The organism is Nocardia sp. NRRL S-836, from assembly GCF_001279525.1.
Classification (GTDB): Bacteria; Actinomycetota; Actinomycetes; order Mycobacteriales; family Pseudonocardiaceae; genus Lentzea.
The window spans coordinates 114,269-170,557 of the sequence record NZ_LGDY01000092.1; the positions used below are offsets into that span (position 1 = coordinate 114,269).

62 protein-coding genes and 3 pseudogenes are annotated in these 56,289 nt (G+C 67.9%); 38 read left to right on the top strand and 27 right to left on the bottom strand.

Annotated features, from left to right (window positions below):
• Positions 1–362 precede the first annotated feature (362 nt).
• The 5 genes from ADL03_RS46985 (at position 363) to ADL03_RS46990 (ending at position 3,204) form a co-directional block, all read left to right on the top strand.
• A complete protein-coding gene (locus ADL03_RS46985; RefSeq protein WP_157528683.1) occupies positions 363–620 on the top strand; it encodes a hypothetical protein in 258 nt (85 codons plus the stop codon).
• Positions 621–892: 272 nt separating this feature from the next.
• Entirely contained in the window at positions 893–1,477 is a 585-nt protein-coding gene (locus ADL03_RS45395; protein WP_082373164.1) for a DddA-like double-stranded DNA deaminase toxin, read from the top strand.
• Positions 1,465–1,890 carry an Imm1 family immunity protein gene (locus ADL03_RS15260; protein ID WP_053734110.1) on the top strand — a complete coding sequence of 142 codons (426 nt, stop codon included), beginning with the start codon at positions 1,465–1,467 and terminating at the stop codon, positions 1,888–1,890. The genes ADL03_RS45395 and ADL03_RS15260 overlap by 13 nt, the downstream gene beginning before the upstream one ends.
• Positions 1,891–2,189: 299 nt before the next feature.
• Positions 2,190–2,684 (top strand): hypothetical protein, encoded by a 495-nt coding sequence (locus ADL03_RS15265; RefSeq protein ID WP_053734111.1) that lies wholly within the window; start codon positions 2,190–2,192, stop codon positions 2,682–2,684.
• Entirely contained in the window at positions 2,677–3,204 is a 528-nt protein-coding gene (locus tag ADL03_RS46990; protein WP_157528685.1) for a hypothetical protein, read from the top strand. Before ADL03_RS15265 ends, ADL03_RS46990 begins: the two co-directional genes overlap by 8 nt.
• A gap of 282 nt (positions 3,205–3,486) precedes the next feature.
• On the opposite strand, the gene ADL03_RS50775 is transcribed toward ADL03_RS46990, so the two are convergent.
• Positions 3,487–4,011, bottom strand: a complete 525-nt coding sequence (locus tag ADL03_RS50775; RefSeq protein WP_369808977.1) for a helix-turn-helix domain-containing protein — start codon at positions 4,009–4,011, stop codon at positions 3,487–3,489.
• Between ADL03_RS50775 and ADL03_RS46995 the strand changes: the two genes are divergently transcribed.
• Positions 3,968–4,714, top strand: a complete 747-nt coding sequence (locus tag ADL03_RS46995) for a pentapeptide repeat-containing protein (protein ID WP_157528687.1) — start codon at positions 3,968–3,970, stop codon at positions 4,712–4,714. The two genes, ADL03_RS50775 and ADL03_RS46995, sit on opposite strands and share 44 nt — an antisense overlap.
• A gap of 217 nt (positions 4,715–4,931) precedes the next feature.
• Here the strand turns inward: ADL03_RS46995 and ADL03_RS45400 are convergent, their stop codons facing one another.
• The 4 genes and pseudogenes from ADL03_RS45400 to ADL03_RS15280 all read right to left on the bottom strand — a co-directional run bounded on the left by ADL03_RS45400 (position 4,932) and on the right by ADL03_RS15280 (position 8,783).
• Complete coding sequence (locus tag ADL03_RS45400) at positions 4,932–5,774, bottom strand: helix-turn-helix transcriptional regulator (RefSeq protein WP_082373166.1); 843 nt, start codon at positions 5,772–5,774, stop codon at positions 4,932–4,934.
• A gap of 343 nt (positions 5,775–6,117) precedes the next feature.
• Positions 6,118–7,395 (bottom strand): helix-turn-helix domain-containing protein, encoded by a 1,278-nt coding sequence (locus tag ADL03_RS15275; protein ID WP_197288357.1) that lies wholly within the window; start codon positions 7,393–7,395, stop codon positions 6,118–6,120.
• 214 nt (positions 7,396–7,609) lie between these two features.
• Positions 7,610–8,032, bottom strand: a pseudogene (locus ADL03_RS50780) (DUF3558 family protein); the annotation flags it as partial.
• Between the two features lie 220 nt (positions 8,033–8,252).
• Positions 8,253–8,783: a DUF3558 family protein gene (locus ADL03_RS15280; RefSeq protein ID WP_053734114.1), complete on the bottom strand. Its 531-nt coding sequence runs from the start codon at positions 8,781–8,783 to the stop codon at positions 8,253–8,255.
• Positions 8,784–9,008: 225 nt separating this feature from the next.
• On the opposite strand from ADL03_RS15280, the gene ADL03_RS49610 reads away from it, so the two are divergent.
• Positions 9,009–9,275: a hypothetical protein gene (locus ADL03_RS49610; RefSeq protein WP_231641907.1), complete on the top strand. Its 267-nt coding sequence runs from the start codon at positions 9,009–9,011 to the stop codon at positions 9,273–9,275.
• Positions 9,276–9,287: 12 nt separating this feature from the next.
• Here the strand turns inward: ADL03_RS49610 and ADL03_RS50785 are convergent.
• The 10 genes and pseudogenes from ADL03_RS50785 to ADL03_RS15320 all read right to left on the bottom strand — a co-directional run.
• A pseudogene (locus ADL03_RS50785) lies at positions 9,288–9,524 on the bottom strand (hypothetical protein); the annotation flags it as partial.
• On the bottom strand, positions 9,521–10,435 hold the full coding sequence (locus tag ADL03_RS48415) for a hypothetical protein (RefSeq protein ID WP_197288359.1): 915 nt from the start codon (positions 10,433–10,435) through the stop codon (positions 9,521–9,523). The pseudogene ADL03_RS50785 and the gene ADL03_RS48415, both read right to left, overlap by 4 nt.
• Positions 10,432–11,148, bottom strand: a complete 717-nt coding sequence (locus ADL03_RS50790; protein WP_369808978.1) for a thiamine pyrophosphate-dependent enzyme — start codon at positions 11,146–11,148, stop codon at positions 10,432–10,434. The genes ADL03_RS48415 and ADL03_RS50790 overlap by 4 nt, the downstream gene beginning before the upstream one ends.
• Entirely contained in the window at positions 11,145–11,963 is an 819-nt protein-coding gene (locus ADL03_RS15290) for an SAM-dependent methyltransferase (protein ID WP_053734116.1), read from the bottom strand. The genes ADL03_RS50790 and ADL03_RS15290 overlap by 4 nt, the downstream gene beginning before the upstream one ends.
• A complete protein-coding gene (locus tag ADL03_RS15295; protein ID WP_053734117.1) occupies positions 11,960–12,391 on the bottom strand; it encodes a hypothetical protein in 432 nt (143 codons plus the stop codon). The genes ADL03_RS15290 and ADL03_RS15295 overlap by 4 nt, the downstream gene beginning before the upstream one ends.
• Positions 12,392–12,549: 158 nt before the next feature.
• Entirely contained in the window at positions 12,550–14,151 is a 1,602-nt protein-coding gene (gene mdlC / locus ADL03_RS15300) for a benzoylformate decarboxylase (RefSeq protein ID WP_082373171.1), read from the bottom strand.
• A 28-nt stretch (positions 14,152–14,179) separates the two neighbouring features.
• Positions 14,180–14,953 (bottom strand): ABC transporter ATP-binding protein, encoded by a 774-nt coding sequence (locus ADL03_RS15305; RefSeq protein WP_053734118.1) that lies wholly within the window; start codon positions 14,951–14,953, stop codon positions 14,180–14,182.
• Positions 14,950–15,768 carry an ABC transporter permease gene (locus ADL03_RS15310; protein ID WP_053734119.1) on the bottom strand — a complete coding sequence of 273 codons (819 nt, stop codon included), beginning with the start codon at positions 15,766–15,768 and terminating at the stop codon, positions 14,950–14,952. Before ADL03_RS15310 ends, ADL03_RS15305 begins: the two co-directional genes overlap by 4 nt.
• Positions 15,765–16,418 (bottom strand): ABC transporter permease, encoded by a 654-nt coding sequence (locus tag ADL03_RS15315; RefSeq protein WP_197288360.1) that lies wholly within the window; start codon positions 16,416–16,418, stop codon positions 15,765–15,767. Before ADL03_RS15315 ends, ADL03_RS15310 begins: the two co-directional genes overlap by 4 nt.
• Positions 16,419–16,540: 122 nt before the next feature.
• Positions 16,541–17,464 carry an ABC transporter substrate-binding protein gene (locus tag ADL03_RS15320; protein WP_197288361.1) on the bottom strand — a complete coding sequence of 308 codons (924 nt, stop codon included), beginning with the start codon at positions 17,462–17,464 and terminating at the stop codon, positions 16,541–16,543.
• 282 nt (positions 17,465–17,746) lie between these two features.
• Here ADL03_RS15320 and ADL03_RS15325 point away from each other — a divergent pair, with 282 nt between their 5' ends.
• The 15 genes from ADL03_RS15325 to ADL03_RS15385 all read left to right on the top strand — a co-directional run bounded on the left by ADL03_RS15325 (position 17,747) and on the right by ADL03_RS15385 (position 32,423).
• Positions 17,747–19,081, top strand: a complete 1,335-nt coding sequence (locus ADL03_RS15325; RefSeq protein WP_053734122.1) for a hypothetical protein — start codon at positions 17,747–17,749, stop codon at positions 19,079–19,081.
• 26 nt (positions 19,082–19,107) lie between these two features.
• Positions 19,108–19,992: a phosphotransferase family protein gene (locus tag ADL03_RS15330; protein WP_053734123.1), complete on the top strand. Its 885-nt coding sequence runs from the start codon at positions 19,108–19,110 to the stop codon at positions 19,990–19,992.
• Positions 19,993–20,752: 760 nt separating this feature from the next.
• Positions 20,753–23,308 (top strand): ATP-binding protein, encoded by a 2,556-nt coding sequence (locus ADL03_RS15335; protein WP_231641913.1) that lies wholly within the window; start codon positions 20,753–20,755, stop codon positions 23,306–23,308.
• A 106-nt stretch (positions 23,309–23,414) separates the two neighbouring features.
• On the top strand, positions 23,415–23,846 hold the full coding sequence (locus ADL03_RS15340) for a roadblock/LC7 domain-containing protein (protein ID WP_053734125.1): 432 nt from the start codon (positions 23,415–23,417) through the stop codon (positions 23,844–23,846).
• Positions 23,847–24,489: 643 nt separating this feature from the next.
• The gene (locus ADL03_RS15345; protein ID WP_157528691.1) at positions 24,490–25,320 is read left to right on the top strand and encodes a hypothetical protein; all 831 of its coding nucleotides are present in this window, start codon (positions 24,490–24,492) and stop codon (positions 25,318–25,320) included.
• On the top strand, positions 25,317–25,832 hold the full coding sequence (locus ADL03_RS15350; RefSeq protein ID WP_053734127.1) for a hypothetical protein: 516 nt from the start codon (positions 25,317–25,319) through the stop codon (positions 25,830–25,832). Before ADL03_RS15345 ends, ADL03_RS15350 begins: the two co-directional genes overlap by 4 nt.
• A 5-nt stretch (positions 25,833–25,837) precedes the next feature.
• Positions 25,838–26,620 carry a hypothetical protein gene (locus ADL03_RS15355; RefSeq protein WP_157528693.1) on the top strand — a complete coding sequence of 261 codons (783 nt, stop codon included), beginning with the start codon at positions 25,838–25,840 and terminating at the stop codon, positions 26,618–26,620.
• Positions 26,617–28,398, top strand: coding sequence for a hypothetical protein (locus ADL03_RS15360; RefSeq protein WP_157528695.1), 1,782 nt, complete (start codon positions 26,617–26,619; stop codon positions 28,396–28,398). The genes ADL03_RS15355 and ADL03_RS15360 overlap by 4 nt, the downstream gene beginning before the upstream one ends.
• Before the next feature lie 352 nt (positions 28,399–28,750).
• A complete protein-coding gene (locus tag ADL03_RS15365; RefSeq protein ID WP_053734130.1) occupies positions 28,751–29,833 on the top strand; it encodes a trypsin-like serine protease in 1,083 nt (360 codons plus the stop codon).
• Positions 29,834–30,234: 401 nt separating this feature from the next.
• Positions 30,235–30,804 carry a helix-turn-helix domain-containing protein gene (locus tag ADL03_RS15370; RefSeq protein ID WP_053734131.1) on the top strand — a complete coding sequence of 190 codons (570 nt, stop codon included), beginning with the start codon at positions 30,235–30,237 and terminating at the stop codon, positions 30,802–30,804.
• Between the two features lie 28 nt (positions 30,805–30,832).
• Entirely contained in the window at positions 30,833–31,108 is a 276-nt protein-coding gene (locus tag ADL03_RS15375; protein ID WP_053734132.1) for a cyclic nucleotide-binding domain-containing protein, read from the top strand.
• A 159-nt stretch (positions 31,109–31,267) separates the two neighbouring features.
• The gene (locus ADL03_RS50795; protein ID WP_082373176.1) at positions 31,268–31,582 is read left to right on the top strand and encodes a DUF3558 family protein; all 315 of its coding nucleotides are present in this window, start codon (positions 31,268–31,270) and stop codon (positions 31,580–31,582) included.
• Positions 31,519–31,803, top strand: a complete 285-nt coding sequence (locus ADL03_RS15380; protein ID WP_197288371.1) for a hypothetical protein — start codon at positions 31,519–31,521, stop codon at positions 31,801–31,803. Before ADL03_RS50795 ends, ADL03_RS15380 begins: the two co-directional genes overlap by 64 nt.
• A gap of 27 nt (positions 31,804–31,830) precedes the next feature.
• Positions 31,831–31,956 carry a hypothetical protein gene (locus tag ADL03_RS50215; protein WP_255353365.1) on the top strand — a complete coding sequence of 42 codons (126 nt, stop codon included), beginning with the start codon at positions 31,831–31,833 and terminating at the stop codon, positions 31,954–31,956.
• Positions 31,957–31,994: 38 nt separating this feature from the next.
• Positions 31,995–32,423 (top strand): Crp/Fnr family transcriptional regulator, encoded by a 429-nt coding sequence (locus tag ADL03_RS15385; RefSeq protein WP_053734134.1) that lies wholly within the window; start codon positions 31,995–31,997, stop codon positions 32,421–32,423.
• Positions 32,424–32,488: 65 nt separating this feature from the next.
• On the opposite strand, the gene ADL03_RS49615 is transcribed toward ADL03_RS15385, so the two are convergent.
• The gene (locus tag ADL03_RS49615) at positions 32,489–32,623 is read right to left on the bottom strand and encodes an ATP-binding protein (RefSeq protein WP_231641909.1); all 135 of its coding nucleotides are present in this window, start codon (positions 32,621–32,623) and stop codon (positions 32,489–32,491) included.
• A 65-nt stretch (positions 32,624–32,688) separates the two neighbouring features.
• The gene (locus ADL03_RS15390) at positions 32,689–32,943 is read right to left on the bottom strand and encodes a hypothetical protein (RefSeq protein ID WP_053734135.1); all 255 of its coding nucleotides are present in this window, start codon (positions 32,941–32,943) and stop codon (positions 32,689–32,691) included.
• Positions 32,944–33,484: 541 nt separating this feature from the next.
• On the opposite strand from ADL03_RS15390, the gene ADL03_RS50800 reads away from it, so the two are divergent.
• Both ADL03_RS50800 and ADL03_RS15395 read left to right on the top strand, forming a co-directional pair.
• Positions 33,485–33,622, top strand: a complete 138-nt coding sequence (locus ADL03_RS50800; RefSeq protein ID WP_082373178.1) for an Imm1 family immunity protein — start codon at positions 33,485–33,487, stop codon at positions 33,620–33,622.
• A 487-nt stretch (positions 33,623–34,109) separates the two neighbouring features.
• Positions 34,110–34,457, top strand: a complete 348-nt coding sequence (locus tag ADL03_RS15395; RefSeq protein WP_053734136.1) for an Lsr2 family protein — start codon at positions 34,110–34,112, stop codon at positions 34,455–34,457.
• 168 nt (positions 34,458–34,625) lie between these two features.
• Here the strand turns inward: ADL03_RS15395 and ADL03_RS50805 are convergent.
• The 6 genes and pseudogenes from ADL03_RS50805 to ADL03_RS50220 form a co-directional block, all read right to left on the bottom strand.
• Positions 34,626–34,862: pseudogene (locus ADL03_RS50805) on the bottom strand (SAM-dependent methyltransferase); the annotation flags it as partial.
• 454 nt (positions 34,863–35,316) lie between these two features.
• A complete protein-coding gene (locus tag ADL03_RS15400) occupies positions 35,317–35,757 on the bottom strand; it encodes a hypothetical protein (RefSeq protein ID WP_053734137.1) in 441 nt (146 codons plus the stop codon).
• Positions 35,758–35,764: 7 nt separating this feature from the next.
• Entirely contained in the window at positions 35,765–35,959 is a 195-nt protein-coding gene (locus ADL03_RS15405) for a hypothetical protein (RefSeq protein WP_157528699.1), read from the bottom strand.
• Positions 35,960–36,201: 242 nt separating this feature from the next.
• Positions 36,202–37,437: a diguanylate cyclase gene (locus ADL03_RS15410; protein WP_053734139.1), complete on the bottom strand. Its 1,236-nt coding sequence runs from the start codon at positions 37,435–37,437 to the stop codon at positions 36,202–36,204.
• Between the two features lie 364 nt (positions 37,438–37,801).
• Complete coding sequence (locus ADL03_RS15415) at positions 37,802–39,049, bottom strand: MFS transporter (RefSeq protein WP_197288364.1); 1,248 nt, start codon at positions 39,047–39,049, stop codon at positions 37,802–37,804.
• 459 nt (positions 39,050–39,508) lie between these two features.
• A complete protein-coding gene (locus ADL03_RS50220) occupies positions 39,509–39,634 on the bottom strand; it encodes a hypothetical protein (protein WP_255353366.1) in 126 nt (41 codons plus the stop codon).
• Positions 39,635–39,798: 164 nt separating this feature from the next.
• Between ADL03_RS50220 and ADL03_RS47005 the strand changes: the two genes are divergently transcribed.
• The gene (locus ADL03_RS47005; RefSeq protein ID WP_157528703.1) at positions 39,799–40,623 is read left to right on the top strand and encodes a hypothetical protein; all 825 of its coding nucleotides are present in this window, start codon (positions 39,799–39,801) and stop codon (positions 40,621–40,623) included.
• 274 nt (positions 40,624–40,897) lie between these two features.
• Here ADL03_RS47005 and ADL03_RS15420 read toward each other — a convergent pair whose 3' ends face one another.
• The gene (locus ADL03_RS15420; protein WP_157528705.1) at positions 40,898–41,242 is read right to left on the bottom strand and encodes a hypothetical protein; all 345 of its coding nucleotides are present in this window, start codon (positions 41,240–41,242) and stop codon (positions 40,898–40,900) included.
• A 247-nt stretch (positions 41,243–41,489) separates the two neighbouring features.
• Between ADL03_RS15420 and ADL03_RS15425 the strand changes: the two genes are divergently transcribed.
• The 3 genes from ADL03_RS15425 to ADL03_RS15435 all read left to right on the top strand — a co-directional run bounded on the left by ADL03_RS15425 (position 41,490) and on the right by ADL03_RS15435 (position 44,380).
• A complete protein-coding gene (locus tag ADL03_RS15425) occupies positions 41,490–42,089 on the top strand; it encodes a MarR family winged helix-turn-helix transcriptional regulator (protein WP_053734141.1) in 600 nt (199 codons plus the stop codon).
• Positions 42,090–42,255: 166 nt separating this feature from the next.
• Complete coding sequence (locus ADL03_RS15430; RefSeq protein WP_197288365.1) at positions 42,256–43,269, top strand: DUF4192 domain-containing protein; 1,014 nt, start codon at positions 42,256–42,258, stop codon at positions 43,267–43,269.
• An 814-nt stretch (positions 43,270–44,083) separates the two neighbouring features.
• Complete coding sequence (locus ADL03_RS15435; protein WP_053734143.1) at positions 44,084–44,380, top strand: hypothetical protein; 297 nt, start codon at positions 44,084–44,086, stop codon at positions 44,378–44,380.
• 103 nt (positions 44,381–44,483) lie between these two features.
• Here ADL03_RS15435 and ADL03_RS15440 read toward each other — a convergent pair whose 3' ends face one another.
• The 3 genes from ADL03_RS15440 to ADL03_RS15450 all read right to left on the bottom strand — a co-directional run bounded on the left by ADL03_RS15440 (position 44,484) and on the right by ADL03_RS15450 (position 45,692).
• A complete protein-coding gene (locus ADL03_RS15440) occupies positions 44,484–45,068 on the bottom strand; it encodes a hypothetical protein (protein ID WP_053734144.1) in 585 nt (194 codons plus the stop codon).
• 85 nt (positions 45,069–45,153) lie between these two features.
• On the bottom strand, positions 45,154–45,492 hold the full coding sequence (locus ADL03_RS15445; protein ID WP_053734145.1) for a hypothetical protein: 339 nt from the start codon (positions 45,490–45,492) through the stop codon (positions 45,154–45,156).
• The gene (locus ADL03_RS15450) at positions 45,492–45,692 is read right to left on the bottom strand and encodes a hypothetical protein (protein ID WP_053734146.1); all 201 of its coding nucleotides are present in this window, start codon (positions 45,690–45,692) and stop codon (positions 45,492–45,494) included. The genes ADL03_RS15445 and ADL03_RS15450 overlap by 1 nt, the downstream gene beginning before the upstream one ends.
• A 219-nt stretch (positions 45,693–45,911) precedes the next feature.
• Here ADL03_RS15450 and ADL03_RS15455 point away from each other — a divergent pair, with 219 nt between their 5' ends.
• From ADL03_RS15455 to ADL03_RS49620, 10 genes are all read left to right on the top strand, one after another.
• Entirely contained in the window at positions 45,912–46,889 is a 978-nt protein-coding gene (locus ADL03_RS15455) for a hypothetical protein (RefSeq protein ID WP_157528709.1), read from the top strand.
• Positions 46,796–48,028 (top strand): helix-turn-helix domain-containing protein, encoded by a 1,233-nt coding sequence (locus tag ADL03_RS15460; protein ID WP_063798581.1) that lies wholly within the window; start codon positions 46,796–46,798, stop codon positions 48,026–48,028. The genes ADL03_RS15455 and ADL03_RS15460 overlap by 94 nt, the downstream gene beginning before the upstream one ends.
• A 62-nt stretch (positions 48,029–48,090) precedes the next feature.
• Entirely contained in the window at positions 48,091–48,732 is a 642-nt protein-coding gene (locus ADL03_RS15465) for a hypothetical protein (RefSeq protein WP_157528711.1), read from the top strand.
• Positions 48,732–48,989, top strand: coding sequence for a hypothetical protein (locus tag ADL03_RS15470; RefSeq protein WP_053734150.1), 258 nt, complete (start codon positions 48,732–48,734; stop codon positions 48,987–48,989). The genes ADL03_RS15465 and ADL03_RS15470 overlap by 1 nt, the downstream gene beginning before the upstream one ends.
• 155 nt (positions 48,990–49,144) lie before the next feature.
• The gene (locus ADL03_RS15475; protein WP_053734151.1) at positions 49,145–49,603 is read left to right on the top strand and encodes an NUDIX domain-containing protein; all 459 of its coding nucleotides are present in this window, start codon (positions 49,145–49,147) and stop codon (positions 49,601–49,603) included.
• Positions 49,604–49,882: 279 nt separating this feature from the next.
• Positions 49,883–50,266: a hypothetical protein gene (locus ADL03_RS15480; protein WP_053734152.1), complete on the top strand. Its 384-nt coding sequence runs from the start codon at positions 49,883–49,885 to the stop codon at positions 50,264–50,266.
• 313 nt (positions 50,267–50,579) lie between these two features.
• Positions 50,580–52,268 carry a hypothetical protein gene (locus tag ADL03_RS15485; RefSeq protein WP_053734153.1) on the top strand — a complete coding sequence of 563 codons (1,689 nt, stop codon included), beginning with the start codon at positions 50,580–50,582 and terminating at the stop codon, positions 52,266–52,268.
• A 148-nt stretch (positions 52,269–52,416) separates the two neighbouring features.
• On the top strand, positions 52,417–53,283 hold the full coding sequence (locus ADL03_RS15490) for a hypothetical protein (protein ID WP_053734154.1): 867 nt from the start codon (positions 52,417–52,419) through the stop codon (positions 53,281–53,283).
• A 1,029-nt stretch (positions 53,284–54,312) separates the two neighbouring features.
• Positions 54,313–54,807, top strand: a complete 495-nt coding sequence (locus ADL03_RS15495; RefSeq protein WP_157528713.1) for a hypothetical protein — start codon at positions 54,313–54,315, stop codon at positions 54,805–54,807.
• Between the two features lie 410 nt (positions 54,808–55,217).
• Positions 55,218–55,430, top strand: a complete 213-nt coding sequence (locus ADL03_RS49620; RefSeq protein WP_231641911.1) for a hypothetical protein — start codon at positions 55,218–55,220, stop codon at positions 55,428–55,430.
• Positions 55,431–56,289 lie beyond the last annotated feature (859 nt).

A 56,289-nucleotide genomic window follows, 5' to 3' on the forward strand; every position in this document is an offset into this window, starting at 1 on the left:
AACCCCGGAGGGTAGCGCAATTGCCGGGAAGTACATGCGAAACCTTGGTGCACGATTGGAGCACCGGCCATGACCGGCCACGAACCGAGTGCATCGACTCACGCCGCTCCCTCTTGCGCTTCCTCGAGAGCGTGTAAGGCTGTCGCGAACGATTCGGTCTCGACGCAGTCGCACGTGAAAACGGTGGCGATCCGAACGGCGTAGTGAGGGAACCGATAGTCCGAAGGCTTCTGAGATGCAGTCGGCGCGAGTGATGCAACGGGATGCGTAGAGAGCCATTTTTCGTCTCGACGGAGCGGAAAAGGGTGCTCACTGCGGTATGGGCTTTTGAGTGAAATGAACCCGAAGGACGAGAACAAGAAGTGAACATCGAAGCCGTCAAAGCAGAGCTTCTGAGAATTGCCTACGACCGAAGCGGAGTCGAGTTGCTCCAGCCCTTTACGGTCAACCACGGCGAGGTGGCGGCAATGCTACGCGAATTCGCCGACGCATCGAACAACCCGAATGCCCCATCCGCCCTTGCGGCCTGGGACTTGATCAACACGCGGGGGATCGCCATCACATGCGGCCTGGTAGTGGATGGCTTTCACGCAATCGAGACATGGGCGAATTCATACTAGCTGCTATATAGGACACTGCGACTTCACCCCGCCAGGCCATGCCCCTAGTGGGGTTACCGCTTTTGTCGGCGCGCTCATGCGAGCATCGACGCCGACCGGAGGGGCGCGGTGGCAACGATCGGCGAAGTCGGGGACGGACTCAACGCAGCGCTCAACAAGATCGAACAAGCGATCAGCGCGGCACACGCGGCGGATCTCGCCGAAGACGCTCATGAACTTCTGGGGGCGGCGGGGAGGGTTCGCTTCAAACGGACGTCGAAGACACACGCGCCATGTTCACGAAAGTTGTAGACGGCATACGTGAGCCTGAAGGGTTGACGTCGGGTCTCGGCTCGGCGGCGGACGCGATCAAAAGCATCGTCGGTCGATTGCAACTCGACGGCGCTCCACCGACTCCGCCACCACCCACGCCTGCCGCATCTCCGGCGGCTTCAGGCACACCGAAGCCGGGCTCACCCGAGCACCTCCAGCAGCTCCGCGATCAGCTTCCCCCGCCCGTCGAGGCCAGCACGGGCCAGAAGACGCACGGCCGATGGTTCGCCGATGGCACAGAGATCGTGAGCGGGCAAGGGGCCGACGCGGCAGACGTCGCCGAGTGCCTGAAGTCGCTCCAGTTCCCGCGTCCAGGACTGCCGTTCTCCGCGTCACACATGGAAACCACACTCGCCGTGCACATGCGCAACAACGACATTCAGCACGCTACGGTGCTGATCAATAACGTCCCGTGCGTCGGTGACTTCGGGTGCGAGGTACTCGTCGGGGCGATCCTGCCCGCCGGCTCCACGCTCACGATCTACGGCTCGGACGGGTACACGCAAACGATCGCAGGAGGGACGCGGGCACCGTGGCAACGCTGAAGGCCATCTTCGATCGCGAGTCAGCGCAGTCTCCCGTACTGATCAACTCGCGGGAAGAGCTGTCCGCGTTGATCGATGGCGTGATCGAGCTGCCTGGCGACAAGCCGGTTCCTGCGATCGTCGAGCTTGCGGTCACGGAGGACGCGTACGGCTTCCCTCACTTGTATGCGGGTATCGGCGCGGAGTCGGGCTTCGTGCACGAGTTGTGGAATCCGGCTCGCGCGACGCTCGGCAACCGGAACGCCACGGGGACGGAACTCTTCGATTTCGCGGCCAACACCCAAGAAATCCCCGCCGAACAGGTGGTACCGCTGGAGACGGTACGGAGGGTGCTCACCGCGTACTTCGAGCACGGCGGCAACATCCCCGCCGACTTCGCCGACCTCCACCAGCTAACGGCCGATCAAATTTGATCGACCGGTTCATCCGCCGGGCCAAGGAGACGCCCCGACAGGACCGGAAGGGGCTGCGGCACCATCGTCGGCGCGCACCGTGATCGGGAGTCGACGAGGAGGTGCCGGCGCGCGATGGCCTCGACATGGTCGACGACATCGACGGCGTCCTGCCAGGTCGGCGCACGCTGCTGCTGTCGCGTGCAGTCAGGCTTGCCACAGACAACAGGTATCGATCGGGGCGTGTTCTCCACTCGTACGAGTGCTCTCCGCCAAGATCGACCACGTACGCTTGGTCCTGGCGGAGAGCATCTGAAGCCATGGGGCACGACACCCGCACAGGCAGCCTTGACGCAGAGATCGTCGTTGAGGAGATCTTCAAGGTTCTGCACAAGGTTGCCGGCTTCCAAGGCATGCGGCACATGTGGATCGCCAATCTTCGCGAGTGGCCCAGCAAGGTCGCTCCTGTCGGCGAAGACCAAACTCACGCGGCCACGTTGAGCTTGATCAGCCGCGCGGAGTGGCCTTCATCCGAACTCCGGGACCTCAAGCGAGAGCTGACCAAGCTCTACGAGGCTGGCTGGTGCAATCACTCGATCATGGACATGCTCGATCACGACCCCGATGGCAGGCGGGTCGCCCCCTGGAACAACGGCAGAGACAAGCGATCAACTGGCCTGGTGAAATACTTCCGCTGGCGCGTGCGCAATTGGAGCACCGAGCCTGTGTCCGGTGCGGCCACAGGCCTTGCCGTGCCTGTGCCGCACATACCAGCGGTGAGCTGCGCCGACTGGGCGATGCATGCGCATGCATGAAATGTACGGGCACAACCTCCGCCGCGAGATCAACGAACAGCACCTGCATCATGAACGTCACTCCCACACCCACAGCACACGTCCGAAGGCCCACGTCAGAGCACGGCCCGGCTTCCCGCTTGACCGGGTGCGGCAACGCGGCAACCGAATGACAAGCGCGATGGACCTCGTCGGAGCCCTGCTGTCGCAGGACGCACGCGAACGGGGACGCCCCCACACCGTCCCCATGGGCGGTGCGGCGATCACCGAGGAGTTCCTGCCGCCGGGCAGTGATCTCGCACTTCTGCGCGATGGGGATGTGCGAGGCGCGCTGCGTTCGTTCGCCGCAACGACCAGCCGGACCCGTTCCCATGCGCAAGTGCTGCGCGCTGCGGTAAGACGAGCCCGAAACGCAGGCGTGGCGGACCACGCCATCTCCTTCTCGGAGGCCGCGCGGCTCGGGGCGACGGTGACCGGAGCCAACGGCGAGCCCGTCCCGCACAACACCCTGGTCTACCTGCTCGGACGTGCCCGCAGGTAGCTTCGTCATCCATCCGTGCCGAGGTCCGCGCCGCCTACCGCTGCGAGGATCCCGGCGTCATGGTGCGCACGATCCACACCGGCCCTCGAGCTCACGCTCGCCGAACTCCGCGCCCGCACCGGCTATCGCCACCTCGACGGTGTCACGGCTGGGAAAGCGCGAGGCAAGCTTTCGCCGCGATCGGCGTACGCGCGGCGTTCGTGGCTGCCTTGAGGGTGTCCACCCTTCCGCTAGGCCTGGCCGGCCTACCGGCACCTGCGGCCCTTGATGGCGCCTGCGCCGTCAAGGGCTGAGCAACCGCGGTCCCGAGCGAAGGGTGCGATCCGAAACGTCGTCGCACGGTCGTGACCGGTCACTGTTCGGCCTGAAGGCGGTCGCCGCGGTCGGGCGGTCGCCGCGGTCGGCTGTGCGCACCGTGTCTGGTCGATGCTCGCCGGGGGCTTCTCCGCCGAGGCCGCTTGTGGGCGCCCGCAGCCGTTGTGCCCGTTCGACGGCCTGTCTGGTGGCTGCCGGGTTCATGCCGATCGCCTCGGCCAGTAGGCGCACGTCCTTGACGCTGGGCGGTTGTATCGCATTCAAGATCGCCCACATCTTGAACGGGCGAAAGCCCGTGCGCCGGGCTACTTCAGCGATGCTGATCCCGGCCGCTTCGGTGTGTTCACACAGAAGGGCGGCGAGCTCGTCGAGCTGTGGTGCGCCCTGCTGCGCATGCCCTACACCCCACCACCCACGACCCGCAACCGTTGCTCGCCCACCTGCAGGCGTGACCCGCCCGCCGCTGCGCGACCCCTGCCAACGCATCGGCATACGACATCCCCAGGCCGAGACAGCAGCGCCCGATCCCAAGGCCGCACACGCCGAGGCAGTCCTGGAACGCGACTTCCGCCTCTCTGTGCAACGCCTTCTCGCCAAACACCTCCGCCTCCGCCCACACAACAGCAGCGGTCAGCCTCACCAGGATTACTGGCACGAGGTCCCGGAACTCGACCTCACCGAAGCGTGCCTGATCGACGTTGACCTGAGTAACTGTCATCTGCCAGCACTTCGCATGAACCGCGCTGCCTTCAGCGGCCGCGCCTGGTTCGACGGCGTGACCTTCACCGGCGGCGCGACCTTCAAAGGCGCGCGCTTCACCTGCGGCGCCCTGTGCAGCCACGTGGCCTTCACCTACGGCGCGACCTTCGCCAGTGACACCTGGTTTAGCCGCGTGGCCTTCACCGGCAGCAACTGGTTCGGCCGCGCGGCCCTTGAAGGCCACGCCTTGTTCGGCGACGTGACCATCACTGACGGCGCGACCTTCGGCAGCGCGACGTTCAATATGGCAGCGAAATGCCATCGGGCACGAGTCCGCCTGGGTAGACCCCAGCTGATGAGTACGTGGCCGCAGTGCTGGACTCTGGACACGGCCGATCCGGAGGTGGATGACGAGGGGCGTGGGGTCGCCTGGTGCCTGTGTGTACGACCCCGCCGTGCGTTGCATATCGATCTTGCTCGTTTTGCATCGTCCTGAGCTGTCTCATGGCGACGTCACCATGATCAGTCTCAGTTGGCATGTCACTTCCTCAGATGCCGCGTGGAGCCGGGTAGCTCGCGTGCATGGTTTCGGAGAACCGCCGCCACGCCCGTGTTGCACACCACGACGTTCCTACGGCGTGGAGGCATGACCGCCGTTGAACCCATGCCTCGTTCCCGCTGGCGACGCTTGCTCGATGGCGGGCCACGAGGTCTCAGGCCCGGTCGCGTCTGCGCGCCCTTGCTGACCGCCTGGTCGCGGAGCGTGGGCTGGACAGCCATGTCGCCGGTACGCGTGAGCCGAGTTCGTATGACACGAGTGCAAAGAGAACCGGCTGAGTCTTCGGAATTTCTTTCAAGACCTGACTGCCTTCGCGCATGTTGATCAGAGGCACACGCGGATCCCACTCCGCCTGGGCAGCCACGTCGATCAGGAACTGCTGCACACAGGCACCGTAAACCTCGTTGACCAGCTGCACGAGCGGCGGTAGCTCCGGAGACACTGCGCCCGTTTCCCAGGCTGACAGATTGGACTGCTCTATTCCCAGTCTGCGCGCCACATCATTTTGATCGTAGTGCGTGGTCAGTGTTCGAATGTCGGACAGGGCCCTGCTGAGGACGGCTCGATAAGGTCTCCTCGCGTACTGTGCGCGCGGGATCGCCTCCTGCGGAGGGGACGGCGATGATCCGAGGACGCCGTTGTTCGATCCGAGAAGCCTTGGGCTCCGTTCATGGGTAGCGAGATAATGAGTAAGAATCGCGCGCATCACGGTCTGCCCTGCGGGAATTCTCAGGTCATTCATATTGGGGCATGGTGCGGATCGCGCAATGCGCACGAGCAGTGCCTCGGCGTCAATTTCGTAGAAACTTGCCAACTGTACGATACGGGTAAGGCACGGCACCTCCCGCGCCCTTTCCCAGTGGGTTATGGTTGGAGTCGATACGCGAATGTGTTCCGCCACATCGATCTGTCGGACGCCCGACTGCCGACGTAGAGAACGAAGTTCTTGGGCAATCTCGTTCGCGTACTGCGCGTGTATTATTCGCGTGCTTGGCATGAGTGCTCTTATGGCCGATCCAGTTTATATAAGGGTGTGGGGAACATGACGGTTCGATCTGGGAATTCGTGATGGCGGGAGCTCGCTTGCTCTAGCAGCGCGTCATCACGACGGCGTTCTGGTGTCGGTCGCCGACGGCATGATCGGGAACGACTTGGACACCTCATGAACTGGCAGCCCGATAGGCGTGGTGTGGGCTCGCTGTCACGTGCACTGCTGGTGCCGCGTCGTATATGCGGTGCCACACCGGTCTTCGCGCAGCTGAGGCCGACGGGTTCAGCCCGATCACCTTCGTCGACGCCCTGCTGCAAGGCGGCTTCACCGACTCGGACTGGCCGGCCTATCAGTACCTGCTGAGCAACCGCGGTCCCGAGCGAAGGGTGCGATCCGAAACGTCGTCGCACGGTCGTGACCGGTCACTGTTCGGCCTGAAGGCGGTCGCCGCGGTCGGGGCGGTCGCCGCGGTCGGCTGTGCGCACCGTGTCTGGTCGATGCTCGCCGGGGATTTCTCCGCCGAGGCCGCGTTACGCGCCTGCAGCCGTTGTGCCCCTTCAATGGCCTGTGTGGTCGCTGCTGGGTTCATGCCGATCGCCTCGGCCAGTAGGCGCACGTCGTCGACGCTGGGCCGTTGCTTCCCGCGCAAGATCACGGACGCTTTGAAGTGGCTGAAGCCCGCGCGCCGGGCTGCTTCAGCGATGCTGATCCCGGCTGTTCTGTGGTGCGCGCGGAGTAGGGCGGCGAGCTTGTCGATGTCGCGTTGTGGAGGCCGCCGCCCCTTCCGCTCCTCGGAAGTTCGACGGCTCTGAGCTGCTTTCAGCTGACGCGCCAGTGTGAGAGCCCGCCCTGTAGTGGCGCGGTCCATGCCGAGGACGCGTGCGAGACAGAAGACGTCATCTACGCTGGCCTGCTGCTTCCCGTTCAAGATCGCGGACATTCTCCAACTGCTGAAGCCCGCGCGCCGGGCTGCTTCAGCGCGGCTGATCCCGGCTGCTTTGTGGTGTCCGCGGAGCAGGGCGGCGAGCTCGTCAAGATCGCGCTGGGCGTCTGGGTCGCGCTCGGCGAGAGGGGGCGGAGCCGGTGCCTGTCGCGTCAGGCCGCTGGCCGTCTGCAGCTGGCGTGCCAGGCTGAGGACGTGATCGCTCGCCGCTGGGTCCATGCCGATTGCCTTGGCTAGGAGGCGCACGTCGTCGACGCTGGGCCGTCGCCTTCCGTTCAAGATCGCGGAGGTCTTCGTGCGGCTGAAGCGTGTGCGGCGAGCCGCTTCACAGATGGTGATCCCGACCGTGCCGCTATGTTCGCGCAGTAGGGTGGCGAGCATGCCGAGATCACGTAGAGCGTCCGGGTCGGGCTGAGCGAGAGCGGGCTTCTGCCGCGCCCGGTCGCTGGCTGTCTGCAGCTGGTGTGCCAGGCCGAGGACGTGTGCGGTTGCCGCTGGGTCCATGCCGATTGCCTCGGCTATGAGGCGCACGTCATCGACGCTGGGCCGCAGCGTGCCCGCCTCGATCTTGAACATCTTCGTGAGGCTGAAGCGCGTGTGGCGAATCACTGCACCGCGCGGGATTCCGGCATCCTCTCGCCGCTGACGGATGTAGGCGCCGAGCTGGCCGAGAAGTCGGTTCACTTCTGCAGTACGGGCGGGAGGGGCCATGGATTGGTGCTCTTGTCCATTCGACTGTGCAGGTGTCGATCAGTACTGAGATCGCCGTGTGGTCACGGCAGCGTGGCGGCCACGAGCTCGGCCGACTTCGTGGCCAGCGCACAGGCCTTCGTGGTGTCGGTCGACGCGCCACCGGCGCTGGCCACGACCTGCACGCTGGACGCACGCTGGACGACGCGGTCACGGAGATGACGGCGTGGCAGAGGCCCGGTGCCTTCCCGGGCGCCGCCACGCTGAAGCCCTGGTGCTTCCCGAACCTGGCGGGCGTCTTCGTGTCGCCCGAGTAGTTCAGATCGTCGATCCCCCGTTTGGTGTCCAGGGCGATGGTGAGACCGCCGTTGCCGTTGCCGTCCCACTCGCAGGTCTGCGAGCCGGCGGTCTCGCGGGGCTGAGGGGCGGTGATGCCCAGGCCCGCTGCCTCGATTCTGGTGAGCAGCTCACAGGGCTTGAGACCGGCGAGCTCGGTATCGGTTGTCTGGCTGACGGCGGTCGCCGGCATAGGTTGGGTGGTGCCGGGCCGGTCCGCGCCACTCGTGTGCGCGCCCGAACATGCGGCGGCGAACAGGGCCAGGCCGATTAGGGCGATACGCATGCGGCTCATGAGTTCCTGTCAAATTGGTCATCGTGCCGGATCGGAATTCCGTGCAAGGCGTGTGCCACAGGGGACATTGGTTGTCCAATGTGGCCGGTGGCGGGTGTGGTGGTATTCGCCGCCGGTGGCGCTCGCCGCTTACCGACCGGCGCCACCGGCGGCCGGTCATGGACGCTTCATCTCGTTGGCTGGATCGGGCCACGAGTGGTGGCCTCACGGCTCGGCCTTGTCACGGCAGCTTCGCGGCAACCAGCTCGGCCGACTTCGTGGCCAGCTCGCAGGCCTTCGAGATGTTCGGGTCGAGCGAACCCGAACTGGCGGAGATCTGGATGCTCGACTTGGCCGTCACCACGATCAGCGCGTCACACGAGTCCTTCTCGCCGGGCACGATGAAGCCGTCGAACCTGCCGAACCTCACCGCGGTCTTGGTCTTCCTCTGGAAGTCGAGGTCCTCGGCGCCGCGCTGCGGTTCGACGTTGACGAGGATCCCGCCGTGCTTGTCGATCCACTCGCACGTCTTCGTCCCTGCCAGCTCACGCCCCTCCGGTGGTGCGATGAGCCCGATGGCCGAGGCCTCGCCACCGGAGATGAGCTGACAGGGCTCGACACCGGCCAGCTTTTGGTCGTCGGCAGAACTGGTCGTCGAGTTCGTCGGGTCCTTGCTCGTGGTGACCGGCGTGGCGACGCTGTTGGTGGTGCCGCCACCGCACGCGGCGGCGAACAGAACCAGTCCGGCGATGGCGAGGTGTGTGCGGTTCATGACTCCCTGTCAGAGCTTGTTCATCGCGCAGTGCACGCGGCGGATAGGTCTCGGTCGCGGTGTCGGGCTCGCTAGGGGCTGGTGGCGCCGTCCGGACCGGCCTGAGTCCGGTTGCGGCCGCACGCCCGGGACGAGTTCTCCGCACGCGGCCTCGCGCAGGTCCTCCGCGTGGCCGGGTTGGACGCATGGGACTGCGCGTGTGGAGCGAGCAGGATCGTGTAGTTCATGGTGACGCTCACATCGCTACCCTCAGGAGCGACAGCGCAACGCTTCGCGGACTGCCGCGAGAACATCAGTTCGCCGGGCATGCTCATATCGACGGCAGTTCTTCGCTTTCTGTCGCTCGAATGGCTACGGACAATGGCCCGGATGCTGGCGCTGCTTCTCAAGGTGGTCCTCAGTCGATTTCTCTCGCAGGGCGGCAACCTCGGGCGTATCGGCGACGACTATGCGTCGGTCGGAACCTCTTACCAGACGATTGGCTCCTATTAAGCGGGCCACGGCACGACTCACAGTCGATTCGCTCACCGCGAACATCTCGCAGACGTGGCGGTATTCGGGGATCCTGGCTCCGGGATCGAGGGTCGTCGCGATCAGCTGTTCCAGATACTCGACAATCTCGTGTACGGGAGCTTGCGTCGTCTTTGACGCGACGCCTGGGTTCCCGGCTGGTCCGCAGCCCATCGCAGCCAAGACAGAGGGGTTTGGTTCATCGCCCGGCCCGGAAGAGTCGAGTGTCATTGGCGACCGGTGTCTTTCGCTCGCGCTGGCGTCCTTTGTGCGAGTGATGCGGCCGGCATTGCGGTGCGGTATTCGCTTATTGACTCCTGTGCGAGCGTCTTGCCGCGATCGGTCAACCAGTAGTACTTGCGAGAAGTTTGTTTTCTGCTGTCCCTTTGTACGCGGCGCACCCATCCGTGACTGAAGAACTTACGAAGATCGCAAGCTACATCGCTGCGGTTAAGTTGTAGTGCGGTCGCAAGTTGCAGGGCGTAGTGTCCTGTGTGCGGGGTGCGCATCAACTCTTCGAGTATGGCAACGCGCGGCGGGGTCATCTTGATTCCGTCGCGTGATATTACCGCTGGTGCCGGTTGCGCTTCAGCGTACAGGCGCAACGCCTCTTCGACAGCTGACCGGCCAGTTTCGTTGAGGCTGTACAGATTCTGCTTTGTTGTTCTCGTCGCTTCCGTGTTGGTGACAGTGAGCCAGCCCCGCAGACGAAGCCTTGTCAAATGCCCGGCTACTGTGCTTGGTGGTGCATCTAGCCGCGTGGCAAGATCCATGGGCGAACGCGGACTGGGTTCACGCAGGAGTTCGACCATGAGCCTCCGGCGGCTCTCGCTGATCACCATCCGATGCTCGGCGCCCCACTCGCTACGTGCGCCAGCAGCGGTCAGGCGCCACAGTCGACCGCTGACGCTGGCTCCAGCGGACCCGGTCGTCTCCGGGTCGACGTAGAGCCACTGTGTCTCCTTGAAGAGACGCAGCAGGTTATGCACGGTACTGTCCGGCAGGCCGGATTGAGCGCGCACGTCGACGGACGTGCGCGCGAGTTCAGGCGCCTGCTGAAAAACCCCTATGAGGCGGGCACGTTCTTCTGTATACGCGGGTGCCGTCGTGGGGTAAATCCACACTCGCGTCTCTTTGATCATGATCTTGTGTGCTTTCGTGCGGAGGGTGCTGTGCGGCATCGGAGCACGGCACGGCAACGGGCGTGACGCGCCGCGCGCAGGCTTACGGCGCTGGCTCGTTGTCCCGAGGGCGGGCTAGTTGCAGGGCTACTCGGACCACGGTGGGGACGTTCGCGCCCAGTGCGGCTGTGAAGGCGCCGCGCAGCCGTGCGGAGGTGGTGACGTTGAAGGGATGGCAGTCCATGCTCTGTGCGAGCTGGACGTTGTCGAGGCTGTGGATGTCGAGTCCTGGGACATCCGGTGCGCCCGCGTCGTCGGGTGATCGGTGCCCGTTTCTCAACCGCGGTCCACAGGGTCTGTGGCCGGTACATCAGCGAGCCGTCGCCGACCAGTGCCACGACGGGCCGGGTGGGGGTGGCCAGTGCGGCGCCGATCGCGGCGGAGACCGCATAGCCCAGGCCGCCACCGGTGGTGAGGAACCCGGCGCGGGTGGACGTGATCGGGAGGTACTGGTGCATCAGGCCGCGGTGGCTGGTGATCTCCTCGACCACCCGGCGGACAGCTGCGCGAGCCACTTGCGGTCCACATCGGACACGCCCACCGAGGTGAGCGTGTCGTGAACTCGGTGCGCGCGTTCGGCTTTGCTCGTGGGGGTATGGCGCATCGGCAGTGGAGTTTGGTAGGTGACCACGGACTGAGCCCGCAGAACGCGGCACTCTGGCGTCTGGTGTCACTGGCGTCGTCCGACACCGGCGTACAGGCCGTCCTGCTCGCTATGGCCCGCGCCCGCCAGCCCGCTGCCGGGACGCCACGTCGAGGTGGTCACCAGGCCCGGCTCGACGAGCTGGTAGCCGGTGAACAGCGCCAGCACTTCTTCCCGCGTACGCGGGAAGATGCTGTCCCGCGAGGACTTCATCGTGCTGACGATCTGCTCGCCACGGATTGCGGTGAAGTCGTCGGTGAGGTGGGTGAGGCCAAGAAAGCTGCCGGGTGCCAGCGCGTCGCGGTAGCGGGCGAACACGCCCACAGGGTCGGCTTCGGGTGCGATGTAGTGGCCGATGGTGACGGCCAGCAGTCCGACCGGCTGGTCGAAGTCGAGCAGCCGGCGGGTCTGCTCGGCGGCGAGCACGTCCTCGGGGCGGGTGATGTCGGCGTCCACGATGTCGGCGTTGGTGTTGTCCGCCAGCAGTAGACGGCTGTGTGCGACCGCGATCGGTTCGTGGTCGACGTAGACGACCCGTGCGCCGGGCGCGGCGGCCTGGGCGATCTCGTGGACGTTGCCCACGGTCGGGATGCCCGAGCCCAGGTCGAGAAACTGGCGGACCCCGGCGTTGATCATGAACAGCACCGCCCGGCGCAGGAACGCCCGGTTCTCCCGCGCGATGCGCACCACGCCCGGCTGCGCTGCTTTCAGCTCTTCCGCCAGCTGACGGTCCACCGCGAAGTTGTGCCCCCCGCCGAGCAGGTGGTCGTAGACTCTGGCAGCACTGGGGATGTCCGGATTCACCTCGCGCGGCAGCTCGTCTGCTGCCTCGTCCCGGGCGGTCACCGGGCCCTCAGGCGGTGTGAGTCCTGGGCCTTGAGGAGTAGACCGAGGGCGACCTGCTGTGCAGAGGGGCCCGTCCGCCACAGGCCGATCACGTTGATACTCAGCGCGAGGGTGCCGGTGCCCAGCACGAGGATCGTCCCGACCGGTACCGCCGTCGCGACGTCCCAGATCCCGATACCGAGACAGGCGATGCCCAGCGGCATCAGCGCCGACGACGCCGTGCTCCAGCGGGCCCAGACACGCACGGCCCCGCACTTGCCGGCCAACGCGCGAGTCGCTTTCGACTGGGCGGGCCCGTCAAGCCGGGCCGCTGCGGCGATCAGCCCGGCGATGTCCGCCGCCGTCGCCGCAACAGCATCGGCTGCGCGGAGATGGACCGACGTCGTGTCGTGGTCATCGCTGCTTGGGATCGTGGCACCGTCGCTCATACTGTCCTTATCTTCCGAGTCGGGTCTGTTCTGTCGCAGCAACGGCGTTGCCTCGCCCGTTGCCCACTCTCGGCCGTCGAGGCGTACCGAAGTGTGGGAACAGTTCGCCGCTGAGGAGACTCACATGTCGCTGGGCGCTCCGCAGACGTAGGCCTGTGCTACTCGCGGTGCAGAGTCCGGAGCGGCTGACGGCATGACTCCATGTCGACATGAACCAGCACCGGGGCATCGGCGTCCAGTGCGGCCGTCACAGCGCTACGCAGCCACCTGAAGTCCGCGACGGTGATGGCGTGACAGCCCATGCTCTGGGCCAACCGGACGAAGTCAACGCCGGCGATGTCGAGGCCGGGAACGCCTTGTGCTTGCGCGTCGTGCGCCATGGTGTGCAGGGCGCCGTATCCGCCGTTGTCCAGCACGATGATGGCGATCGGTGTTCGCTGTTGAACGGCGTTCCACAGGGCCTGTGGCCGGTACATCAGCGAGCCGTCGCCGACCAGTGCCACCACGGGGCGGAAGGGCGCGGCCAGCGCGGCTCCGACCGCGGCGGAGACCGAGTAGCCGAGCACGCCGCTGCCGGTGCTGAGGAATCCGGCGTGCAGGGACGTGATCGGAAGATACCGGTGCATGTCGCTGCGGTGGCCGGGGACCTCCTCGACGATCACCGCGTTGTCAGGCAGCAGTTCGGCGAGCGTGGCGAGTACCTGCGCGGCCGTGATGCCGCCGCTGCCGGGCGCCGGTGATGGCGTCGTGGAACGCCGGGGTGGTGCGGGCAGCTTCTTGCGGGGTGCAGTCGAGGTGATCAGACCGGCGATGCCGAGCGCGGGGCTGGTGTGGATGCCGATGCTGCCCGCAGGTGTGCGGGACAGCACCGCGGGGTCGTCGCTGAGCACGAACAGGGGCGGCAGCGCCTGCTGTGCCGGGCTGTGCACGTGATAGGTGAACGCGGGCGCGCCGAGCACGACGACCAGGTCGTAGCCGGCCAGTGCCGCGGTCAGCGGGCCCGGCGAGGCGGGCAGGTGCCCGGCGAAGCGCGGGTGGTTTTCGGGGAAGCTGCAGCGGTGCGACATCGGTGCGGCCCACACGTCGGGGCCCAGCCGGTCGACGAGGCTGACCAGTGTCGGCACGGCGCCGTCCTGGTCGACCGCGGCACCGACGACGAAGGCGGTGTGCGCGCTGCGGCCGAGCGCGTCGACGAGGCTCTGGAGGGCGGCCGGGTTCGGGGCGCAGGGCGCGGGCCGGAACCGGTCGCCCACCGGTGCCGTCGGCTCGTTCCAGTCGTCGGCCGGCACCGACACCAGCACGGGCCCGTGCGGGGGCTGGGTCGCGATCTGCACCGCGCGCGCGAGGGCCTCGGGTACGTCCTGGGCGCGCGCGGGCTGGCAGGTCCATTTGAGATAGTCGCCGCCGAGGCCGGCCGGGTCCAGGTTGGCCAGGAACGGGTCGTGGGGCAGCAATGGCCTGGCCTGCTGGCCGGCCAGCAGCACGATCGGTGCCCGGTTGTGGTGGGCGGTGATGATGCTGCCCATCGCGTTGCCCAGCCCGGCGGCGGAGTGCAGGTTCACCAGAGCGGGAAGCCCGGTGATCTGGGTGTACCCGTCCGCCATCGCCACGGCGACGCCCTCTTCGAGGGCGTGCACGTACTGGAAGTCCTCCGGCCACTGCTGGAGGAATCCGAGTTCGGTCGAGCCGGGGTTGCCAAACACGGTGGTCATGTCCTGGGCGCGCAGGAACTCGCGGACGGCGTCGCGGACGGTGTGCACGGGTGCTTCTCCTCGGGATGTGTTCGGCTCAGGCCGGTGCGTCGGCGCGGCGCAGCGCGGCGGCGAGTTCGGCGCGCAGGGTGACGAAGGCGGCGCAGGCGCGGGTGTCGATCTGGTGGCGTGGTGAGGGCAGGTCCACGGTGAGCGTGGTGTGGACGGTGGTGGCGGGGCCGGGGGAGAGGATCAGGACGCGGTCGCCGAGGTACACGGCCTCGTCGAGGTCGTGGGTGACCAGCACGGTGGTCACGGCGTGCTGGGCGCGGATGCGCAGCAGGAGGTCCTCGAGCTCGAAGCGGGTCTGCGCGTCGACGGAGGCGAACGGCTCGTCCAGCAGCAGAATGGAGGGCCGGGTCGCGAATGCGCGGGCCAGCGCCACCCGCTGCTGCATGCCGCCGGAGAGCCGGGCGGGCCACTTGCGGTCCACATCGGACAGACCTACGGAGGCGAGCGCGTCATGGACACGTTGGGCGCGTTCAGTCTTGCCCAGTGGGGTGTCACGCAGCGGCAGTGCGACGGTGTCGGCGACGCGCAACCATGGCGGCAGTGAGCGGTGGTAGTCCTGCAGCACGACGGCGATGCCGCGGCCGTGCTCGGCGACCGGGTGGCCGGCGGCCTCGATGCGGCCGCGCGCCGGTGGCACGAGGCCGGCGAGGATGCGCAGCAGGGTGGTTTTGCCGCAGCCGGACGGGCCGACCACGCACAGCATCTCGCCTTCGGCGACGGTGAAGGACACGTCGTCCAGCACGGTGTGTGTGCCGTAGGTGTGGCCGACGCCGGTCACGGTCAGCGCGGGAGTGGTCATCGGGCCGGTCCTCGCCGCGCGGCGTCGTGGTGCTGCCAGGCGAGCAGGCGGCGCTGGGCGCGCTGCAGCAGCAGGTGCAGGGTGTAGCCCAGCGCGCCGATCAGGCAGATCCAGGCCCACATCTGCGCCATGGCGAAGGTGCTGCGGGCGAGGTTGAGCCGGTAGCCGATGCCGCTGGTGCTGCCCACGAGCTCGGAGATGACCATGAGGATCAGCGCGATGGCCAGGCTGATCTGCAGGCCGGCGAAAATCCGCGGTGCGGCGGCGGGGATGACGATCCAGATGATCCACCGCGGCCGGCTCAGCCGGAACGCGCGCATGGTGTCGGTGAGCTCCGGGGTGACACCGCGGGCACCGTCGATGGTGTGCAGCAGCACCGGCCAGATCACTCCGGTGATGATCGTGACCACCTCCATGGTGGGCGTCAGGCCGAAGGTGACCAGGAAGACCGGCACAAGCAGGGGCTGCGGCACCGCGCGGGCGAGGGTGATCGGCACACGGGCGTAGGCCAGCGCGGCAGGGCAGCGACCCAGCCACAACCCGAGGGCCACGCCGAGCAGTCCGGCCCCGGCCCAGCCGCCGAGCATCCGGGCCAGGCTCGGCACGATGTCGTCGGTGACCGTGTCGCCCAGCCACAGCCGTGACGGCGGGCCGGACAGCCACAGCTGCCCGGCCGCCTGGGCGATCCGCGCCGGAGTGGGGAAGTAGGGGTGCCCGGCCGCGGCGGTGACGAGCTGCCACACCGCGATCCAGCCCGCGGCCAAGGCCACCGGCCGCAGCGCGGCGAGCCACCGGACGCCCCAGGGAAGCTTCATGCGATGGCACCTCGCGAAGCCCAAGGCATCCACCGCTGCTGCGCGGCGATCAGCGCGAGGTCGACCGCGGCGTTCGCGGCGGCGGCCAGCACGGCCACGGCGAGCACGAGGTCCATCCGACCGGCCGAGGAGCCCCACAAGTAGGCGGCCTGGCCGATCCCGACGGTGCCGCCCACGAGGAACTCGGTACCGACCAGCACGATCAACGCGATCGCGGCAGACAGGCGGACGCCGGTCAGCACGAACGGCGCGATGCTGGGCAGCACGTGCCACAGCAGCCGCCGTCGCCGGGGGATGCGAAAGATCCGGGTGATGTCGACCAGGCGGGGCTCGATCTCGTCGAGCGCATGCACGGTGGTGATCAGGATCGGCCAGGTCGCCGCGAAGGCCGCCAGACTGATCTTGGTCTGGGCGTCGCTGCCCAGCAGCACGATCGCCAGCGGTATCAGCGCGACGCTGGGCAGCGGCCGCAGGAACTCCACCAGCGGCTGCAGCACCCGCCGCAACAGCGGCAGGTAACCCAGCAGCAGGCCGAGCGTCACGCCGAGCACCGTCGCGCTCGTGATCGCGATCAGCCAGGACAAGCCGGTGGACACCGCGTCGCGCAGGAACTCCCGGTCTGTCACCAGATCGCCCAGCGCGAGCGCCACCCTGCCGGGCGGGGGAACGAAAGCGCGGTCGACCAGTCCTGATCGACTCAGGGCCTCCCAGACGGCCAGGGCACCGGCCAGGCCGGTCCCGGCGCGAAGCACGGCGGCAGCGGTCATCGGATCTAGCCCGCGGCCGGCACGATGAGCTGATCGGCACGCAAGTCCTTGCCGGCCAGTGTTCCGTGCACGCGCATCAGCTCGATCACCCGCTGCAGCCGGGTGGGATCGAGCGAGGTCGGGAACCGGCCCAGCGACAGCGACGGCACCGACTCCGCGGACACCTTCGTCAGGTCCGGCAACACCTCGGCCAGCGCGCGGCGGTCGGTGTCGGCGAGCTGGTTGGCCTGCTTCATCGCGCGCTGGAACGCCGCGACCGTCTTCGGGTTGTTCTGGGTGAACTTCGTCTGCGCGACGTAGCCACTCAACGCCATGTCCGCGGTCGGCCCGGTGATCAGCGGCAGGACCGGTTTCGCGCCGAGCTCCTGCCCGGCACGCGTGATGTAGGGCTCCACGAGCACGCCGGCGTGGATCTGGCCACTGGAGAGCGCGGCCTGGATCTCCGGGAACTTCACCGGCACGTACAACGCCGCGCCAGGCTCCAGCCCGTTGACCCGCAGCAGCTCACGCAACAGCAACTCGTTGATGTTGCCACTGGCGTGCACCGAGACTTTCTTGCCCACCAAGTCCTTTGGCTCGCGGATGTTCGCCTCGGGCTTGGCCACGAGCACCAGCGAGTCCGGCGTGCCCTGGTAGGCGTCGAACACGATCCGGCCGTCGATCGCCCCACCCGCCGCAGCCTGGAAAAAGCTGACGTAGTTGATCAGGCAGATGTCCAGTGAACCGCCACGGACCGCGTCCAACGCCTCAGGACCCGACCCGTACGTCTTCACCTCGACGCCGAGGCCCTCCTGCTGGAAGAAGCCCCGCTTCTCGGCCAGGCGCACCGGCGCGTTGTCCACAGTGGCCAGGATGCCGATCCGGATCGGGTTCTTCTCCAGGCCCCCCTGCGGCGCGGAATGCGAGTCCGAGGCGGATGTCCCATTCAACAGACCGCAGGCACCCACGCTCAGCATCATGACCACCGCGGCCAACGCCCCGGCCAGCCTGCGGCGATGGCCACGGGAACGCAGTGAACCCGGCACGTCGAACCAACCCCCTCGAAACAACGACGCATGACAGACCGTGATCATCGCGAAGTCATAGGCAGCTGCGGAAGCCCGAGCAGAGGAGCATTTTTGGGGGGCATTTTCGTCTGCCCCCTTGCGTGCACCGTCTGACGCGCTACGTTATGTGACCGTTTAAATACACGCGTACGAAAGAGCCGGACAATGCCCGAGTCGCCCCTTCAGGCCGCGCGCATGCGGACACCCTCGGAGGTGAAACCCGGCGAGCGGATGGGAAGAGCTGAGCTCACCGCGCTCGTCAACCGGTACATCCACGAGCACTACCCGGAAGGCGGCCGCGCCCACCTGCTCGGACCGAAAGATCTCGGCCGGTTGGAGCGTCAGACCGTGCGATGGCCGCACGCCGTGCGCCGTGAGGCTTTGCGTGCCGTTCTGGGCGCCGAGCGCGACGCCGACCTCGGGTTCCTTCCTCGTAGCCAGCGCAGAGCCCACGACGACGCCGCCGCACACAGTGTCGTCATGGCAGGCAGCGCCAGTCACTCTCCAGCCCGTGTTGGCGACACGCTGCACGTTCCGGCCACCGCGCAACGCCTGCCGACGGAGGAACTGCCTGCTGTAGTCAGCCCCCACGACATCAGGGAAATTCGTGAGGCCGCCGACCTGTTTCGGCTTTTCGACGCCAGCAGCGGTGGCGGTGTGCTGCGCCAGGCGGCGCTCGACCGGGTCCACTTTGCCGCGCGCTTGCTCGATGTCCCCTGTCCGGACAAGTACCGCAGGGACTTGTACTCAGCGGTAGGGCGGCTGGCACAGATAACGGCGTTCATGAAATTCGACGCGAAAGAGTATGACGACGCCACCAAGCTGCTCATGTTCAGCAAGGACTGCGCGCAGGAGGTGGACGACTGGAGTCTGCGCGCCAGCATCTACACCTTGATGGCGCGCCAGGCGTTCTGGAGGGGTGACGCCGAGACGGCACGCACCCACATCGAGTACGCCCAGGTACGCCTGGATCAGATCACGCCAACCGAGCGGGCGGTGGTGTTCGCCGTTTACGCGCGGGCGCTGGCCAAGTTGGGTCGGGTCCGGGAAACCCTCGAGGCGGTGGCCAAGGCCGATGAGGCTTTCGGTGCTGCCACGGGCGACGTCGGCTACGCCGCTTACTACGACATGGCCGAGCATCACGGCGAAACCGGGCACGCCCTATCGGACCTGGCCGGGCACGGTGTCGGCGGCGTCGAGGCCGTGAGACGGCTGACCACCGCCATCACTCTTCACGCGGAGCAATATGCCAGGGCGCGCGCCTTCTGCCGGCTGCGGCTGGCGGGCATGCTGCTGGCCACCGGCGAGCTGGAGGAGGGTGCTGCTGTGGGCATCTCGGCCGTCGAGGACGCGGCGCGCATCCGGTCGGCCCGTATCGATGGCACCGTGCTGGACCTGCGCAGGGTCGCGGGGCGGCGCATCGGTAACCCTGACGTGGCCGAACTGCACGGACGGATCCGCACGCTCGTGCCCGTCGACGCGAACGGATCGGCGCGTTAGAGGATCGGCGCACTAGTCTTGGCCCAGTGAATGCGGACACCTTGCGCCCTGTCGTGCTGGCTGCGGCCGCCCATGCGGGAGCCAGCGGCGACGACGCGCATCTCATCCGGCTGGGCCACAACGCAATCTACCGACTACGCAGGTCGGTGATCGCCCGTATTGCCCGAGTCGACCGGCTCGCGGTAGCCCGCAAGGAGATCGACGTCGCCCGCTGGCTGACCAGCATGGGGTTACGTGCGGTGCGGCCGATCGACGACATCGACCAGCCGATCATGGTCCGGGGGCATGCGGTCACCTTCTGGCATGAGCTGCCGCCGCACGACAACGCCAATCGTGTTGAACTCGCAACGGTTTTGCGCGCGCTGCATGCGCTGCCCGGTCCTGACTTCGAACTGCCGAGACTGAACCCGTTCGAGGGACTCGCCGATGTCATCGACAGCGCGAGAGGCACAACCGACGATGACCGGGACTTCCTCCGCGGCCGCCTGGTCGAGCTGCGGGCCAGGTACACGGCGCTGCCCGCCGGTCGGCCGCAGTGCGTGGTGCACGGCGACGCCTGGCCGGGAAACATCGCACGAATTCAGGACGGCTCTTTGCTTGTATTGGACCTCGAGCAGGTCGCCATTGGACCACCCGAGTGGGACCTGCTGCACACCGCCATCAGCCGCTCGACTGTAGGCGGGGTGCCTGAACGGGAGTACCAGGAATTCTGCCGCATGTACGGGCTCGACGTGACCCAGTGGCAGGGTTATCCGGTGCTACGCGATATTCGCGAGCTCCGCTTGGCCCTGTTCGCTGTCCAGATCGCCTCCGATGATCCCCGCCAGCAGCAGCAGGCCAGGCACCGGATCGCCTGCATCCGTGGCGATCTCGGTCCCCGGCCGTGGTCAGGCTGGACCACGGTCCCATGACCGACCTCGAACTCGGTCACACCTGATATCTCGTCCCGCAGAGCGACTCCGAATACACAGCTGCAGGCAGATCCGGCCTGGGCGCCGTGCGCGAGCCGGCGTCCAGCGTGCCGTGTGCTCTGTGCCGGAAAACGGTGACATCATCTATGTCGCAGACGATAGCTTCGCGCCTGAATAGGGCCGTCGCATGCGCCGCCAGCTATCTGCCCTGATAGCTGCGGTCAACCAGGGCCGGGGTCGCAGTAGCGATGACGCTCAGGCGTTGAAGACATGCCTGACCTTCGTGTCTGTGCAGATCACGCGCCTCTAGCAGCATTTACGCAGTCCGTCATGCTCTCGATCGTCGCCACCCGTACAGTACCGGCGGGCGTGATGTCTCTGCCGAGGGGGCATCTATAGATGCCCCGCTAAAGTGATCCCTGCTCAGGCCTTTCTTTCTTGCTCCTGTCGCTTCAAGATCCTTCGTGTCATCAACGGCAGAGATTACGAGCATGCAATATGTCGCTCGTATGGCGACGGGCCAGTAGGGATCACACTTCGGCATGAAGGACATAATCTCGGCGTGCGATCGCGCCCTTTCCAGTCCCGCGGAGCACCAGGTAAGGCCAGGTGTCCTGCCGCAGGCACGCTCGTACGGTCGGCGTGACCGGCTCGCACACACGCAGCCCGACTCAGACCGCGGCGGGGTTGGCTGATCATGGGCTCACACCGGCCGCCGACGATTTCTCACTGGAGAGTGCGTACCAAGCTTCTCGTGGCCATGGTGCCGCTGGCTCTCGCTGTGCTCGGGCTGGCCGGCGACCGGATCGTGGTGCAAGAGAATACCTATGGCGAGCTTGTCAGCGCCCAGCACGCTCTTGAGGTGTGCGCGCGTGGCTGGGAAGTGACCGACGCGCTGCAGGCCGAACGCAGTGCCGTCATGAGTTTCATCCACGGTGGCCGCAGGGACATCGCCTCGCTGGTGGAGGCTGCGCGGCGGGTCGACACGGCGCGTGAGGCTTTGCGTGCGGCCGTCCGTGAGCCTGAGCAGCTGAACGCGGCCATGGCGGCCAGTGCCGACAAGGCGTTGACCGAGCTGGACGGGCTGGACGAGCTGCGTCGAACGGTGCAGCAGACGCGGTACCCGGATGTCTCCGCGCTCGCGCGCTATGGCCAGATCCTGGACGGGCTCGTGCGGCTGGGCGGCACCACGGCCGACAGTGTCAGCACCCTGCCTGTGGGCTCCGACGTCGCCGCACTGCAGTCCCTTGGTACTGCGCAGGAACATCTGGCCACGCAGACCGCGATCCTGCTCGCCGCCGCTTCCAGCCGTGATCTTCCGCCGCAACAAGCCAGCCTGCTCCGGGCGGCCCAGGCCCGGTTCGACGCCGCGGTCGGCGAGTTCAACGCCGCCGCGGGACCGGAACTGCGGCAGCGCTACCAGGACATGGTCAGCGGGACGGAAGTCGACGAGCGCAACCGGCTGGTTCAGCTGGCTCTCGTGCAGTCCGGCGCGAACCGGCCGATCACGGTGGACGCCGCTGCCGCCGCACGCACCGGCCAGGCCACGGCCGACCGCATTACCGCAGTCCGCAACGAGGTCGCTGCCGATGCCGTGACCACAACCGATGCCCTTGCTACCGCCGCGCGGCTGACGACCGTGGCTGTCAGCGTGGGGATCGTCGCGGTGCTGCTCGTCGCGTTCGCGGTCGCCGTGCTGGTGGCCCGCACCATCCTGCGGCCGTTGCGGGTCCTGCGCCGCACCGCCCTACGCGTTGCCGAGCACGACCTGCCCGACGCGATCGAACGCATTCTCGAGGCCCCGGATCCCCTTGCCGTGGTCGACACCGCGATCCCGGCAGTGCCGATCCACACTCGCGAGGAGATCGGCGAGGTGGCCCGCGCGTTCGAGCTCGTTCACACCGTGGGCGTGCAGCTCGCCGCCCGGCACGCTGTCCTGCGTGACGGCGTCAACGCCGGGCTCGTCAATCTCGCCCGGCGCCCGCAGGCCTTGATCGAACGCCAACTCGGCGTGATCGACGTGCTGGAACGCGACGAGCAGGATCCCGACCGGCTCGCGAAACTGTTCGAACTGGACCATCTGGCCACCCGCATGCGCCGCAACTCCGAAAACCTCCTGGTGCTCTACGGTACGGGGCAGGGCATCCGGATGATGACTCGTCCGGTGACGGTGCACGACGTGTTCCATGCCGCAGTCTCCGAAGTCGAGCACTACACCCGCGTGGCTACCGAGGTGAAAGCCGAGGTGGCGGTCCTCGGACACGTCGTCAAGGACCTCGTGCATCTGCTGGCGGAACTGCTCGACAACGCCACCGGCATGTCCGAGCCGACGACGAAGATCATGCTCCGCGGCGCCCTCGACCGTGCGGGAAACCTCGTCGTCGAGGTCAGCGACGCCGGCGTCGGCATGAACGAGGACCAGATCAAGCAGTACAACCGCCAGCTGGCCGCGCCGCCCGACTTGGACGTCCGGACGGCCAAACACATGGGCCTGCACGTGGTCGGCCGCCTCGCGCAGCGACACGGCATCACCGTCGCCGTGCGGGCCAACCACGACCTCGCCAGGGGCATCACCGCCACAGTCGCAGTACCGGCCACCCTGCTCACCACGCCAGAGCCACCCGCAGCACCCGCTCAGCCGACACTCGTCGCGGCTGCGCACGATGCAGACCTCTTCCAGCCCCGTGAGCACGGTGAGCACGCCCCGCCTGCGACCGAGGCGCACACCGCCCTGCTGCCCAGGTCGGCGGCACCGGCACGGCGCGCTGGGGCAGAACACGCCGCTGCTGCCGCAGCCACACCGGCCGACCGCCCTGCCGGCGATGGCGACCCCGCCACCGAGCGACTCGAGCCGATGCAGCAGCTGTCCGGCTGGTTCACCGACGGCCAAGACACCGACTCGCAACCAGCCCACACGCACGACGCGCGGGCGCAGGCGACCGGCACCGCTGTCGCACAGCCCCGCGGCAGTGACAACGCACTGGCCGTGCTGACACGGTCGCGCAAGGCGATCCGCGGATCGACCATCACCACCTCGGGCCCGCCAGCAGACCCCGGATGGGACGCGGCAGCGAACAGCATCCTGGCCGCTGCCACCCCCGCAGGGCAGCCGACCGACGGTCTGCCCAAGCGCGTCCCCAGGGCCAGCCGCGTGCCCGATTCACCACTCGCGTCGATCACCGCGGCCAGGCCGACGGTCGATCCGAACCGAACGTGGGAGCGCCTGTCACGGCTTCAACGCGGCGTGCGACGAGGCCGCGAGGAAGCGGGCAGATCGACGACCGGCATCGCGACCACGGAGGCAACCGACAGATGAGCACAGCAGCCGGCAGCACGGCAGGTGCCGACTGGGACTGGCCACCCGACGACCTCATCACCCGCGTGCCGATGACCGGCATCACCTTCAGGGACGTGACCGGCCGATGAGCACAGCAGCCAACAGCAGGGCCGGTGCCGACTGGGACTGGCCACTCAACGACTTCGTCACCCGCACCGCCAAGGTGTCGCATGCCGTCGTCGTCAGCGCGGACGGCCTGCTCCTGGCCCGATCAGAGCGCCTACCGGACGATCGTGCCGATCAGCTGGCCGCGGTGATCTCCGGCGTGATGAGCCTCGCCGAAGGCGCGGCGAAATGCTTCAACGCAGGCAAGACCCGCCTGTGCGTGATCGAGATGGAGCGCGGCTTCCTGCTGGTGAACTCCGTCGCCGACGGCAGCAGCATCGGCGTGCTCGCAGGCCCCGACGCCGAGCTGGAGGTCGTCGCCTACGAGATCGAGAAGCTGGTGAGTCTGTTCGGCAAGCACCTCACGCCGGACGTGCGCGCCACGCCACCCGAGGCTGGAGCACCAGCGTGAGACTCGGCAGCGGTCTCCCAGCGAAGAGTGTGTCGGCTGCAGGCTCCGGGGCGGGCAAGCCCGAGACGGTCCCCGCCGGCGCGGCCCCGGCGGTCCGAGGCGGCCGCCTCACCAACCTGGCAACGGTCCAGGACCCCTCCCGTGCCCGCGCCCGCGACACCACCACAGCCAGATGCTCCGCCGGCCAGGGGAACCAGGCCTCAGCCGCTGCGGCGGTCACGTCCTGGCATCGGAGGACCGCCGTCGCCAGCCAGGGGCCGACGCAGCCACACGATCGGACCGCCCGCCCCCCGAGGTCGAGGCGGTCGCCGCGCACCGACGACGCACCGGAGCAGCCGTGCCTGGTGCACCGCGGTCGCGGCAGCCGGGTGGCGGGGCGATCCCCCGATCCCCCTTCGCACCGCCACCCGGTCCCACACGTCCCAGCACATCCACCATGCGAGACAAGACGTCCACATGAGCACCGACTTCCGCACACCGGCGGACCCCGCCGGGCCGCCACGGACGCGCAGCGTCCCAGGCCTTCTTGTTGTGGCACAGGGAATCCGGCTCAACCCCATCGGTGCCTACGGTCCCAGGGCACCGGCGTGGAAGGCGCCCCGGAGATCGCCGGTGCCGTCGGCCTCGCTGCGCGGTGAACGACATGCCCGACAACACGACCCACACCGACCTCCTCATCAAGCACGTCGGCGCGGGCGAACCTGCCCTGCTCAAGCTGGCATCCCTGGTCATCGCGCTCAAGTTTCAGGAGCTCGAGGTCATCGCCCGGCTGATCGATGATCCCAAGCAGCGCGGCTGGATCATGCATAGCTACATCGCAATGTGGGGCGAGCACGCGGCGCAGTACGGCGAAACTCAGATCGCCTACAGCCTCTTCGGCGGCAACGGGGGCACCCAGACGACAACGCTGCCCAAGGCAGCGGCGATCTGGCTGCACTACGACCACCCCGACGGCGCGCCCCCGCCGCTGCCGGCCAACTACGAGGCACAACTCGCCGAGGACTGCGGCGAGTACGCGAGCGGATTGGCTGAGCTCGACGCGCTGATCGGCCAACACCAGCCGCGCAATCGCGGACCGCACCACCGCCTGGGATTCCTTGCCGCGGCGCAGGCGGGGCAAGGACACGGAATCACCCTGCTGCGGCACCACATCGCTGTCCTCGACGGCAGCCAGCTCGGCGCCTACCTCGTTGCCACTGACGAACACGCCCGCGACCTGTGCAAGCGGTACGGCTTCGAGCCCCTCGACCAAGTGCTGGAACCGCCCAGCACCATCGGTTTCAGTCCGTCTCGCGTCATGTTCCCGATGTGGCGCGACCCGCGCCCACCACAACCGGACTCCGACCACACCGGCGAGCCGGAATGGCCGGAGTGGCGCATGGCGGCGCCGCAGTGCGCCACCGGCCTTCCGGCACCGCAGCACCGGCCCACCGCCGTCACGCTCAACTGCCTATGGAACAGGACCACCAGATGACCAACCTGCGAGCCGCCCTCATCGCGGCCGCGACCACAGCGGCGCTGACCACCTTCGCCGCGTCGACGAGCACCGCTCCTGGTGGCCCGTCGGAGTACCCCGCGCCACCCACGCGGCCCATGGTGACCCCGTTGGTGCACAAGTCGCACATCAACCCCGCCCAGCACAGGGCAGGGGCAGTCAGCGCGCCGGGCGTGATGATGCCGATGACCGCGGCCGCCTGGCCCACGATGTCGTACCTCGTGCGCACCGCACGCGACACACCGCTCATGCGGTTGACCGGCGCGGGTGCACTCAGCCTCACCTGGATGATCGCAAGGGTAGGGCCGAATTGCAGCCTCGTGCTCGGGGACGCGTCCGGCTCCACGCCGGCCGGCGTCACGCTTGCGCAGTGCTCCGCCGACGTGATCGGCGGGGCGCGGGGAGCCTGGACCGGGTCCATCCGCCCCGCCGACCACCCCGCCATCAGGCATGGCGACTCCCACGAACCAGTCGGCACCTGCAGGTGGTGAGCCGCGTGCCAGACAACCCCTTGGGCATCGACCACGGCATCGAGCGCCTCGGCGCGGACGAGGCGCATCGGATCACGCTGGCGTCGTGCACGGTCGCGTTCGAGTACCAGTTCCTCAAGCTCGTGGAGTGGCTCATCGACTACCCCTACGAGCGCGGCCTGATCCTGCAGCGCAACATCCAGATGTGGGCCGAGCACGCGGTCAGCTACGGGCGGGTCGACATCTGCACCAACTACCTCGACGACAACCACCCTAGACAGACCCAGGTGCCCCAGGCGGTGGCGATCTGGCTGCACTACGACCAGCCCGGCGGCGAGCCGCCGCTGCCGCATCACTACGCGCAACGGCTCATTGAGCACTGCGGCCCGTACGCCCACCGGTTCTGCTGGCTGGTCGAGTTGTTCGCCCGGCGCCGCCCGCGCGACCGCGGCCCTCACCACTCCTTGGAGTTCCTGGCCGCCGGTCACGCGGGCCAAGGACAGGACACCGCCCTGCTGCACCACCACATCGCCGTTCTCGACAGCCGCGGGCTCGGCGCCTACACCGTCGCGGCCGACGAGCACTCCCGCGACCTGTACACCCGGCACGGCTTCCAGATGCTCGACCTGGTGCTGGAGCTGCCCGGCGCCGACGGCCGCGGCCCGGCTCATGTCATGTACCCGATGTGGCGCTGGCCTGCCACCACCGCTGAGCCTGCGGCGTCCGGACTCAACACGAGCACCGCCGGGCACATGATCCCCTCTGCAGAGGGCCTCAACGGCAGTACGGATCGGGCCGCGGTTCGGTGAGCAGCAACCACGTTCCCGCGCCGAGCCACGGCCTGCGCATCTCGCTCTTGCCGACGGAGCCGGATACGCCACGCCGGCCGCCGGCAGGCCGGTCGATGGATTTCGATGGCTTCAAGTTGCACAGCCAAACGCTGGATGACGTGTTCATCGATGTCGAAGCGTCGTTTGACGTGTGTCTCGATCTCGACCGCATGGTCTTCGGCACGCGAGGCGCGACGGTCGGGTTCCCCACCGATAACAACACCTGGGTGCGGCTGTCCTGGCGGGAGGCAGGCAAGGCAGTCCGCCGCTCGCGGACGGGCCCGGACAGCGCGTCGCAGCTTCCCGATGCCGTCATGAGGCCGAGGCTGCTGCGCTCGCACCGCTGGAGCGATCCGAATCGGGTCGTCGAGTGGCGTGCCGATGAGAGCGACATGATCACCGCGCAGGCGGTGGAGCCCAGCGGGATCGTCCACAGTCTGCCCGACCTGCCTGATGCCTGGTGGCGCAGCCTGACCACGTCGTTGTCCGCTCTGAGCGGTTCTCCGGCCGCACGAGTGAGCGTGCCGCAGGAGCGCGTGACCCGCTGCATCAACCAGGTGTTCGGCAGCGAGGTGCGCAACACCGAAGTCGACGAGTGGAGAACCGCACACGGCGAGCTGCACTGGGGAAAGGTGACGACCCCCCGGTGTTACCTGTTGGACTGGGAGTCGTGGGGCGTCGGGCCACGCGGCTTGGACGCCGCAAGCCTGTGGATGATGAGCCTTCTCGTCCCAGCGCTCGCCGAGCGCGTGCAGGCGCAATTCGCCAGCGACCTCACCAGCCGCTCAGGGCTGCTCTCGCAACTGCTGGTCTGCGCGCACGTGATCAACACCCACCGCTCGAAGCTGAACCCCAGCCCGCTCCTCGGCCCCGCGCGGCGGGAGGCGGGTCGTCTGATCGAAGCGCTCGAAAGCCAGCAGCCCAGCCACCCGGCTGCTCGACCACAACCCCCTACGGAGAACTCCCAGGCCATGGTGCGCAAGCAACCACCCCACTACCCTTTGTCGACCGAGGTGGTACGCAGCCTCACCGCGCCCACCGAGGACAGGTGGCGCGACCAGCACGGCAGGCTGGCCCCGCCGTTCGTCGCCGCCTTTCTCGACGGGCTGGCTCGCACCGGGTATGTCCCGGTGATCGAGGCCACGTCGTCTACCAGGTGGACCGTCACGCTGGCGACGAACCGCGTGCGGTGGACAGCCGATGTGAAATACCGGTCCGGCAAACATATGAAGATACGGTCGCAGCTGTTCGTGGACGACGGGGAGCACGGTGCCGTAGACACCTTCGAGGAGCTGGCGGAGGTCCTGCGAGACCCGGACGCCTACGTGCAGCGCAACAGGGGACACCTTCCCAAGCTGCCCCCAGCCGTGCCGGCCGCGGTGGTTCCCCCAGACATCCGAAAGCACCTGGTAGACGCCAGCCGAAAAAGCCGCGCCGCAGGCACCGCGGTCACCGCGCACCGGATCACCGAGCAGTACTGGATTCTGCGCGCACTGCGCACGGACGGGTTGGACATCCGCATCGGCTTCCGGCCTGGCGTCGGGAACACCTGGGAACAGGACCCCTACTCGGCCATCGCCAAGAAGGGGCAACGCGATCTCACCTGGCAGCTCTTCAACAACATCGCCGCCCTGGTCGACATGCTGGTTGCCCTCGATGACGTCGAGGAAGGCCACAGCGGCCGGCCGCGCAAAGCACAGGGAGGCGCGCGCGACAACGCGGTCGAGGCTCGCCGGGACAGCGTGATACGGGTCTGACATCTGCGCCACATCCCACCGCACGTGACGCCGTCACACAGCATCACCGGCGCACTCGGCAACAGATCCACATCGTCGACGGGTGGATCCCTGACTGGGACGACTATCGGGCAACAGCCACAAACTACTCGGCAGTTGAGCGGGATAGCACCAATGCCGCCGGCCACTGGCTACGGCGGATCGCTCAGGTAGCCAACCGACAAACCCTTACACAACAGCGTGACCGTCCCACCGCGATGGCGACCGGCACACGCTCATAGGCCTCCGGACGACCTCACGGAAGTCCGGATTGTTGTATAGCACAACCGAATTGGAGGATGTACCCGTTTTGAGAAACAAGATCAAGCGTGGTTTGACCTCGCTCGTCGTAGCGATCGGGCTCCTGCTCGCTCTGGCCACGTCGGCTTCCGGCCAGATCGCCCACACCGCGTCCTCGGCAGAGTTCGGCGCCCAGGTTCTCGGCGGACAACCGGCAAGCCAGGTCGTCTGGAGTGACCCGTCGGGTGAGATCGGGTCCCAGATCGTCGGTGGGCGGCCGGCGAGTCAGTACTACGACGGCCTCTCGGCGTTGGAGTACGACTCGGTCACCCCGCCGCGTGATGACCACATGACCTGTACCGCGGTCCTGCTCGACGATCCGGCCATTCCCGGCCGGGTCGAGTGGGGACTGACGGCGGCGCACTGCGTGGCCGAGCTGCCGGCGATGCTCGCGCGGTCGGGCCCGTCGGTATACCGCGACGGCGTCTTCGGGACGCCGCTGTGGGTGCCGGTGAAGGAGCGCGCGTTCCAGCTGCGTGCGGGCAACCTCGACCGCACGCTCGTGGCGCCGCTGCCGATCAAGCAGGTCGTCATCGCGCCCGAATGGGAGTGGATCCCCGGCGGCCCCGACCCGGTGGATCGGAAACCGGCAGCGGACCTGGCCATGGTCCGGCTCTCGGCTCCCGCCGCGGTGCGCGGGGCAACGGTGGCCGATGCCGAACCCCTGCCGGGCGTCCGTGTGCGGCTGGTCGGCTGGGGCAGGACGTCGAACCAGTCAGCCGCCACGCCGACCATCGCCAACGAGCTGCGGACCAGGATCGTGCAGCCGCAGGCCTGCGCCGGCGGAGACATCTCCGTGCACGACCTGTGCACCGACAACCCGGCCGGCGCCGGCGCGTGCAACGCCGACTCCGGCGCCCCGGCGTACCAGCAGGCCGGGGGACGGTGGCAGGTGACCGGGCTCGTGAGCCGCGGGGCCACCGAGACGTGTGGTGGCAGCCCCGACGTGATCACGGGCCTGGCCTACTACACGGGGTGGATCGAGGCGGTCATGCAGGATCGGCTGCCCTACCTGCCTGTGACCGCCGCGCAGGGTGGGGATCCCGGTCATCCGACCATCCGGTTCTCCACCACCGCACCACTGCGGTGGCAGTCGCAGTTCGCTCTCGCCGGCTAGGCGCGGCGCGTGACGCAGCCACGTCACGCGCCCAGGACCCGCCCTGACCGCAGGGCGGCCCGGTTCGGCGCGCCACCCATCCCGCCGGCGGCGCGCCGAACCACCCACCCGGAGCTCGAACTCGCGCACAGGGCGTCGACGACGTGCGCCTGGTGGCCAACGCGATCGGCATGGGCCCCGGCAACGACTCAACACGTACTCGCGCAGGCACACGAGCTGCAGACGGGCAGCGAGCTGACGCGACAGGAGCCCGCTGCCCCCTCTCGCCCAGCGCGACCCCGACGCTCACCACGAGTTCGGCGGAAAGTCCCCGGCCGGATCGACCGGACACAGTGCGCACAGCCGACCGCGGCGACCTTCTCGTACCCGGACAGTGACAGCCGAACGGACAACCCACCCCGATGCCCCCGATCGACGACGCCCAATCCCACCTCGACGAACTCGGCGCTCTCATCCGAAAGTCCCGGAAGGCCGCCCAGCTCAGCGCTCGTGAGACAGCACACCGCGTAGGCCACCCGCAGTCGAGCCAGTCCAGAATCGAGAACGGCCAGCGGGTGCCACGTGTGGACATCATGCGGCGGCTCGCAGCCGAACTCGGGATGGACGAGGCCACGACAGCGCATGCCATCACGCTGATACACCGGTTCCAGGCCACACGCCCCATGCCCGGACCTTCACAGCCCCGCTCTGCGGAGGTCGAAGGCGAACTGCGCAGGCTCGGCGCTGTCATCCGCCAGCGCCGGGAGGCCACCGGACTCACACAGACCGAGACAGGACTCCGCGCCGGCTGGGGTCAGTCGAAGCAGGCCAAGATCGAGAATGGCCGTTCACTGCCCGCTCCAGGGGACGTGTGGCGCCTGGCCACGGTGCTCGGCTTGACCCAGAAGATCCAGCGCGACTACACGCGGATCCGCCGAGCCGACCTCACCCACCGCCATCCACGGAAACCGGAAACCGGCAGAGCACAGTGACCCCTCTCGGACGACCCGGATCCCCAGAGTGACCACGTCAACCGTCGCGTTCTCGACCGAAGCGCACCTCGCCGACCTCGCCGACGCCCACGGAGAAGAAGTGACGTTCCCGCCTCAGCACGTGATCTTCGCTCAAGGCAACCAAGGGAACCAGCTGTACATCATCCGGGCCGGCACGGTGAAGACCATGATGGATGGCCCATCGGACAAGGAGATCCTGCTGAACCTCCACGGGCCCGCCGACATCGTCGGCGAGTTGTCGGCGTGCGACCCTGGCCCGCGAACATCGACCGCGATCGCGTGACCGCGGTTCAGGCCATCGGCGTCCCCTGGTACCGACGTGATTCAGGATCTGGTCAAGGCAATCGACGAGCTCAAGACCGAGTTGGACAAGAGCCGCAAGTCCTACCGGAACGTCGAAGAAGGCGCGGTCGGCACGTTCGGCAAACTCTGACAGGAAGCCATGAAGCGCACACGTATCGGCATCGCCGGACTTGCCCTGCTCGCTGCCGCGTGCGGCGGCAACACGACGGGAGGTGATGCCAGGCCTGGCACCACGACCGAGACGCCGACCAGTACGTCATCCACTTCAGCGCGCAACACGAAGCTCGCCGAAGTCAAACCTTGCGAGTTGATCGCCAGTGGTGAAGCCGCCCGGCTCGGTCTCACCGCTCCTCCGCAGCCTCGCAGGTCAGCCGGTGCGGAAACCTGCGAATGGATCGACAGCAGCGGCGGAGTGACAGTCGCCGTCGAAACAAGACCGGCGCGAACGACCTGAACCACCAAGGCAACGTGAAGGCCCCGGCGAGGTTCAGGAAGTACGACGGCTTCACAGCCAAGCCGGAAAGGGACTCGGGCGTGTGCGACGCGGTGATTTCAGTCAGCGACTCGTCCAGCGTGCAAATCGTTGCCAGCGCGGACGTTGCCCACCGCAACACCGCGAAGGCCTGCGAGTTGGCCACCAAGTCGGCCGAGTTGGTCGCCGCCAAGCTGTCCTGACCTCTTCAAGTCCTGGGGAGACGAACGATGCCGCGCGAGACACCAGACAACGGATGGTTCACCCTGTACCCGCGCATCGCCGAGCGCTGGGCGTCCGCGCTGCTGACCATCGCCGCTCTGCTCGACGACGCGCACGCCTACGCGCCGCGCTGAATGAGCGGCTCAGCGACCAGCCCCGGCTCGACGAATCGATGCTGCGCGGGCTGGCACGGCAGGTGCGCCGCTCGGACACCGGCCGAACCGACCTGATGCTCACCGACGTGCCCAGCCGGACGGCCAAGGCGCTGCTGCAGCTCGCCTCCCGATGTGGTCACGCGGAGTGCAGGGCTGTGCGGGTGGCGCACGGGCTGACGCAGAAGGAGCAAGCTCAGTACGTCGGCACCAGCCGCGAGATGATGAACAGGGTGCTGGCCGGGTTCTCCCGGCGCGGCTGGGTGCAAGTGGAAGCAGAGAGCGTGCGGATTCTCGATCCTGAGCGGCTGCTGCGAGGAATCCAGCTGACGCACACCGGGCTGTGGGAATCGGGTCACGTGCAGGCGTGGCCAGGTGGGAAGTCCGAGGGCGAAGGCCTCGACGTCAACGAGTCGGACCAGCCGTGCCAAGACGAAGGGTCTCGCTGATCACCGGCACGTGATCAGCGAGACCGTCATGCTGAAGATCCACTACACGGTCGCTTCGACTCGTGCTACACGGACTCGACGGCGGCGGCCACGTCAGCGTCGCGGTGTGCCCGACGGTACCGCTCGACGGCCTTGGCGAAGCAGTGCTCGGCCTCGGACAGTTCGTTCAGCTGCTTGTGGGCCTGCGCCACCTTCCGCATCGCCGAGTACCGCGCCGCCCGTGTCCGCTTCGGCAACACCGCGGCTGGCTCAGTCCCCAGGGAAGTCATGGGCTGAGCAGCAGCGCGAGAAGCAGCAGCGCGAGAAGCTGCCGCCGCACATCACCAGCCGCATCTACGTGGACGAGGACGGCAACACCGAACTCGTCCAGTGCGGTCAGGAACCGGACGGCGAGCACATCGCCCTCGGAACGCGCCTTCGTGCGCAGGGATACCCCGAAGGCCGATACGGGCGGGTAACCGCGAGCGAGCACGTCGAGACCAAGGTCGCGTGACGACAGCGCAATGCCGGCATCGCACACGTCGAGGTGGTCGTCACAACGTGATGTGCCAGGGACGATATTCGTGCCCGGAGGTCATTCCCGACATCCTGCTACCTGGTTAAACGCTGACCGTGCACGATCCCGTAGGGTCGGGGACATTCACCGGGAGGAGCCAGCCGTGAACGCGGTTGACCTGTACTACTTCACCGCCGGCAATCCCCGTGGCCGGACGCCCGTCACGGTGCGGACAGAGTCCGAGATGCTGCGTGCACTGCACGAAATCCTGGCCAACCGGCAGCCGCATCCGACCGTGATGTACGCGAAAGCCCGCCCGACCATAGGGCGGCGCAACCGCCCTGACCATCAGATCAAATTCGACGTTGACGCCGAGTCGGGGTCGGGGCACTCTACGCGGCCGGAATGCCGAACTTCATCCCGCTGCGTGCACAGCATGGCGAACGCGAAGACGCAGAAGTGCAGGCTGTGGACGAGATGCGCGACTAGGTGTCGAAAGCCGACATCACCGCGGCAGACGACGACTGCATCCTCACGGTCTGCGAGGTGAAGAGGCTGCTCCACATTGACTTCGACACGCGGACGGAGTCCCGCGGTCGCGGTGCTCCCACTGGAAAAGATACCTGAGGCACTGCTGGAGTTCATGGCGACGACGCAGCGTCCAACCTGTCTGGCCTGGCAAAACTCCGAAATCATCGTTTGATCTGCATCGACATACTACGTCTCACGGTAGTCGCATCGCAGACAACGGCAGTCGGCAGCAACCCGCTGACCCTGTCATCGCGGACGGCGAAGACGTACACGTGAACGCGATTGAAGCAAATGACGTACAGGCGATCCAGTTCCTCCACTGCGTCGCGCAAGTGACGTGTAGCTCGCCGTTCTCGCGTGCGAGCGCCCGCCGGTTGTCTCGCTGTGCCATTCCTCGAACAAAACTGGAAGCATAGAAGACTGCGGTACCAAAGAAGAATCTCCTGCGTGAGGCGCGGAAGTGATCAGGAGAGTGCACCCAGCTGCGCTGCGCAAAGCTGCTGTGATGTCAGCATCCATCGGCAGAAAACAGGCTGCAGCGGCCGGTCGCGGCATCGGTAAGCCGCCGCCTCCGCCTCCGTGTTGTTGCACCGGAACGCCATACGACCTTGCTAAAGTCATCACTCGAACCCGAAACCGCATAGCAAACGGAGCAACTCGTGGCACAGAAGGTTTTTGTTCAGCTCATCGACGACCTCGACGGCACATCCCCAGATGTCGAAGCCGTCAGCTTCGGTCTCGACGGCGTCGCCTACGACATCGATCTCACGCCGGACAACGCGTCGCGACTGCGGGACGGCCTCGCGGATTTCGTCGCCAGCGCACGGCGCACCAACACGCGCCCGAGGAAGGCAGGCGCTACCACGCGCACCGTGGTAGCCGAGTCCCGTACCAAAGAACAGACTCACGCAATCCGTGCGTGGGCCCGCTCCAACGGCCATGAGCTCTCCGACCGCGGTCGCATCCCCATGCACGTCATCGAGGAGTTTGAGAAGGCACACCGATGAGACTGCTACCCGATGTCGGCGGGCCGGCATCGGCGTCGAGCACGTCGTCAGGGCGGGTGATGTCGGCGCCCACGATGTCGGCGTCGTCGCTGTGCGCCACCAGCAGCTGGCTCTGCGCGACGGCGACCGGGGCGTAGTTGGCGCAGACCACCCGCACGTCGGCGCGGCGGCCTGAGCGATCTCGTGGACGTTGCCCACGGTCGGGATACCGAAGCCCAGATCGAGGAACTGGCGTACTCCTGCCTCGATCATGAAGCACCGCCCGGCGCAGAAAATCACGGTTGTGCTGAGCGATGCACGCCACGCCCGGCTGCACGGCACGATCTGGTCAGCCAACGCACGATCCGCAGGGAAATGGTGGCTTCGCCGAGCAGGTAGTCGTAGACCCCTGACCGCGCCGGGAATGTTTGAATCTACCCACGCGGCGGCCGCTTTCCAGCGGGAACACCGGCTCGGGTCACGTCATCGGACTCAGGTGAGGAATTGTCTGCGGCGGACCGGTCGGCGTCGCGTCCGGTGTGCAGCACGATCTTGGCGATTACGACCAGTGCCTTGTGGACCGGCCGCCGGCGTAGCTCCAACTCTTCGCCGACGACCCAGCAAGGACGACGTGATCGTCACGATCACCGGGCTGACCGGGTCGATCGGCGCCGGGGGCCTACCCCTTCCACGGCAGGTCGCTCGACAACCTGGCCTACCACCTCATAGGTACGCGTGGCACATCAGCTCAACCGGCTGACGTGCCGACGTGACCGGTCAGAACGGGCTACGTGACCCCCGCGTCCTATTGATCGCCGCAGATCCGGCTTTCGGTGGTGCAACCGCGTCCGGGCGGCGAAATCGGGCCGCCGCACCCCTGCTAGAAGGTCTCGCGCAGTTGCTTGATCTCGACAGCAGCCCCGGCGAACGCATGCAGGGTGGCGAGGTTGTCGCTGATCACGGCCCATCCGGGAAGGCGAGCGACAGCGACCACGTGCGCGGCCGCGAAGGCGGCGAGGGTCTGCAGCTCGTGCTCCTCACCGGGGTGCGCAGGACCGCTGCACAGCACCTGGGCGATGTCATCGGCACGGCTGAGGTCGACCTCGTCCCTCACGATGATCGGCAGGTTCAGCAGCACGTCGATGACGTGATGGGTGTCCGGTGGTGTGACGGTCTTGGCTACGACGATGGCGCTGGTCGGCACCACAAGGGTGGTGGCGTGGTCCATCGCCTCCCACACGAGCGCGTAGGCGTACTGCCGGCCTTGGGCGAACCACACGAGCGCTGAGGTGTCGAGCACCCAGCCGGAACCAGCGACCACCGTCGGATCAGCCGGCCGCTCGCGGTGCTGCGGTACCGCCGAACAGATCGGCTTGTACCGCGGCGCGGGCCCGGTCAGAGGGTGGGCCGCCAAAAGTACGCAACAGGCTGTCGAATCCGTGCGCGAACAGCTGGGTGCGCCGCGTCTGCCACGGCGTGTCGATGCGTGACGGGTCCTGCGGCTCCTTCTGCTGCTCGTTCACGCCGTTCACGGTACCGCCTCGCACGCCTCATGACCTCATCCCGATCCGCGCGAGCGCTACCGTGTCCGGAAACGTGAGCGATCCTTCAACTCGTTGCGATGGCGGGTCGGGATGAGGTCAAGGTCTTGACTTGTCCCTACCTGCGGATACCGGCGGGTGCATTCGGTCGGCCACCACGGAGATCAGCCCTTCGGAGGACACGATGCGGTGATGCGACCAGGTGCTCGACCAGCGAACTGCGATCATCCGCGGGGCGGCGGTACCGCGACGGCCTGTGACGCCGGTGCCATGACGACGAGCTGGTTGCCACCGGCCTGCTTGGCGCGCTGCTGGGCGGTGTCGGCGGCCAGCAGCAGCTCGTGGAACTCGGTGCCGTGCTCGGGGAAGACCGCGGCACCGATCGAAGCTGGCACGCCCGCCAACCTGACTTGGCCGGACGTGCCGGTCACCGTCGGCTGCAGGTGCTGCAGCGCCGTGAGCACGCGGTCACCGATGTCCGTGCTTTCGCGTGAGCCGACCGCCGGCAGCAGCACCACGAACTCGTCGCCGCCGAAGCGGCCCACGAGGTCGCCCGCGCGCAGCTCATGGCGCAGCGCATCAGCCACGATCCGGAGCAGGTCATCGCCGGCCGGGTGTCCGAGTTGGTCGTTGACCTGCTTGAAGCCGTCCAGGTCGATCATGAGCAAGGTGGCGGGCTTGGTCTGGCCGCGCAGGCGGTCGAGCAGCGCGGTGGCCGTCTCCGTGAAGAACATGTCGCGCAGCAGGCCGGTCTTGGCGTCGATCTGTGCCTGGCGCGAGCGCTGCGGCAGCAGGAACTGCCGGTGCAGCACCAAGACCGTCAGCATCAGCACGACCACGAGCCACGGCGTGTAGGTCAGCAGCGCGGCCATGCCAAGGCCCAGCCCCAGCGCGGCGGCGACGACGAGCTGGTCCGCCAGGTCGCCGATGGCCTTGCGCACCGGCGCCCCTGGGTCGCTGAGCGCCAGCACGCCGACGACCAGCATGTAGTTGACGAACCACCAGGCGGTTGCCGCGCCCACCAGCACGAGCAGGCCCAGCGGGCTGTTCAGGAGATGCTGCGCGTCGACGAAGCCGCTCGCGCCCAGCACCGCGGCCGCCACGCCGGACGCCAAGATGAACGTGCTCGCGGTGAACACCTTCTTCGCGGCGGTCGACTCGCCGTCGACCCGAGCCCAGGCGTACACGTAGGTGATGGCGGTCAGGGTCGCCACCAACGGGAGCGGCAGCAGCACCACACCGGTGAAGACCCACAAGCTCTTCAAGTTGACGTACGGGGTGCCCTGGACGGTGATTTCGCGTAGCCGCTCGATGCTGCGCGAGGCCTCCAGGTGCACCACCGCGGCGACGGCCAGGATGGCGAAGGTCCGGACGTCCGGGCTGGTGAGCGCGAAGTGCACGGTGGTCAGGACGACGAGGACGGCGGCCGCGGCGTCGACGAGCAGTACGTAGGCGAGCACCGGCCGAGGTAGCTTCCACAGCCGCCAGGCAGACGGCGGAACGAGCCGCAGAGCCTGGCCCGTGGTTCGCCGCTGAGGAGACTCCGCACTCACACTCATGTCGTAACCCCATACGGTTCCACGGCCGCACCTGCGCGTATCACAGCACGGTAACTACGGGACAACCGCAAGTCATGAGCCCGTATGGGTGCGGCTACTACCTGGCCCAGCACTACCAGTAACGAGGAGCGCCCCCATGAACACGACGACCTCCGGCAACGAGTGGACCTTCCGCGGCAACGAGTGGACCTTCCGCACCGGCAACGAGTGGACGTTCCGCGGCCGGTCATGACCACGGCCCATCAGCGCTGAACCGGCCAGGTCGTCAAGCTCCTCGGTCGGGCGCGGGTTCGGCGTTCGCGCGCTGCCAGGCTGTGGTCGCCAGCAGTGCGCCCAGGGCGCCGATCCCGCCGGCGGCCGCGACGACGCTCGAGGTGGACGTCGCGGTCGCCATCAGGCCGGCCAGCATGATGCCGGCGCCCTGCGCCGTCTTGAGCGCGGTGACGGCCAGGCCGAGGCACTGCCCGCGGTGGTGGTCCGGTACGAGCCGCACGAACAGGCTGCGGGCGACCACGTGATAGCCCGCGGCAGCGCCGGACAGCGCCCACAGCGCGACGGTGAGCACCAGCCCCGGTCGCCAGGCGCACAGCACGAGCGGCAGGCAGGCAGCGACCGCCAACGGTCCCATCAAGCGCAGGCGCAGCTGCGGATTCAGTCGCGCCACCAGCACGGTGCCGACCACCGTGCCTGCCGGGGACGCCGCCAGGAGCAGCCCCGCGGCCGCGATCCCCTCTCCGATCTCACCGGCGTACGGTACGGCCAGCCCCTCGACGGTGACGTACGCGCCCGCCACGCAGGCGAGGCCGAGCAACGCGCGGAGCCGCCGGTTTCCCACCACCAGCACCAGGCCGGTGCTCAAGGAACCCCACCAGGACCAGGTCGCCGAGCTCCTCGATGTCGCGGCAGCCAGGTGCGCGGCGGGCCGAGCCCGCACACCTAGGCGCACGAGCACCGCGGAGACGACGAACGTGCCCGCGTCGAGCAGCAACCCCTCGCCGATGCCCATCCCCGCCACGACGAGACCGCCGAGGGCGAAGCCGGCCACCTGACTCGACTGCACCATCACGTCCTGCGCGGCAGCACCGACCACGTACCGGTCGCCAGTCAGTGCGGCCGCCAGAGTCGCACCGCGGGCGGCGCCGTGCGGAGCGCCGAGCGCCTGAACGCCCACCAGGAGCACGGCGGCGACCCACAGCGGCAGGCCGGGCACCGCCATGACAGCGACGAGCATCGCGCGGGCGATGTCGGTCGTCACCATGACCGCGCGGCGCGGGTACCGATCCGCCAGACCGGACAGCAACGGCCCACTCACCAGGTCCGGCAGGTAGGTCAGTCCGTAGGTGACCGCGGTCCAACCGGCGGAGTCGGTGCGCTCATAGACCAGCATCGACACGGCGACCCGGGCCAGCTGGTCCCCCATCATGGACAACAGTTGCGCGACGAACAGCGCCTGGAACTCCCGGTTGGTGAACACCGCGCCCAGCCGCGCCCGCCGGCCGCCTGCTTCCGCCACTCACGCCCCCCCGCAGCCGATCCTGCACACGAGCAATCAGCATGACGGGTACGGAGCTCCGCCACGCGGCGGAGAAGGGCGAGCAGATCGTCACTCGTTCGGGTGTAGCCACGTGCACGCCCTGAACGGCACGGCCGGGAAGCTGGCTGGCCTGGCGGCTTCATCCCCACCACGTGCTGGAGCGCCATGACCGAGCACATCGACGTCCTGGACCCGCGCGCTGTCTGCCGAAGCCACCACGACCCATGACCGCGGCAGCCGCTACACCGCCCCAGTGCCGGACCGGGCAGCCGAGCTCCTGCGGAGACAGTGAGTCTATCGCCCCGGTTTTCGTGAACAATGCCACGCGCGCACAGATCGAGCCTGGTCTCAGTCCTGCCGCAGCTCACCCGGCGGTTCAGCGTCCATGAGCTTGCCCAGCTCATCGGCGGGCATGTCACTCCGTACCGCGCCGAGCTCTCAGACGGCGATCGTGGCGGTGATGTAGCGGTGCGTCTTGGCTGCGTGCACCAGCGCAGGATGGGTGCGATGCGTGCCAGGCACAAGCACCGTGGGATCGGTGACGAGGAAGTGGTTGATACGCAAAGAGCCCCCACATCGACGCCATCGCGCACCGTAGCGCTGTAATCGCCATCGAGATCTCCGAGGCTGTACCAGCCACCGCCATCGAGGCGCCGGCCCGCAGCGTTGGACCAACGCCCGGTCAAAACGTCCACCGGCCTGTTATCGGGTCCCCAGCTACCATCTTCGTGCTGAATTCCTTTGTCCTGCACACCAACCGGGTCCAGTCGGGCAGCCAGTTCCCAATCCCGGACCGGCTTGTTCGGGCCCGACATCGGCCCGTTGAACGAGCCCGCGAGCAGGCCGATCAGCCCAGGGGTCTTGTCACGCTCGCTAGCGACTGCGGCCTTGAAGGCCTTGTGTTGCTCGATGCGCCGGTCGGCGTCGTGGGGATAGCTCATGACCGACCGCATCATCAGGGTAGGACCGCGGTCTCCGACCTGCGCCTTGAGAAAGCCGTAGTGATTGTGCTCCTCGTCGGGATCGTGACCGCACCAGTTGTTGGTTACCCACAGGTGCGGCTCGTCGCGTTCGGCTTCGCGCACGAACACCGCGACGTGGGCCACGTTCCAATCGCTGCGGCAGAGGAAGCCGCGGTAGCGGCCGAACGGGGCGAGCAGCCGCTCCGCGCGGTGCAGAAGCTCGTAACCGTTGAGGTCGAACCAGTTCGCGTGCTGCCAGAAAAGCGCGCCCGAGGCAATGTCCGAATCGGACGCACAACCTCCTGCATGGTGGCACCCCGTGCCCGCCTTCATCACCGCCGCGAACGGGCTGGCGCCAACCGGTTGATTCGCCACCGGGACGCCGCCACGATCGTGTTCGCCGCTGACGTCGTCGACACGTTCAACCTGGGTAAGAGCGCCGCCACGGTGCAGCGCACCCAGCTCGAGAGGCGACCGACAACTGGGCCAACATCTGCCGTCTCCCTGCCGGTACCTCCGCCACCCCCTCATCGTGAGCTCGCACATCGAGCAACTGGTACAGGTCCACAGAACATCGAGTCCCGCGAATGAGCAGGCGAAACCGCGCTAGCCCATTGCCTGGCGCTGGATCTGCAATCGCCCCGCAGCCAGATCGGCCGGTGCGGTCGTCGTTGGCTCCTGAAATGCCGCGACCACTCCGCTACACGCCCGGCAGGCCGAACGACTTGCCCGCTAATACCTCGGTTTGACGTCCTCAGCCGGCCGGGCGGGCCGACCAAGGCCGCGGCGGTAATCGGGGCCTTGGTCGGGTCGGGACTGTTCCGGACGGCTTCGATGAGATCGACGCTGCCCTGCTTAGGCCGCGCTACGCCGGCTTAGCACCGCCCGACACCCCGGTCGTGATCACCAGCACGGTGGTGAAGTACATCGCCGCGGTGGGCGAGATGAACCTGCCGACTGCGGCCGTCGTCATCCAACTCGACAACCTGACGTTGAACGACTTGGCCGCCTGCCTGCCGCGCACCGCACCGCACCGGAGTCCGGAATGCGGTTCGGACACGCACACGGGCTCAGCCGTGTGCCCAGGACCGGCCGTGCTGAGTCGGGTGCTGACCAACCCGTTGATGGTGTTCCCGGCTCGCACCATTACAAGTACGTCGGCACACCGGGCCAGTACCTCGTGCCGCCCGTCGATTGCCAGTGCGCGCACGTGGCGATTGAACGGGTGGCAGAGAACCCGTTACCTCGGGTGCGCCTCGACCAGATCCCGCTGCCGCTGTCGGCAAACGAGCCGATGCAAGCAGACCAGAGCGCTGCATTTCAAAGGCGCCTACGGCGTCGCTTCGTGATGGGCCTGGGGCCCACCCCTTCCCCTCCGCCTCTCCAGGCTGCCCACCCGGTGCTCGCCCACGAAACAGCAACACCACAAAACAGCAACACCACGAACGGAGCGCCACATGACCAACGACAGCAGGCCCGATGCCGACATCGGCAAAGCCACCCAGGCCAACCTCGGTGAGGTACCGCTGAACGGAGAAGGGATGGCCACTGTGCTCACCATTCACCGCGCCGCCGCGGCGATTCGCAACCACATCGAGAACTCGGCGCTGCGCAGCAACGACTTGAGCTGGACGAGCTTCGTCGTGCTCTGGATCGTCTGGACCGGCGGCACCATCGAGACGGGTCACGCTGCCGAGAAAGCGGGCATCTCCAAGGGCACCTTGACCGGCGTCGCGAAGACCTTGGAGTCCCGCGATCTGATGGAACGCCGCGCACACCACGGTGACGCGCGTCGTGTCGTTCTGAAGCTCACCGCAACCGGCGCCGCACTGATGGACGAGCTGTTCCTCAGTGTGCATGCGGAGCTGGTCTTCGTCTCCGAACCGTTCACGGCTGCCGAGGCGGAGTCCCTGACCTTGATGCTGCAGCGCATGGAGACGCACGTCGGCATCAAGGGGCCCCGCCGCCAGCAGGACGCGCGCCGCAACCAGCAGATGCCGCCACGCAGGTCCGGCCGCCGCGCAAATACCGCCACGACGGCGTCCTCAGAGGACTGACGCAAGCCAGAGCGAAGTTGGTGGGTCTCGTCGGCGATGCCACGGGCCGACGAGACCCACCCCGTTCGTGCCGAACGTCCTGGCAGCTCTGCCGGACGTGTCTATGACCACAACCGCTTGGGGCCTGAGCCGCAGCGTGTTCTCGCGCTCTGAAAGGACTCGCACGATGAACTACTCGGCACCCGTGTTACGCATCAGCGATCCCGCCAGCATGATCGCCAGCATCCCGCCGTTGATCGGCTTCCGTCCGGTCAACTCGGCCGTCCTCGTCTGCATGAAGGGCACAGTGGTCGCTTGCGGCGCGCGCGTGGATCTCCCCAGCCCTGAGCTGACCGCCGAGACAGCCGCTCAACTGGCGATCGTCGTCGAGGGGCACCAATTCGACTCCGTCATCCTGATCGTGTTCGGTGGCGGGGCCACCACCGGTGACCTCCCGTACTGCTCACTGGTAACCGAACTCAAGACCCGTCTGTCAGCAGCCGGGGTCGACGGATTCGTTGCGTTCTGGGCTGCTGAGGCTGCCGCCGGCGCGCCCTGGGGATGCTACTGCGGCGAGTCCGCCTGCACCCTGGCAGGCGCGCTGCCCGATCCTGATGAGACCGCTCTCGCAGCACACAACGTCGCCAACGGCCTCATGACCGCAGCGAGCCGCGACGAGCTCCACGCCTGCGTGCGCCCGGCTGAGGAAGACACTCTGACACGACGCACCACGCTCATCGAGCACGAGGAACGCACCTGGCGGCACAGCCCGAACGCCGCCTTCGCCCTCGTGAGCGCCGCTGTCGACGACATGGCTGACGGTAAACACGACTTGGACGACCTGGCGATCGCCCGGTTGTCACTGGCCCTGCAAGACACGCGCGTTCGCGACGCCGCGCTGTCGTTCGCGACCAGCGCCAACGCGGCCGCCGCCGAGAATGTCTTCTTCGCCCTCACCCGCGAAAGCCCGGCTCCGTATCGTGCTGAAGCTGCTGCTCTCGGGGCCTTCTACGCCTACCTCGCCGGCAGGGGCGCACACGCATCGCTCGCACTCGGCACCGCATTCCAGGCCTGCCCCGATCATCGGCTCGCTGGACTGCTGCACATCGCCATCAACGCCGCTCTCCCGCTCAAGACACTGAACGGCATGGCCCTCAGGGCAGTGCACGAATCGCTCAGCCTGCTCGATGAGCAGGACTAACTCACCTCGTAGCGTTCGCAGCCGGCGCGTCAGTCCTGGCCGACGCGCCGGCTGCCGGAGCTCGTCGAGCAGGCTGACCGCGGGCGTGGAGCCAGGCCACTGACGCGGTCGCCCACGCGATCGGCGACTTGTCAGTGAACATCGACGTCCCATCCGTCGGCTCGCCGCCGACTTCGCCCCGATGAACCCGGCCCGAAAAGCACTGGCCGGAACCTCACCGGCTCTGCAGGCCCGGCACCGCCCAGTTTTCCGGCCCGCAGATCGACAACCTCCGTGGGCCGCCCGTTGATGTCGCGTCACTCCCGATCGTCGCCACTTCCTCCGAAAGCGAGCCCATGCCTGCTTCCGGCATTGCTACATCCAGCGTCCGGTTCCGCGGTCGCCGGCCGCAACCTACGCGGTCGACTTCCCACGATGACCGGGTAGGGCCTTCGTCAGGTGGCCCAGCTGACTCCCGGCAAGGAAACCGTCGACGGCTCCCGCCTAGGCCGCGTAAATCGCATCGTGCGCGACTACGAGGCCATAGATCGATCCCTGGCGTGATCCTCTCGGGAGACAAGGCTTGGGCAAGTCGCTGATGCTTGCCGAGCTGGGGCGCGAGCAGCTGCAACTCCCAACGGTTGTCGTCCGGCACGACACTCTCGGCCTGGCACCCCGAACTCGGCGGCGGGCGCCGCATCGGTCAGCTCCCTTGATCGAGCGGTGCATCCACTTGCCGGGCGGGTGCCCGCCGGATTCAGCCCATCGCAGGCACCAGGTGAATTGCCAGCCAGCCGATACGATGTCCGCATGTGGAAAATTGGGGTGATCAAGAATGAAGCAGCACGATCGTGATCAAGCCCGCAACGCGCGCAACAGCAGCCTTGCGATAGCCGCAGCCGGTCTCGCCACTTCAGCGATGGTGCTGCTGACCATGACAATCTTCAGTGAGTGGGGGGCTACACCTGTCCAGCAGTTCGCCCGCAAACCGTTCTCCTGGATTGATCTTCAAGCCTGGGTGCTGTTGCTGCGATGTCTGGTATGGCTTGTGTCCGCCCTCATGGTGGTAGCGTTTCCAATTTATGCCGTGGTCGCGGTGATCAAGTGGAGAAACCGCGCGGCACAGGAGTGACCAGGCTGGTGCGGCAGGCAAAGCAGGCGCGGGATCTTCGTGGCCTGGCTCGCGGTTGCAGTCGAACCGCGGTTGCTGGCGCTGCGTCGGCCGCAGTGACCGGCTACCTCTGGTGCGGGTTCAGCTCACGGAGGCGTGCCAGGAATCCCTTGGGGGCGACGGCTTGGGTGTAGTTGCCGTCCGCGTCGAGGTAGCCCCAGTGGTTCATGCCTGGCCCGTACATCATGAGGGTCATCGTGTGCGGTTCCAGGTCGACGACCTCGTGGAACGTCTCGCGACCGACGCGGTTGACATCGCCGGCGGGATGTTCGACACCAGGCGTGTGGACGAGTTCGCCGTCTACGAGATCGACGCGATCTTCGACCAACAGCCCGGCCAGTGTGGCGGAGTGAAAGTCCCAGGGGTGATTGTGTGGCTTGGGTTGTTCGCCTCCTCGCCGATCCGGGGCGAGCCAGTAGTTCACGCCGCTGAACTTGCTGAGTCGCAGTTCGGCCTTGTACGGCTCGCCGGTGAGCTCGTCTGGGACGAGCGTCCACTGCCTGGAGATGAACGCTTCCCAGCGCAATGAGCCGAGTTCAGGGGTGTGCAGGTCGACGCCAGCGGCGGCGATCTCGAAGAGGTCGCTGGTGAGCGTCAGGTGAGGGGCGATCTGGATCCGTTGTTTCGGTGAGGTGATCAGTTGAGCCATGTATCCATGATCATGCAGGAGTTGTTGCGGTACAACGGTTTTCGGGTTGCGCAGACGGTTGGAAACGGGGAAACCCCCCCGCTGGTCAGCGGCGTGTCGGCAGTGCCGTGACCTCCGCCGCGGTGTTCACCTTCTCGCATAGGTCGAGATGGGTCAGGGTGAGTTGGCGGATCGCCTCTTCGCAGACCTGCACGAGTTTGCCGGCGTGCGCTGGTCGAGCATCCCCTGGGGTGTCCGCGGCCACCTGGGGCTGGAAGTAGTCCGTGACGAGGCCGCGGTAGTTGCGGTAGAAGGTCGCGTGCCGGATCTCGAGCGCGCGCTCGACTGCGAACACCGTGGGGTGGCGGCCTGCGGCTCGGGCATCGGCGAGGACCTGGTCCATGGCCCAGCGCACGTCGTCGTTGCTGGGCAGCGGGCGGTGCATCAGCGCAGCTCCTGCTCGGGAAGGTCGTGGTCGGTGAGGAACGCGGCGAGCTCGCCGCGACGTAGCTCCAGCCCGAGTCGGACGTACGGCCCGATCAGGCCGGCATCGCCGAGCTGGGCATCCAGCCTGGTCGGATGTGCGGCCAGGGTTGCGCGGTTGTCGGTGTGAGCGCGACGCTGCGGCAGCGCAGCGGCTGGCACTCGTTCAGCACCGGACGCGCCTCGTCGTCAACGGTGCTGCGGCACAGCGCCGCCCGCTCGGAGCGCTCGGCGAGGGCACGGAAGTTGGTCCGATCCGCGGCCCATGCACCCGTTCGTGGCCACCTTGATCACCGCTACGGTCAGCACAGGTGAGTATCCGGCGGACCTCGGCTCCGCGACTCGACACCAACCCCGGGAAAGAGGCCCACATTGCCCATCATGAGCCGGAAAAGGCTGGGTGAATTCGTGTGCGCGTTGGGTGACTTCGGCATCACCCTTCTCGGCGTCCGTGGCGATCTCGGCGGCGCGATGAACAGCATGGGGTACTGGAACCCGGACACGTTGGGCGAGCTCGTCGATGCCGCGCTGCACGCTGCGTGCGCGGGCCAGCGGCTGCTGGAACAACGTGACGCGCCACGGCACCGGCCCGTCCGCAGGCAGGCCGTCTTCTTGATGACCGATCAGGTGCTCGCCCAAGCCGACGCCACAGATCTCAAGAACCTCTCCGCTGCGGCCGACATCGCCGCAGATCCAGCCCAAGGCCTTATGTTGATCCGGCTCGCGAACCAGCCCGGAGACCACGCGCCCGTTGCCGCGGGCGCAACCTCCCTTCCCGACGGCTTCGCCGCCCGCTACACCCACACCGTGCCCCAGATCATCGGACTCACCCTCGCGCTCACCACCGCCCACTTCAGCGAGAACATGGGGGTCGTCTGGACGGTCGACGGCACGCTCGGGCCGGCGTTCACCAGCGTGGTCCCGGAGCAGAACCGGCGCAGCTTTCCCACCATCGCCGCGCTGCTCATCGCGACTCGCGATGAGGTGGTTCGCCGTGCCGTGGTCGTCCACAACTCGACCGATCGCATCCCGTACCAGGTGCCCCTGGCCATCATCGTCGGCGACGGGCTGGTCAACACCCTTCCGATAGAGCACGCGTCCTGGCTGCAGCACCTGCACGGCGACGCCGGAGCGATGATCAACACGCACCTTTGGGTGCTTCCGGTGGAGTCGCCTGAGCTTTCGCCGAGGAAGAACCCGCTGAGCCTTTGGGTCGCTAGGTACCGTGGCAGAGGGACACGCATCCGATCGCGGAGGAGTGCGCCGTGGACTACGACACCCCACCCAACGACGTCGGCCGCCGAGTGCGGGAGATCCGCAACTGGCGGAACCAGAGCCTGGAAGTGGTGGCCGGCCTAGCCGGGATCAGCTTCGGGCACCTGGGCCGGATCGAGCGCGGCGAGAAGCCGCTGACCACCCGCAGCACCATGGAGGCCCTGGCACGGGCGCTGAGGGTGGCGCCGTCGGAGTTCGACGGCAGGCCATGGGAGGTTCCCGGCTGGCCCGACCCGAAAGCGCACGCCGGGCTGGTCGCGGTCGAGGAAGCGCTGGACTCCTTCGAGCTCGGCGAGGACCCCGGTGTGCCGACGCGGCCGTGGCCGCAAGTCTCCGCGGACCTCGACCTGCTGGCCGACCGGATCCAGCACGCCGACTACGCCGGCCAAGGCGAATTGACGCCGGTGCTGCTTGGCGAGCTGCACGCGCTCTACGTGCGCGAACCGCAGCTGCGCACCCCGGTCCTGCTGGGCCTGGTGAAGGCCTACAGCTCGGCGGTGTGGATCACCAAGCGCATCGGTGGCCGCGGGCTGTCGCTGCTGGCGGCCAAGGCGGCGCGGCAGTGCGCGCTGGAACTCGGCTCGCCTGCGTGGCTTGGGTACACGGCCTGGTTGCGTGGGGACGCGACGGGCGCGTTGTCGCGGCCGCACCAGTACCAGCGCGCGGTGCGCATGGTCGACGAGCTGTCCCCGCATCTGAACGACCCGGAGGTGGTCCAGTCCGCCGGGATGCTGCACCTGAGCGCGGCGCTGGCGGCCGCAGTGCAGGCAGACCGGGATACCGCGGCAACTCACATCGAAGAGGCCACCGCCCTCGCGGGGCGGATGGACCTGGAGGTCGGGACGTTCGGAGGGCTGTGGTTCGGTGTGCCGAATGTCGGTGTGTGGGCGACCACGATTGGTCTGGAGCTCGGTGATGGCGCGAAGGTTGCCGAGACCGCGCGTGGTGTCCGGATTGCCGCGATCCCCTCGACGAGCCGTCACGCCGAGTTCTACTGCGAGGTCGGCCGCGCCTTGATGGGTGAGCCGAAGCAGCGCGACACCGGTCTGCAGCTCGTGCTCACGGCGGAGAAGCTGGCGCCGCAGCGGGTCCGCGCGGACGTGCTGGTGCGTGAGGCCGTCGCCCACCAGCTGCGTACGGCGCGTCGTGACGCCGGCGGCCGGGAGCTGCGCGGTCTGGCGTGGAGGTTGGGGATCGCACCGGAGTTCAGCCCGAACGGGTGATGCGGCGCGGATTTGACCTTCGAGGTCAAATCCGCGTTTTGGCTGCTCATAGCCTTCCGTTCGTGACCAGCAGGACGTATGGGCCGTGGGCGGACGCATGTGGCGTACCGGTCACCACGGCCGCCCGCGTGGAGCAGATCGGTGTCCACAAGCCACACGGCGCGCTTGCGGGCCGGCGGGGCAAGACCGGTGTCGTCACCGACCTCGGCAGCTCACGCGTCAACGTGCTGTTCGACGGCGAGGACATCCCGGTAGGCGTGCGTCCCCACCTGCTGCAGGTACTCGCGCAGCAGGAGGCGGAGGGCATGACCTGTCTGGAAGGCCTGCACTGGCACGGCTACCTGCACCGCGCCGAGGGCGGCCTATACGAGCTTCCCGAGCCGACTCTCCTGGATCGCAAAATCCGGCTGGCCGAGGTCCCGCACACCGTGCTGCGCTCGCCCTCGCAGGTGGCCAAGTGGGTCGGCACTACCAGTGACCAAGACGAATGCTTCGTCCTGTGGCTCCCCGCGCCCGGCCTGTGGAGGACCTACGCAGACCAGGCCGAGTGGCGGACGGAAGCGGTCAAGCTCGCCGCGCGGGCCGGCGCCGTGTACACCGCGGTGTCATCAGCGGACGGCAGTGCCCGGTGCGAGCTGTACGCCGAAGCCGTCTCCGCCGACGACTGCCCGGAACACGGCGTCCACCACGAGCAGGACGCGTGATGACCAGCGACCGGGTCGCCGACCCCAACACCCCGGTACTCCAAGGCCCTCAGGAGATCGGCGCGGCGTTCGCCGAGTGGTTCGTCAACGCCAGTCCCGACGAGGTCCACGCGTTCATCGCCGCCAACGGCACCCGCACGAAGGAGCTCAAAGACCGCGGTGAACTGGTCGCCAGCGACAAACCACGGACCTGGGATGGCGACGTCGACCAGTGGTCCGCCCGCACCCCGAGCGAGCCTTCCCCCCGCACCCGGTAGAAGACCGGACGGCCCACCGGTGAGGACCCTCCCCTTGTTCTCACCAGCCGCTCCGGCCACAGCGGGCCCACCTCGGCCGGTATCAGGGGCTTCCGGCCGGTCGGTACCCCACCAAGGAGGCAATGGTCTCCCAACTTTCGAGTCGAGGAGCGCACATGCCGGTCCAAGGTCCCATTGCCCGGCGTTCCGCGCGAGCGGTGCTGTTCGACAAGAACAGGCACCTTGTACTGATCAAGCGCAACAACCCCGGTCAGCCGCCGTACTGGACGACGCCGGGCGGGGGGATCAAGGACGGCGACGCCAGCGCGGCCAACGCCCTGGAGCGTGAACTCGTCGAGGAACTCGGCGCTGTCGCGTCGGTCGGCGGGCGGGGCCTGTTGATCTCGTCGGAGACCGAGCAGGGCCTCTCCGTGCAGGAGATCTTCGTGGCGCGCCTGATGAGCATCGACGAGACAGCACGGAACGGGGCGGAGTGGACCGACTCCAGCCGTGGTGGGTACGAGGTGGTGCGGGTGCCGATCGACCAGGTCTACGCGATCGACCTCAGGCCCAGGGAGGTCAAGGAGTTCGTCACCCGCAACGCCTTGGCACTTCTGGCGGAAGTGCTCGGTTAGATCTCCTCCCATCACACGCCGGCGGCAGTGAGACGGAACCGCGTTGCGTCCGCGAACACGCCTCCGGGCTGGTGAAGCCCCGTCACAACGAGCAGTGACAGCGCGATGAGCAGCTGATGTGACACGGAGATCAGCGGTCCCGGCCCGAACTGCTCGGCATAGCGGCGAGCGACATGCCTCGCCCGTTCGGCCCGTTCGCAGAACCGAGCCAAAGATTCCGCTTGCAGGGCGGTGTGGGGCTGGCTCTCGCGTTGCGCGCCAACGCTGGTACTCCGACGGGTGGTCGTTGCGCGCGACGTCGTCTCCTACAGCGCCTGGGGACACCTGGCGTCGCGGGCTCACCACGACAGCACGCACACCAAGCAGTTCCCGCTGAAGGCGGGGGAGTCGCTGCTGCGGGCGGTCGACCGGTGGAAGGAGGGTGGCTACTTCCTCGATGGCGGCACCGACACCGCCGGAGCGGTCCGCCGCCACTACGCCGGACACGACCGCGTCGTGATCCTCACCGACGAGCAGTCCCGTGATGGCGACGTCGGCCAGGCGCTCCCGGTCGAGACACCGCTCTACACCTGGAACCTCGCCGGCTACCGCACGGGGCGCTCTGCCAGCGGCACTGCACATCGCCACACATTCGCCGGGCTCACCGATCGGCATTCCGGATGATCACCCTTCTCGAAGCCGGTCGTGACGCCAACTGGCCCTTCTGAGCAACCCTCGTCGCGCGAGCGCGTGCCCGCTCGCGCGACGAGCTTCATGGACTCGAAATCCCTCAGTTGTCGCCGGCTGGCGAGGGCAAGTCGATCATGCCTCGTGTCCACAACTAATCGACCGGACTCGAACCGGTGCCGGCATGCCTGACCAGCTCTACGCCAGGTCCATCAGTCCTTCATCACCGCCACCGGCGGTCTGCCCCACCTGCTCCGAAGGGATGCTTACCGTGCCCGCACCAGCCAGCCTCACCGATGCAGTGGATGTCGTGCTTGAGGACGGTCGCCGTCTCCGGATCCGTTCGGTCATCGCCGACCGGGTCCGCGGCGTCGACGCCGACGGGGACCTGCTAATCCCGCTGGCCGAACCCGGACAGCACATTCCGGATGACCACGGCGACGAGTACCTCGTCCCGCTCACGCCCTGCTGCCATGCCCACGGCAAGGGCGCAGACTCCGCCACCGGAGTGGTGTGCCGCAACTGCTACCGCGAGGTCGACCCCAAGTACGGCGGTCCCGGTGATCTCAGCGTGGCCGTCGCCGGTGCCCGTCCCGCACTGCAGTTCTTCCGCCGCCGCCTCGCACCGCGCGCCGCGTCGAGGGCGCCATGGATCACGACCGAGGCCGCCGTGCGGACGCTGCGCGAGCCCACACCGCCGAGCGCCGACGTGAGCACGGAGGACTGGCGCAGCCGCATGACGGCGACGCTCGCTCTGCTCGAGTCCGCCGCCGACGTGCGGTTGTCCCCGGCCGGGCACTTCCTCGCGATTCGTTCACGGGTCCACCGCAACCGCCCGTACCGGTGGTACGTGGTGCACGTGGCCACCGGGGCGTACCCGATCCGCCTCGGCGACTACCGGCCGGAGGACAGCGCCGATCCTCATGGTGCCGAAATGGACCTGTCCGAGGAGGCGGTGCTCGGCTACCTCGACGCCATCGAGCGGCTGCCGGGCCGTCGCGGCGGCCTGGTGGACTGGGGCGTCGCGCCCGTCGACCTGCAGGCCGAGATCAGCCGGTGGGAGGACCCGCTGATCCAGCGCGACGAGCACGACCCCGAGCACGCCTACCGTCGCCTCCCCGACGCGGTCCGCGCGCTGCACCGCACCGCGGTCCTGCACGCCCTGGCGGCCGACCCTGCTCGCGACGCCACGACCGAGACCGTCCAGAAGGTGCTGATCAGCTTGCTGGAGGAGCCGCTGCCGCCGATGTACGACCGCGACCCGGCGCCGGTGGCGGACTACCTGCGCCGGCTGCTGCTGGACTTCAACGGCGGCCGCCGCCGGGACCGCAGCGACCGCCGTACCCCCGAGGCCCGTCGTAGCGACGCCCGCACCGCCCAGGTGACAATCCTCGCGGCGCTGACCACCCTGGGCGCTCACCCCCGCTCCGCGGTCGACGCACTGCGTGCCCGCGCCGCGCACCTGCGACAGGGCCAGGGCGTGCACGCCCGCGCGGAACAGCTGGAGCGCGGCGCCCTGCTCATCGCGGAGCTCGCCTCGCCCGTGCCCACCGAACGCCAGCTGCTGCGCCACGTCGTACCCGGCGACGTCATCGCCTTCCTCCACCCGAACTTCCTCCGGCCCCTCGACGCGCTGTACGTCAAACAGGTCGTGCAGGTGAGCGGCCCGGTGAGCTACCTGGGGCTGGGTCTGGCCAACGGGGCCGAGGAGTTCATCGTCCCGGTCATCGACCTCACCTACCAGCACCCGACACCCGCGGTCCTGATGGTCCTTCCGGACAAGTCGTTGCGGCTGCACGCGCTGGAAGAACGCCCTTCGGTCCACACGCTCTGGAACGCCGCCGCGGCGGTCGACCACTGGGCCGTGCTCCCCGCCGACGCGGTCCGCCTGAAGCACGACGCGCTCGCCGAACGCATCCGCGTCGCGTCCCGCCGTGCGGCCGAAGCGTTCGACCCGCCCGTGACCACGACATCGACGCCGCCCCCGCCACCCGCGTGACCCACCGCCCGTACCGGACGGGCACGCGACGCGCACACCCACGCACACCACCCCGCCCGCGGCCCCAGACACCGCAAAGCAGGCCGCCGGCGGAGTAGCGCACACCCGCGCGCGTTCGCGTCCCCGTCCCGAGCACCGGAGAACCCATATGACCATCACCTCGGCCACGCCCCACGATCGTGACCGGCTCCAAGCCGACCTCGACACCGCCAACGCCCTGGCCCACGGCCGCGCGGAGGCCCTCGAGGACCTGTCCGCCGCGGCGCACCACCTGCGCTCCACCCTGCTGGCCGCCGTCGACGACCTGCCGACCCTGCTCACCGCAGCACCGCCGGCGACGGCCAACGCGACGCTGACCGCACTCACCGGCACCCTGGCCACCGCACAGGACCTGGCCCGCCGCGCCGACGGCTACACCCACCTGGACGCCCGCGACATGACCTACCTCGACATCGGCTACGACCTGGGCCGATACGGCTGGGCCGAACAGCCGGGCGCGGTCGCCGACCTCGACGGCGCCGCCTACGGCCCCGACGCGCCGCGTGGTTGGCTGCGGATCTTCTCCCGCGGCGGGCACGTGCTGCACCTGTGGTTCACCAGCCCGCTGTCCCTCGCCGCGGCGACGCTCAGCAGCCGAGGGCCTCTGCACGAGACCTTCGAGGTCAAGGCGGCGATCACCGCGCGCGACATCCCCGGACCGCTCGCCGTGCCGTTCCAGTGGCCCCGGCGCAAGGACGCCGCCGCCACCGACGACCTGGACTGGCAGCAGGCGACCGCTGTCCTGCGCAACTACGGCTTCACCCTGACCGACGACCAGCCCTGCGACAGCCACGGCGTCCCGTCCTCGGACTCCGACAACCCGGTCCGGGTGCAGACCTGGACCAAGCACCAGCACGGCCGACCCGCGCCGCTGCGCATCCGGCTCTACGGCATCGCCGACGAACAGCCCGTCGCCTGGTACTGGGCCGGCCGCATCCGCTGCCTTCAGCAGCTTGCCCGTGTCTGCACCCGCTGACCAAGACGAGGCCTACTTGCCCGGCCGGCGCTTCCCGTTCATCCGCCGTAACCGTCCAGCAGACGCCGTGTCGATCACCGCCGGGGACTGGGCCTGCGAACAACTTGATCGGGCTGCGCCGGCGGCTCGGCGGCACGACATTGGCGCTGCACTACTGCGACCTGCTGGTCCGCCACCCGCACGACATCCCCGACGTCGCCCCCACCTGCCGGTCGGCGTCGAAGTCACCGTCTCCCATGCGAGTCCGCCCCCTAGGGCCCGCGCGGTGACCGCGGGGAACTTACGGTCAACGGCGAGGTTCCCGTGACGCCGACGTTTCCCTACGTGGCGCTCCTGGTCGACCTGCACCCGCAACTCGCACCCCGCCGACCCTTTCGCGCCGGCGATCCCGCTATGCGCCTGCCTGGCGTGACGAACCTCCTCACCCGTCGATCCTAGAGCCGTCATGACCTTCGCCCGAGTTTGCCCGCTGAACTCCCAGCCACCATCGGCGAGCCACAGCCCGTCGACGATCCTGACGTCGACCACACCCTGCTCGACCTGCGATGCCAGCACCTGATCAGTCCTGCCATCGCACCGACGGCGGTCACTACGACGTCCTCGTCGGCTGCGGGCCGCCACCGTCGACCCGATGAGCTGCACGCGCCGCTCGCCCTGGCCGAGATCCTGCATCGCGACCGCGTCAGCACCCTGGGTGCCGGGTCCTTGGCTGGCCGCGGGGTAGCGCCTGGTACGTCCCTCTCCGACGGGCGCGTGGTCCACCGCGACCAGCGCCGCGTCAACCGGCTGCACGAGGACTTCCCCGCACGCGGTGCACCTGCCCGCACGCGGTGCCGGGCCGCTGGCTCCGGCCTACCCGTGGTGGGCGCGATCTGGGGCGACCCTGTCGTCTTCGCGACCACGCCTGGCTGCACTACAGCACGAACTCCCCGTTCTGCGCCGCCACTGACTCGCGTGCCGCCACCGGACGACAGCGGACTCACCCCGCCTGAACCAGTCCAAGACCACCACTGTCACCAGGAGCACGCCATGCACCACGACGAGCACGCCGCGCCCGCAGGCCGCCTGCCCGCCCTAGCCGCGCATCCCCGCGGGACGCTTCCCGGCTACCGCGGGAGGGTGATCTTCTCCGACCACCATCCCGACGCCGAGGTCAACCACAACTGGTTCACCCTGCCCGAAGCCCCATCAGACGACCAGGATGGCCGACTGGAGGACGAGCACCTGGACCCGGTGCGCGAGCACCTGCTGGCGCTGCTGCTGCACGACAACCTCCACCAGCCGCTGTTGCTGGTCCGGGCCGAGCCGGATGAGGACGGCGGAACGTTCGCCCTTGTCGTCGCCGTCGACGGTGTCCCCGGCTGCGACAGCACCGTGTGGTGCCTGCTGTGGAGGGACGACGACCACGAGCTGACCGTCCTGGAGCACGGCAACCTGCTCGACGCGCTCGCGGACTTCCGCCACCACGTCCAGGTCCGCGCCGCGGATCCGAACCGCGAGCCCTACCAGCTGCCGTTCGTCTGACACGACCGCGCCCGGCCTGTCCAAGCCCAGCACGCCGCGCCCGCCCTCAACGGTCAGAACGTTCGCGGCGCGGCGTGCTCACTGCAACCGTCCGCACGCGACCACACGGAGGTTCCTGTCCATGAGCACGCTGTCCTACCTCGTCGGCGACGCCACCGAGCCCCAGCACGACGGCACCGCCATCATCGCCCACGTCGGCAACGACAAGGGTGGCTGGGGCCGGGGATTCACCGGCGCCCTGTCGCGCCGGTGGCCGCTGGCCGAGCACTATTACCGCGACTGGCACCACCGCGGCCGCGCCGTCAACCCGCCCTTTGGACTGGGGGAGGTGCAGCTGCTGCAGGTCACCAACGAACTGTGGGTGGCGACCATGATCGCCCAGCACGGCTCCCCGCACCGCAGCCAACCCTGTGCCGCTGGACATCGCGGCGCTGGAGCGATGCCTGCGCGAACTCGCCGACAAGGCGGCGCGACTCCACGCCGGCGTGCACATGCCTCGCATCGGCACCGGCTTGGGCGGCGCCGCCTGGAGCGACATCGAGCCGCTGATCGGTGCGACGCTGCTGGCCGCCGGCGTGCCGACCACGGTCTACGACCTCCCACTTACCGGCGGCCGCCGCTGACACCGCCACACATCACCCGGCCGCACGTCACGGAAGGACTCACCCACGATTCCCGCACCCCAGGACCCGTTCGCCGGCAACCCCGTGCTGTAAGCGGCGCTGCCCGTCGCCGCGCTGACCGAGCTCCACCACATCGCGTACCTGCCCGACGACAAGCGCCAGCGCCTCGCGGCCGAGTTCGCCGGCAACCAACGCCCTACACGGCAACGGCCTGCTGCTCGTTTATGCACGTCTGAACACCGTGCGCATACCGCGCCCACATGATCAACGAGCGATGGCGTGTGTGCTTCGCACGGCCGGAGAGCTGCCTGGCCGGTGGACCGCCGCGGAGTGGGTGCAGGCAAGGAACGCGTGCACTCGATCGGATCCGGCCAGCCGTTCAAGGAGTTGGCGCCATCGCGACTGAAGTCACCGACGCATGCCGCTCCCGACGTTGGCCGAATTCGCCCCGCGCCTAGTGCTGTAACCAACGCTTCCGTCTGTATCCAACATGAACGATAGTTTCATCTATAACTTCAGTGTTGACTAAAATTGATCCCCGCCTCCACACGATAAGTACTGGGGCCTGACCACCAAACCACGCCACGACACATCCCTTCGTTGGCGCGCCGTGATCTCCGATCACATCTGCTCGATGACATGAGCTGTGAGCAGATACGCCCGAGATCGGCCCGCTGGAGCTCGCGCGCCCTTGCACGACCGCGATCCTCAAGGAACAGCGCGATCGCGTGGTGCGCCCGCTACCGCTGACCGAGCTGCGCCGCGACCACGAGAGCCACGGTCTGCCGGACACGGCCTGACCAGACGTTCCTGTCACATCGTGACGCCGGCATCGCGGCTCGGTGGTGTCCTGTGGACT

What these genes read in the sequence shown, in the direction of transcription:
- ADL03_RS45395 (WP_082373164.1), top strand. Translation starts at nt 893, where the DNA reads ATGTTCACGAAAGTTGTAGACGGCATACGTGAGCCTGAAGGGTTGACG.
- ADL03_RS15265 (WP_053734111.1), top strand. Translation starts at nt 2,190, where the DNA reads ATGGGGCACGACACCCGCACAGGCAGCCTTGACGCAGAGATCGTCGTT.
- ADL03_RS46990 (WP_157528685.1), top strand. Translation starts at nt 2,677, where the DNA reads ATGCATGAAATGTACGGGCACAACCTCCGCCGCGAGATCAACGAACAG.
- ADL03_RS50775 (WP_369808977.1), bottom strand. Translation starts at nt 4,011, where the DNA reads ATGCCGATGCGTTGGCAGGGGTCGCGCAGCGGCGGGCGGGTCACGCCT.
- ADL03_RS45400 (WP_082373166.1), bottom strand. Translation starts at nt 5,774, where the DNA reads ATGCCAAGCACGCGAATAATACACGCGCAGTACGCGAACGAGATTGCC.
- ADL03_RS15280 (WP_053734114.1), bottom strand. Translation starts at nt 8,783, where the DNA reads ATGAACCGCACACACCTCGCCATCGCCGGACTGGTTCTGTTCGCCGCC.
- ADL03_RS49610 (WP_231641907.1), top strand. Translation starts at nt 9,009, where the DNA reads ATGGTGACGCTCACATCGCTACCCTCAGGAGCGACAGCGCAACGCTTC.
- ADL03_RS48415 (WP_197288359.1), bottom strand. Translation starts at nt 10,435, where the DNA reads ATGATCAAAGAGACGCGAGTGTGGATTTACCCCACGACGGCACCCGCG.
- ADL03_RS15295 (WP_053734117.1), bottom strand. Translation starts at nt 12,391, where the DNA reads ATGAGCGACGGTGCCACGATCCCAAGCAGCGATGACCACGACACGACG.
- ADL03_RS15305 (WP_053734118.1), bottom strand. Translation starts at nt 14,953, where the DNA reads ATGACCACTCCCGCGCTGACCGTGACCGGCGTCGGCCACACCTACGGC.
- ADL03_RS15310 (WP_053734119.1), bottom strand. Translation starts at nt 15,768, where the DNA reads ATGAAGCTTCCCTGGGGCGTCCGGTGGCTCGCCGCGCTGCGGCCGGTG.
- ADL03_RS15325 (WP_053734122.1), top strand. Translation starts at nt 17,747, where the DNA reads ATGCCCGAGTCGCCCCTTCAGGCCGCGCGCATGCGGACACCCTCGGAG.
- ADL03_RS15335 (WP_231641913.1), top strand. Translation starts at nt 20,753, where the DNA reads ATGGTGCCGCTGGCTCTCGCTGTGCTCGGGCTGGCCGGCGACCGGATC.
- ADL03_RS15340 (WP_053734125.1), top strand. Translation starts at nt 23,415, where the DNA reads ATGAGCACAGCAGCCAACAGCAGGGCCGGTGCCGACTGGGACTGGCCA.
- ADL03_RS15345 (WP_157528691.1), top strand. Translation starts at nt 24,490, where the DNA reads ATGCCCGACAACACGACCCACACCGACCTCCTCATCAAGCACGTCGGC.
- ADL03_RS15350 (WP_053734127.1), top strand. Translation starts at nt 25,317, where the DNA reads ATGACCAACCTGCGAGCCGCCCTCATCGCGGCCGCGACCACAGCGGCG.
- ADL03_RS15370 (WP_053734131.1), top strand. Translation starts at nt 30,235, where the DNA reads ATGCCCCCGATCGACGACGCCCAATCCCACCTCGACGAACTCGGCGCT.
- ADL03_RS50795 (WP_082373176.1), top strand. Translation starts at nt 31,268, where the DNA reads ATGAAGCGCACACGTATCGGCATCGCCGGACTTGCCCTGCTCGCTGCC.
- ADL03_RS15380 (WP_197288371.1), top strand. Translation starts at nt 31,519, where the DNA reads ATGGATCGACAGCAGCGGCGGAGTGACAGTCGCCGTCGAAACAAGACC.
- ADL03_RS50215 (WP_255353365.1), top strand. Translation starts at nt 31,831, where the DNA reads ATGCCGCGCGAGACACCAGACAACGGATGGTTCACCCTGTACCCGCGC.
- ADL03_RS15385 (WP_053734134.1), top strand. Translation starts at nt 31,995, where the DNA reads ATGCTGCGCGGGCTGGCACGGCAGGTGCGCCGCTCGGACACCGGCCGA.
- ADL03_RS49615 (WP_231641909.1), bottom strand. Translation starts at nt 32,623, where the DNA reads ATGCGGAAGGTGGCGCAGGCCCACAAGCAGCTGAACGAACTGTCCGAG.
- ADL03_RS15425 (WP_053734141.1), top strand. Translation starts at nt 41,490, where the DNA reads ATGACCAACGACAGCAGGCCCGATGCCGACATCGGCAAAGCCACCCAG.
- ADL03_RS15430 (WP_197288365.1), top strand. Translation starts at nt 42,256, where the DNA reads ATGAACTACTCGGCACCCGTGTTACGCATCAGCGATCCCGCCAGCATG.
- ADL03_RS15435 (WP_053734143.1), top strand. Translation starts at nt 44,084, where the DNA reads ATGAAGCAGCACGATCGTGATCAAGCCCGCAACGCGCGCAACAGCAGC.
- ADL03_RS15440 (WP_053734144.1), bottom strand. Translation starts at nt 45,068, where the DNA reads ATGGCTCAACTGATCACCTCACCGAAACAACGGATCCAGATCGCCCCT.
- ADL03_RS15445 (WP_053734145.1), bottom strand. Translation starts at nt 45,492, where the DNA reads ATGCACCGCCCGCTGCCCAGCAACGACGACGTGCGCTGGGCCATGGAC.
- ADL03_RS15455 (WP_157528709.1), top strand. Translation starts at nt 45,912, where the DNA reads ATGAGCCGGAAAAGGCTGGGTGAATTCGTGTGCGCGTTGGGTGACTTC.
- ADL03_RS15470 (WP_053734150.1), top strand. Translation starts at nt 48,732, where the DNA reads ATGACCAGCGACCGGGTCGCCGACCCCAACACCCCGGTACTCCAAGGC.
- ADL03_RS15475 (WP_053734151.1), top strand. Translation starts at nt 49,145, where the DNA reads ATGCCGGTCCAAGGTCCCATTGCCCGGCGTTCCGCGCGAGCGGTGCTG.
- ADL03_RS15490 (WP_053734154.1), top strand. Translation starts at nt 52,417, where the DNA reads ATGACCATCACCTCGGCCACGCCCCACGATCGTGACCGGCTCCAAGCC.
- ADL03_RS15495 (WP_157528713.1), top strand. Translation starts at nt 54,313, where the DNA reads ATGCACCACGACGAGCACGCCGCGCCCGCAGGCCGCCTGCCCGCCCTA.